Raw genomic sequence first — 51583 nt, 5'->3', positions numbered from 1 at the left:
AGTTCCATCCGCCGACGATCCCGATCGTGTCCAACCTGACCGGGACCGTAGCCACCGTCGAACAGCTCACCTCACCCGGCTACTGGACACGCCTCATCCGCGAACCCGTCAACTTCCACGCGGGCGCTACCACTCTGACCGAACACGACGTCACCACCTACCTAGAACTCGGCCCGGACGCGGTCCTGTCCGCGCTCACCGACCAACCCGGCATCCCGCTCCTACGCCGCAACCAACCAGAAACCCACACCATCGTCACCGCCCTGGCCACCGCACACACCCAAGGCGTCACTGTCGACTGGAACACCGTCCTCCCCAAAACCCCGACCATCGCCCTCCCCACTTACCCCTTCCAACGCCGCCGCTACTGGCTGGACAGGGCAGACGGTAGTGCCGATGTCGGTGCCGCCGGTTTGGGCGCGGCAAGCCATCCTCTACTGGGCGCCACCGTGGAACTCGCCGAGACGGCCACCGTGGTACTCACGGGCAAGCTGTCGCGTCACTCCCATCCTTGGCTGGCAGACCACTCCGTCATGGGGACGGTGCTCCTGCCCGGAACCGCATTCGTGGAACTCGCTCTCTGGGCTGGGGAACAGACGGGATGCACTCTCCTTGAGGACCTGACGCTCGAAGCGCCGTTGGTAATCCCCGACACCGGTGCAGTGGCTCTTCAGGTCTTCGCCGACACACCCGATGGGGACGGCCGCCGTGCGCTGACCATCCACTCTCGGCCTGCCGATGGGGATGACCACCCCTGGACCCGGCACGCCAGCGGCACCCTTGCCTCCAGCAGCGAACCGGCTCAGACATCCACCCTCGGCACCGCCTGGCCTCCGCCCGGAGCCACGCCGATCGATGTCAGTGGCTTCTACGAGGATCTAGCCGCGGCGGGCTACCACTACGGCCCGGTGTTCCAGGGACTCCGAGCGGTCTGGCAGGACGGAGACGATCTTTACGCCGACGTCCACCTGCCCGACGAGGAATCCGCCAACGGCTACACAGCGCATCCCGCTCTCCTGGACGCGGTCATGCATGCACTCGCTCAGGCTGCGGTCAGCACAGGCGAGATGGGGCTTCCGTTCGCATGGACCGGCGTACGGCTGCACGCCGTGGGGGCCACGCAGGTCCGGGTGCGGATCACCCCGACCGGTCAGCACACTTTCGCCCTCACCATCGTCGATCCGGCGGACGACCTTGTCGCCACCATCGAGGAGGTCGCGACTCGCGCGATCGACCCGGCGCAGCTCGGCACCCCAGATAGCAGCCGTGATCCGCTTTATCAGTTGGAGTGGGTGGAGATCCCCACCCCCACCACCACCGCCACCGACGACGCGTCCGAGCCGGAGATTGTCACCCTGCGCGCCGAGGGCGAAGGCCCCCACGACCCCGAGCACGTCCACGCCCTCACCGAACAAGCCCTCACCCTCATCCAAAACAACCCCGACACCCATCTGGTCATCCTCACCCACCACGCCATCGCCACCACCCCCGACGACCCCATCCACGACCTACCCGCCGCAACCACCTGGGGCCTACTGCGCACCGCACAAAACGAACACCCCGACCACATCACCCTCATCGACACCGACCAACCCCACAACAAAGACCTCATCCCCGCAGCCCTGGCCACCGGCGAACCCCAACTCGCCATCCGCAACAACACCCTCCACGTGCCCCGCCTGGTCCCCACCACCAGTGAGCGGCAGGCACCCGTCCTCGACCCCGACGGCACCGTCCTTATCACCGGCGGCACCGGAACCCTCGGCGCTCTGGTCGCCCGGCACCTGATCACCAGGCACGGCGCCCGTAACCTCCTGCTCACCAGCCGCCGCGGCCCCGACGCACCTGGTGCTCACGACCTCGCCGCCGAACTCACCCAACTCGGCGCCAACGTCACCATCACCGCCTGCGACACCACCGACCCCGACGCCCTAGCGGACCTACTCGACGGCGTCCGGTTGACCGCCGTCATCCACGCCGCAGGAATCCTGGACGACGCCACCATCACCGCACTCACACCCCAGCAACTCCACACCGTCCTACGACCCAAGGTCGACGCCGCCTGGAACCTGCACCGACTAACCCAAGACCACGACCTGGCCGCGTTCATCCTGTTCTCCTCCGCCGCAGGCACCCTCGGCAACCCCGGACAAGCCAACTACGCCGCCGCCAACACCTACCTCGACGCACTCGCCCACCACCGCCACACCAACAACCTCCCCGCCACCTCCATCGCCTGGGGACTGTGGGACAGCGCCAGTGGAATGGGTGAGAACCTCGGCGACGCTGATCTCGCCCGGCTCCGCCGTACCGGGATCAGTCCGCTCTCGGTCGACGAGGGCCTCGCGCTCTTCGACGCCGCGATCGGTCTCGGGCGTCCGCATGTCGTTCCGTTGCGGATCGACACGGCCGCGTTGAGCGGGCAGGCGGGCCTGGGGATGGTTCCGGCGCCGCTGCGCGGGCTGGTCCGTGCGCCGCGGCGGCGCGCGGCCTCCGCGGCGGAGGCGGCGAGTTCGGCCGCCGCGTGGCGGGAGCGGTTGGCCGGGCGGGCGGAGCCGGAGCAGCGTCGACTGCTGCTGGATCTGGTTCGCACGAACATCGCCCAGGTGCTCGGGCACGCGTCCGGCGGCACGATCGACGCCGATCGGGGGCTGCTCGACCTCGGGTTCGACTCGCTCACCGCCGTCCAGCTCCGCAACCAGTTGGGCGCGGCGACCGGGCTGCGGCTGCCGACGACGCTGGTGTTCGACCATCCGACGGCGGCGGCGCTCGCGGAGTACCTGCGGGCCGAACTCGCGCCCGCCGAGGCGGACGGGCACGCCGCCCTGATGGCGGAGCTGAGCAGGCTGGAGGCCAGCGTTTCGGGCGTGCTCCCGGCGCCGGAGGCGCGCGGCGAGGTCGTCCTGCGATTGCAGGCGATCATGAGGCGGCTCGGCGGTGGAAACGGGTCGGCGGAGCCGGGGGCCGTGGACGCGGCGGTCCTGGAGTCGGCCAGCGACGAGGAGATCTTCGAGTTCATCGACAGCGAGCTGTGACGCGGTTCCGGGTCGGTGGCTTTGGCGCGACCTAAGGACGCCTTTTGCGGGCCGCGCGACCATTACCGAAAGGAATTCGGTTCCGTGAGATCGAAGAACGGCAGGGCATCGGATGCGCACGACTGACGCGTGGGTCCTCCACGCCGGATCGGGTGGCGACGGCGGCGCCCGCCCGGCGGGGGAGGTGCTCAGCCGCGAGACGTTCGCGCTCGGCGACCCGCGTGACGGCGAGGTGCTGGTCGAGCCGCTCTACGGCTCGTGGGAGGCCAACCTGGACCACGCGCTGGCGCGGAGCCCGATCGACGTGTGCCGGGCGCGGGGCGAGGACTCGGTCGTCATCGGGAACCTCGGTGTCGTGCGGGTGCTGCGTCCCGGGTCGTCGCCGGGGGCGCGGAGGCTGCGGGAGGGCGACGTCTGCATGGTGATGCCCTTCGGGAAGTGCGACAGGCACGGCTACGCCGAACTCGTCTACGCCTACGACATGCCCGGGACGGTCGGTCTGCTGGCCAAGCGCACCAGGATCGACGCGGAGATCCTGCTGCCGGTGCCGGAGGGCAGCGCCCATTCCCTTCCGCAGTGGGCGGCGTACGCGCGGTACTTCACGGCCTGGGACAACTGGCGGACGGCGCTGCGCTGCTGGCAGGCGCAGTTGCCGGACGCGGATCCGGCGGAGCATCTAGTATTCGGCTGGGGCGGCGGGGTGACGTTCGCCGAGCTGCTGCTGGCCCGGCGGGCCGGGTTCAGGGTGGCGATGACGGCCAGTACCGACGAGCGGCTGGCGATGCTGCGCGAGCACGGGATCACCCCGGTCGACCGGCGGCTGTTCCCGCATCTGGCCCGCCCGGCGGAACCGGCCGGGGACATGTCGCGGCACCGCGTGTCCGAGAAGGAGTTCCTGCGGATCATCGGGGAGCTGAGCGGCGGGGCCGGCGCGGCGGTCTTCATCGACAACATTGGCGCGCCGCTGTACCGGGCCACGTTGAAGGCGCTCGCGCGGCAGGGGGTGCTGACGACCTGTGGTTGGAAGCAGGGAATGAGCACGACGACGTTGCGGGCGGCCGAGTGCATCAGGCGGCATCTGCACGTCCACACCCATGTCTGGCGGCTTCAGGACTCGGCGGAGATCCGTGACCTCCAGGAGGAGACCGGCTGGATCGCCGACATCGATCCGGCGGCGGTCTACCCGTTCGACGAGGTTCCCCGGCTCGCCGACGACTACGCGGCGGGACGGCTCAGCACCTACTTCCCGCTCTTCCAGATCAATCCCGTCTAGCCGCCCAGAGAGCAGGAGTGGACCAGTGGTAGGTGCTTCGTCCGAACGCCGGTACGGGGTCGGCATCCGCGCCATCGGCCGGTGCCTTCCGGAACGGGTGGTCCCCAACAGCGAGCTGGTGGAGCGGCTGCCGACGAGCGACGCGTGGATCCGGGAACGCATCGGGATCGAGTCGCGGCGGTTCGCGGCCTCCGGCGAGTGGTCGTCGGATCTGGGGGTGCGGGCGCTGGTCGACGCCTGCGACCGGGCCGGGCTCGACCCGAACGAGCTGAGCATGGTCATCTGCGGGACGTACACGCCCGACCATCTGCTTCCCTTCACCGCCGCCGCGATCACCCGTAAGGCGGGGCTGCCGCGGACGCCGGCGTTCGACGTCAACAGCGGCGGCTGTCCCGGCGCGGTGTACGCGCTGGACGTCGGCCGCCGGTACGTGGAGTCCGGGGAGTATCCGCGGGTCGCCGTGGTGTTGACCGACGTCAGCACCCGGCTGTTCGACCCGGAGGACCGGACCGTCGGGGTGATCTTCGGGGACGGCGCGGCCTGCTACCTGCTGGAGCCGACGCGGCCCGGGTCGGGCATCGGGCCCGTCGCGCTCGGCACGGACTCGTCGCGGTACTTCTCGGTGTACGCGGCCCGCGAGGCGCGCACGGGCGCGGACGGCCGTCCCAAGGTCTCCGGGTTCGGTGACAACTTCACCACCATGGCGGGACGGGAGATCCGCGAGTTCGTGCTGGGGTCGGTTCCCGGTTTCGTCCGCGAGTTCGCCGCGAAGGCGGACCTCGACCTCGACGACGTGGACTTCTTCGCCCTGCACCAGGCGAACCTGCGTCTCGTGCACGGCATCCTCGACGCCCTGGAGCAGCCGTACGCCAAGACGCTCACGAACGTGGAGCGTTTCGGGAACACGTCCGGCGCGTCCGTTCCCCTCGTGCTGCGCGAGGCCGAGGACTCCGGTCGCCTCCGGCCGGGGCAGCGGGCGCTGCTCGTCGCGTTCGGCGGCGGGCTCAGTTTCGGTGCCGCGCTGGTCCGCTGGTCGGGGTCCGACGACTTTCTCATGGCGCGGTGACCGCGCGGACAGGGGGACGGCCCGATGGCCACGACGACGCATGACTTCACCGGCCGCACCGTGATCGTGACGGGCGCCGGCCGCGGGATCGGGCTGGCCCTGGCCCGCTACTTCCACGCCGCGGGCGCGGTGGTGTGGCTGGTCGGACGGGACGCCGAGGCGATCAAGCAGGCGGCGCACGACCTGGACGGCGCCCGGATCGCGCGGGCCGACGTGACCCGTTCCCCCGACGTGGAGCGGGTCGTGCTGGACGTCGTCGCCGACACCGGCCGCGTCGACGTCCTGATCAACAACGCGGGCGTGCTCCGCGACCGGGTGCTGTGGAAGCTGACCGACGAGGACTGGGAGACGGTCCAGGCGGTGCATCTCGGCGGCACGTTCCGGTTCATGCGCGCCTGCGTCCCGCATTTCCGGGCGCAGGGCCGGGGCCGGGTGGTGAACGTGACGTCGTACGCGGGCCTGCACGGCAATGTGGGTCAGGCCGCGTACGCGGCGGCGAAGGCGGGGGTCATCGGGCTCACCAAGACCGCCGCGAAGGAGCTGGTGCGGTTCGGCACCACCGTCAACGCGATCTCCCCGGTGGCCGAGACCCGCATGATCACTTCATTGTCGGAGCGGGCGGGCGACCAGCTCAGGTCGCTGATCCCGGCGGGCCGGTTCGCCCCGCCCGAGGACATCTGCGCCGCCGCCGGTTTCCTCGCCTCCGACGAGGCCCACTACGTCACGGGCGTCGTGCTGCCCGTCGACGGCGGCATGTCCATCTGACGCCCCCGCCGACCCGAGCCGTCTCAGTCGGAGGTGGCGTGTTCGCGGACGAAGGCGTGGATGCGGTCCTTCGCGGCGGCGGCCATCTTGGTGGGCATGTCGGTGAACACGTGCGGCGCGAACGGGTAGACGTCCACGCGCGCCTCGTTCCCGGCCGCCTCCCACCGCGCCGCCATGAACAGCGAGTCGTCCAGGAACGGGTCCTCCGTGCCGACGCTGAACAGCGCCGGGGGAAGACCGGCCAGGTCGGGCCGCGCGGCGTACAGCGGGGAGATCTCCGGGGACCGCCGCGCCTCCTCGTCCAGCCCCGGGAAGATCAACGGGCGGGTGGTCCTCAGATAGTTCAGGTCGATGAGGGGGGTGCCGACGGCGTGCCGCTGGCTCGGCACGGTGATGGACATGTCGTAGCAGCCGAACGCGAGGTTCGCGGCGGAGAACCGCGCCTCCGGGCCCAGCCGCAGCAGGGTGAGGGCGGCGAGGGTGGCACCGGACGACTCCCCGCCGACGAGCAGGCGGTCCGTGCCGAATTCCGTCTCCGCGTTCTCCGCCAGCCACCGCGCGGCGGCCACGCAGTCGTCCAGGGCCGCCGGGTACGGGTGTTCGGGCGCGAGCCGGTACTCGACGCTCGCGACCGCGACGCCGCACTCCGCGGCGAGGCGCGCGTTGGCCGCGTCGGAGGCGCGTGCCGAGCCGACGATCCAGCCGCCCGCGTGCATGTGCAGGTACACGGCGTCGAAACGGTCCGGGCAGATGATCCTGATGGGGACGCCGCCGGGCGTCCGCACCTCACGGACCGGCAGGTGCGGCTCCTCCCGGGCGTCCTCCAGCTGCGTCCGCACCTTCTCGATGGCCGCCGTCGAGCCGAAGTCGGTCGCGGGGAACGCGCGGAGCAGTTCGAGGAGTTCCCGTGCCTCGTCGATGTACGGGGCCAGCGCTGGGTCGACGCGCATGCGTCACCTCCGGGTCTCGGTTGGGGTGGTCGGCGCGCCGTCGGGCCCGGCCAGGCGGTCGGGGTCCTCCAGCGCGTCCTTCAGGTCCTGTAGGAACAGCGTCGCTTCGCGGCCGTTGACGAAACGGTGGTCGTAGGCGAGACCGATGTTGACGACGGTGTGGGCCGTCGCCGTCCCGTCCGCGTCGAGCCGGACCTCCCGCCGGGTGCCGGCCAGCGACAGTGCGCACAACCGGCCGGGGAAGACGATGGGGACGGCGGAGACGATGTCGCGGTCCTGGTGCAGCGCCACCACCAGGTTCGCGCCGGCCAGGTCCCGCTCCCGGAACGCGCCCGAGATGGCGGTGCGGCGGAACCCGGTGAACGCCTCCACGATCTCCGCGATGCCCAGGGAGGACGCGTCCGCGATCACCGGGACGAACAGGCCGCGGCCCACGTCGATCGTCACGCCGACATGCGCGGCGGTCGCGGGCCGCAGGCGCAGGCCGTCCACCGGCGTCGCGAAGATCTCGGGGAATCGTCCGTGCAGCCGCGCCGCCGCGCACACCACGAACTCCGGGAGTCCCACGAGCCGCCGCAGGCTCTCGGTCAGCGCGGCGGCCCGCCGGAGGACCGCGTCGACGTCCACCTGGATCACGCTGTAGGCGGCGGGGATCGTCCGGTGCGACGTCTCGACCGTCCGCGCCACCGCCCGCTGCGCCGGGGACAGCTCGACCGCGCCGTCGGACGCGTCGGCCCGCGACGGGGCGTGCGCGGCGGCGAGCCGTTCGACGTCGGCGCGCCTCACCACCTTCACGTCGAGGCCGTTGACGACGTCGTGGTCGAGGCTCAGCTCGTCGAGCAGCGCCCGCGCGGGCGCGGTGATCACCGGCCCGGACGTGCCGGGCCGCGGAGCCCGCGCGTCGGGTCGCGGCGTACCGGTCGGCGGCGTGCCGGGCTCGGTCTCGCCCGGCGCGGCGACGCGGCCGATCAGGTCCCCGGGCGCGCACTCGCCCCCGGCGGGGACGAGGTGGCGGACGACCCCGGCGTCCGGGCTGCACAGCTCCTCGACGGCCTTGGAGGTCTCCAGCTCCACCACGGGCGTGTCCGCGTCGACCGTGTCGCCGTCGTCGACGAGCCAGCCGACCAGCGTGTACGCGCTGTCGTTGTTGTTGAGCTTGGGCACCCGGATCTCAGTCACGCACGGCCTCCACAACGGCCTCGAAGATCGTGGACTCCTGGACGAGGACGCGTTCCTCAAGATGACCGGCCGTCGGTACGACGCTGTCGGCCGAGTGGATCAACCGGACCGGCCGCCGCAGCCCCGCCCACAGGCGTTCGTGGATCCGGTGGGCGACCTCCGCCCCCCAGGTGCCGCCCGCGGTGCCCTCCTCGGCCACGCACACGACCCCGGCCCGCTCCAGCGTCGGCAGCGGCGCCTCGACGTCGAAGGGGTGGAGGCGGGCCGGCACCAGCAGCGCGCAGACGATCTCCTGCTCCAGCAGCAGCCGCCGCATGGCGCCGAGCGCCCGTTCCGCCATCCCGCCGGGGGCGATCAGCACGCAGTCGAAGACCTCCGGGTCGTCGACGTACACGCGCGCCACACCCGGGCCGTCCCCCACCAGGTCGAAGGCGAACAGGTCGTCGACGGCCCCGTCCTCGAACATCCGTTGCGCGTACAGCACCTTGTCCTCGAACAGCACGGCGGGCACCGCGCGGGCGAGCACGTCGGGCAGCAGCGCGCCCGCGTCGTGGAAGGGCGACGTCTCGTACAAATCGAGGCCGGGAACGCCGACGAAGTGCTTCTGGAGACTCTGGCTGTGCGTGGGGCCGTAGCCGCGGCGGCCGCCCATCGGGCAGCGCACGATCATCGGCAGCGGCACCGGCCGCCCGTACATCGACACCGACTTGGCCGCGAAGTTGACCAGCTGGTCGAACGCGAGCGCGGCGAAGTCCCCGAACATGATCTCCGCGATGGCGGCCTCGCCGCCGAGGGCGAGCCCGGCCGCCGCGCCCACGATCGCGCCCTCGCTGAGCGGCGTGGGCAGCACCCGGTCGGGAAACCGGGTCGACAACCCCTTCGTGATCTTGAATGCGCCGCCGTAGGGGTCGGCGATGTCCTCGCCGAGCACGTGGACGCGCGGGTCCGACTCGAGCAGGCCGTGCAGCGCGCGGTTGAGGTTCTCCGCTACGCGCATGGCGCGTCCCAATCGGACGGCGGCCGCGCCGCGACGTCGGCGGCGACGCGTTCCACCAGGTCCCGGGCCACCGCGTCCCACCGGGAGTGGTGCTCGGGATGGGCGGCGGCGTAACGCCGGTACCAGTCGGCCTCCTCCGCCTCCCGGATCACCCCGGGTGGACGGGTGTCGTCGCCCTTGCTGTGCGGGCCGACCCGGTGGGTGGCGAACTCGGCCACCAGCGGCCCGTCGCCCGCGCGGACCCGCGCCACGCGCGGCGCGAGTTCCCGGCGTATCGCGGCCACGTCGGCCGTGCCGACCCGGTGGTGCTCGACGCCGAAGGCCGCCGCCCGCCCGGCGATCGTCCCGGCCATCTGCGCCGTGGTCGGCGTGGACTGCGCGACGCCGTTGTGCTCCACGACGACGAGCAGGGGCAGCCGCCACAACGCGGCCATGTTCAACGCCTCGTACACCGCTCCCTCACCCCAGGTGCCGTCGCCGATGTACGCGCAGGCCAGCGCGCCCGGTTCGCGGCGCCGCAGGTGGATCGCCATGCCCACGGCGACGGGCAGGCTCTGCCCCTGGACGCCCGTGGACAGGTACCGGTCCCGCAGGATGTGCTGGCTGCCGCCGACGCCCCGGCAGACGGCGCCCTCCCGTCCCATGATCTCCGCGAGCAGGCCGGCCGGGTCCTCGTAGCGGGCGAGGTAGTGGCCGTGCCCGCGATGGTTGCTGAAGACGAAGTCGCGCGGTTCCAACAGGGTGCGCAGCGCCACGGGCACGTACTCCTGCCCGAGGCACGTGTGGGTCGTGCCGTTCAGCGCGCCCTGTCCGAACAGGTCGAGCAGTTTCCGTTCGAAATGCCGGATCGTCAGCAGGAGCTTCAGGTCGTCGTCGCCGAGGCGCGGCAACGGGTCGGCGCCCGCCGCGCCGGCCGTGGGCGCCGGCTCCAGGTCCGCCGTCATCGCGGTGCCGCCTCCGACCGCGCCTCGACGACCGCCTCCGCGAGACCGCGGACGGTCCGTCCTTCGAGGAGCGTCTCCAGCGGAACGTCCGCGCCGAGCCGGTCCTGGAGACGGACCGCGATCTCGATGATGAGGATCGAGCGGGTCCCCAGGTCGGGCAGCCGGTCGTCCGGTCCGAGGTCGACGCGCAGCACCTCGCGGCAGATCTCGACGAGGGCGCGCTCCGCCTCGCCGAGCGCGTCGTCGCCGGTCCCCGGTTCGGGCTGGGTCATGGTCATCCGCCTCCGTCGGTGTCGTCCTGCCCGGCGAGGCCGGACCTGTCGGTACAGGGGGCCTTTCAGTGCGCGGCCATCTCCAGCGCGTATCCGGCCTTGATCCATTTGCTGGCCTCGACGCTGACGCCCGCCAGCCGGTCCCCGTCCGCCAGCCGGGGCAGCACCTGCTCCAACTGGAAGTAGGGGATCGCGTTGCCGGTGTTGCCGATCTCCAGGACCCGGCTGACCGGCTCCGCGCCGGGCGCGTCCAGTTCTTCGAGGACCCGTTCGGTCATGCGGGCCGACAGCTGCGGCGGCAACAGGTAGTCCAGGTCGGACTTCTTCCAGCCGACCCCGTCGAGGACCTCGTCGAGGGCCTCGGCGGCCATCCGCGGCGCCGACTCCTCGACCGCCTTGAAGTCCTCCGTGACGGGCGGACGGTCCATGGTCCGATCCCCCCAGCTGAACCACTCGACGGTCTGGCCGGGGCTCCGGTCCCGCCCGACCAGCCGGGTGAAGACCCCGCGCAGCACCGGCGACCCGTAGGCGGGGCCCGTGCCGAGCACCGCGGCGCCCGCCCCGTCACCGAACAGCAGCCCGTTGACCTGCGCCTCCATCGGCACGTCCGGGGCCCTCATACCGACGTCGAAGTGCTTGGCGCTGGTGTCTCCGCCCAGCACCAGCGCGCGGCGGTGCGGGCCGCACCGGAGCATCTGCGCCGCCACCTCCAGGGCCTGCACGGCGCCCGCGCACCCGGACTGGAGCTGGAAGGTGGGGACCCCGTCGACGCCGAGACGGTCGGCGACCACGTTGACGGTGGCGGGCATGAGCATGTCCGGCGAGGACGTGCTCATCACGACCACGTCCACCTCGGCGGGGTCGAGCTCCGCCGCGGCCAGCGCGCGCCGCCCGGCCGCCTCCGCCAGGTCGGCGAGCGTGTACCGGCGCTCGCCGGTCTCCAGGTCGATCGCGTAGTGCCGGCTGCGGGTGCCGACGAACGTGTCGATCCACTGCTCCCACGCCCGGGGCAGCCCGAACCGCGCCGCCAGTGTCGCGTTGTCGACGGCCGGGCCGGGCAGGGAGGTGCCCACCGCCAGGAGGTGAATGTCGGGACGGTCCATCCGGTCCTCTCCGTTCGCCTGTGCGCTCCGTTCGGTGTTCACCGAGGGCGTGCCGGACGTTCGCGGGCCGCCTGCCGTCCATGGTGGAACGGGCGCCTAAAGCCCCACTAAGCCGAACATTTCCGCTGGTCAGCGGCCTGGTTGACAACTGGAGTGAGCAGTCCGTATCTTTTCCAGAGTACTGACTCCGATTAGCCCCGGGGTGTTTCTTGGATCCCGCGAAGACACACCGGCGGCGCTGGGTGATCCTGGCCCTGCTGGGCATGAGCCTGCTGGTCGTCGGGCTCGACTCACTGATCATCAGCCTGGCCCTGCCGAGCGTCCAGACCGACCTGGACGCCACGGTCGGCCAGTTGCAGTGGATGATCGACGCCTACACGCTCCTGTTCGGCGGCCTGGTGATGTTCGCCGGCGGCCTGGGCGACCGGTTCGGCCGCAGACGGACCCTGCTGCTCGGCCTCACGCTCTTCCTGGCCGCCTCGCTCGGCGCGGCGCTGTCGTCGACCGCGGAGATGCTCATCGCCTGCCGGGCCGGAATGGGCGTCGGCGGCGCGCTGATCATGCCCTCCACCCTGGCGATCATCAAGCACGTGTTCCCCGCCGAGGAGCAGAAGCGGGCCATCTTCATCTGGTCGACCATCGGCGCCCTCGGCACCCCGCTCGGCCCGATCGTCGGAGGGATCCTGCTCGACCGCTTCTGGTGGGGCTCGATCTTCTGGATCAACGTGCCGGTGATCGCGGTGATCCTCGTCGCGGCCGCCGCGCTGATCCCCGAATCGCGCCACGAGGACCACCCCGGCCTCGACGTCGTCGGCGCCGCGCTCTCCGTCGCGGGCTTCGGCTGCCTCATCTTCGGCGTGATCGAGGCGCCCGAGCACGGCTGGGGCGCGCCGCGCACGATCACCCTGCTCGTCCTCGGCGCCGTGCTGCTCGTCGCGTTCGTGACCTGGGAGAGCCGTGCCCGGGGACCGATGCTGAACATGTCGCTGATGCGGGTCCCCGCGTTCGGCGGGCCCGCCGCGGTCATCCTCGTCCAGACCTTCGTCATGGGCGGGACCGTGTTCATCATCACCCAGTACCTCCAGTTCGTGCAGGGCCACGGACCGATGGAGGCGGGGCTGCGCATGCTCGCGATCCTCGCCATGGTCCTCGCCGCCCCACTGATCAAGCTGACCGAACGGCTGGGACTGTGGGCCGGGCTGGCCCTCGGCCTGGCCGTGGTCGCCGCCGCCCAACTGGTCATCTCCACGGCGGGCGCGGAGGACGAGATCCAGATCCTCGTCGGGCTGGGGCTGCTCGGCCTCGGCCTCGGCCTGAACCTGCCCACCTCGACCAACTCCATCCTGGACGCGACGCCCGAGCACCAGTCCGGAGCCGGTTCGGCGGTCGTCGACTCCGCCGCGCAACTCGGCACCGCGATGGGCATCGCCGTGGTCGGCAGCATCCTCACGACGACCTACGCCGATTCCCTCGCCACCCCGCCCGGACTGCCCGACGCCGCCGCGGAGCAGGCCCGCGACTCCGTCGGCGGCGCGCACGCCGTCGCCGCGCATCTCGGCGACGGCGGCGCCCGGCTCGTCGACGCGGCGAACCAGGCGTTCACGGACGGCATGGGCGCGGCCACGCTGACCGGCGCGGGCGTCGCCCTCGCCGGCGCCGTGCTGGTCCTGGTGGGACTGTCCCGGCGCACCCCCGCGCCGGCCGTCCCCGAACCCCCCGCCACAACCACGGCCCCCGCGCTCGACCCCGCACCAGACCGCTGACAGGGCCGGCCCCGGAAACCCGCCCGGCGCCCGCCCCCCGAAGAACTCCAGAAGGGACACCAGATGGCGGAGCACGGGACACCTCCGACAACGACACCCGACACGGCACCCGACACGACTCCCCCGCCGACACCCGCACCGACACCCGCACCGGCGTCCGCGACGACGCTTCCGACCGAGCGCGACCACCCGTTCGACCCGCCCCCGGAATTCGGTCCGCTCCGCGCCAAAGGGCCGCTGACCCCGCTGTCGTTCCCCGACGGGCACGTCGGCTGGCTGACGACCAGCTACGCGACGGCGCGCAAGGTGCTCTCCGACAACCGCTTCAGCGCACGCCAGGAGCTACGGCACCTGCCGATCGAACTGGCGGTGGCCAAGGAGGCGATGACCGGGCCCCCGCCCCCGGGCTTCTTCATGCACATGGATCCTCCGGAGCACACGCGCTACCGCAGGAAACTCGCCTCCTCGTTCTCCGTGCGCCGGATGCGGGAGTTCGAGCGCAAGATCGAACGGGCCCTGGCGGAACCGCTCGCGGCGATGGAACGCCAGGGCCCTCCCGCGGACCTGGTGACCACCCTCGTGGGCCCCGTCCGGTCCCTCGTGACCACCGAGCTGTTCGGCGTGCCCGCCGCCGACGTCGACTCGTTCCAGGAGCACACCTCGGTGATCCTGGACGCCGACAGCCCCGCCGACAAGGTCGGCGAGAGCACGGGTCACCTCGCCCAGTACGTGATGGGGCTGGTGACGTCCCTGCGGGCCGAACCCGCGGAGCAGGAGCCCGCGTCGGTGCTCGGCGGGCTCGTCAAGGACCCCGAACTGTCGGACGAGGAGCTGCTCGGCATGGCGCTGCTGTTCCTCAGCGCCCCCGACACCACCGCCAACATGCTCGGCCTCGGCGCCTACGCGCTGCTCTACCACCACGAGCAGCTGGCGGCGCTGCTCGCCGACCCCACGCTCGCCGACGGCGCGGTGGAGGAACTCCTCCGCTACCTGTCGATCATGAACGTGGGACCGTTCCGCGCCGCGCTCGAGGACGTGGACGTCGACGGGTGCCCCGTCCGCGCCGGGGAGACCGTCGTGGTCGCCGTCCCGGCGGTCAACCGCGACCCCGACCGGTTCGGCTCCCCCGACACGCTGGACGTCACCCGCCCGCCCACGGGCCACCTGACCTTCGGGCACGGCATGCACCAGTGCCTCGGCCAGCACATGATCCGCGTGACCATGAAGACCTCGTACACGCTGCTGCTCGGGCGCTTTCCCGGGCTGCGTCTCGCCGTCCCGCCGGACGAGGTGCCACTGCGCAGCAACGAGGCCACCCACCATGTCCGGAACCTCCCGGTGACCTGGGACGGGATCGCGCGGTGAGGATCGTCGTCCGGCGCGAGCGCTGCACGTCCGCGGGGATGTGCGCGCTGACCGCGCCCGAGCTGTTCGACCAGAGCGAGGACGACGGCCGGGTACTCCTCGCCGACCCCGACCGCAGCGACGAGCACCGTGCCGAGGCCCGCCGGGCCGTGCGGCTCTGCCCGTCCGGTGCCATCTCCACCGACGAGCCGGAACCATCGACCAGGGAGCACAGATCATGACCGACCTCGCAGAGCAGATCCACGGCACCGCGTCGACCATCGTGGACCTGTACGGGCCGGACGTCGTGGAGAGCGTCTACGGCCCGGAGGGCGCCCCGCTCTTCCAGATCACCACCGGCCGCGACGGCAGCGGCGTCGTCGAGGCGCTGCACGCCGCGGGCGAACAGACGGGCCCGATCCTCGAACTCGGCTGCGGCTACGGGCGGCTGACGATGCCGTTCCTGGACCACGGGTACGAGATGGTGGCGCTCGACATCTCCCAGCACATGCTCCGCCTCCTGAGCGACCGCCTCAGCGACACCGCCCCCACGGACACCGCCTCTCGAGTCACGCTCGTCCAGGGCGACATGGCCGACTTCGACCTCGGCCGTTCGTTCGACCTCGTCCTCGCCGGCAGCTCGGCGATCTGGGAGCTCGACGCCGGGCGGCGGGCGTCCATGCTGCGCTGCGTCCGCGACCACCTCACCGATGACGGCCGCTTCCTGGCGCAGGTCACCCTGTTCGGCGAGTTCGACGGACGGGGCGAGAACGGCGCCCGGGAGAGCATCGCGGTCTTCACCATCGACGACGCGCGCTCACCGCTGCTGTGCACGCTGTTCGACTACAGCGCCCCGGACGTGGGCGTGCGGTCCGGCAACATCCTCGTCCACCGGCTGGAGAACGGCAGGGTCACCGCCACGAGGATCTTCACCAACACCATCCACCCGGTGCCGAGAGCCGCGCTGGAGGCCGAGATCGAACAGGCCGGGCTGAAGATCGTGAAGTGGCACGACATCGAGGCCCACGGCCCCTCGGTCGAGGTGTCGGACATCCGCACGGAATGTTCCCTGGTGGAGATGTGTCGGGCCTAGCCGGACGGCTCTTTAGCCGCCTCTAAGTGGGCTGTTAGCCGGGGCCCACATCCTGGTGAGAACGCACACACGAACCGTGTCCACACCCAAGACCGGGAGCACGCAATGCCGGAAAACGAGCCGCGCATACTGGGCACTGCGGCCAGCATCGCCAAACTGTTCGGCGACGGAGTCCTCCGCAGCCTGTACGGCCCCGAGGCGGCCAAGCTCTACGACATCGTCACCCGGCACGACACGGTCGCCGTCGGCGAACTGCTGCGCGTCGCGGAAGGCCGGACGGGTCCGGTGCTGGAACTCGGGTGCGGGACGGGTCGGCTGACCTTCCCGTTCCTGGAGAAGGGCTACGAGATGGTGGCCCTCGACCTGTCCGGCGACATGCTCGCCGTGCTGGACGAGCGGCTGAAGGAGCCCGGCAACGAGGGCTACGCCGACCGCATCACCCTCGTCCAGGGCGACATGACCGACTTCCACCTCGACCGCAAGTTCGACCTGATCGTGGTCGGCGGCGCCTCGGTCTGGACCGTCGACGAGGCCAGGCGCGCGGACATGTTCGCCCGCATCCGCGAGCACCTCGCCGAGGACGGCCGGCTCCTGGTCACCCTCGTCGAGTTCGACAAGTTCGTCGACCGCACCTCCCCGCCCTTCGAGCAGATCACCGTGTTCTCGCTGGCGGACGAGACCTCGCCGCTCGTGTGCACCTTCTTCGACTACGTCGACCCCGCCGAGGGCGTCCGCTCCGGCAGCGTCCTCGCCCACCGGGTCAAGGACGGCGTCGTCACCGACACGATGCTGGGCGTCAGCATCGCCCACCCGGTGCCGCCCGCCGACCTGGAGAAGGAGGTCGAGCGCGCGGGCCTGCGGGTGCTCGCCCGCCACGAGATCGTCGGCGGCGCGCCCGCGGGCGACGACAACAACCCCCTGCGCGCCAAGGTCCGTCCGCTGATGCTGGAGATCGCGGCCTGACGGCCCGGTCGGCCCGACGATCGCGTCCCCCGCCCCTGGAGATGATGATGTACAGCCCTGTCGTGATCGTCGGTGCCGGCCCCGCGGGCCTGATGCTCGGATGCGAGCTGGCACTGGCCGGAGTCACCGCCACGATCCTGGAACGCCGTCCGGCACCGCGGACGGACTCGCCCGGCGCCGCGGTGAACGCGGGAGCCGTCGAGGCACTGGAGTTGCGCGGCCTGATGGACCGGCTGCGCCACCTCACCTTCCCCCTCCCGATGATCCATTTCTCCCTGCTGTTCCTGGAGATGGAGAAGGTCGACGAGCGCGCCAAGGGCACGCTCCTCCTCCAGCAGACCCAGCTGGAGCGGGTGCTGGAGGAGCGCGCCACCGAACTCGGCGTCAAGATCCTCCGGGATCACGAGGTGACGCGGATCGACCAGGACGACGACGGCGTCACCGCGCTGGTCCGGACGCCCGGCGGGATCGAGCGGATCGAGTGCGGCTACCTCGTGGGCGCCGACGGCGCCGACGGCGCGGTGCGCCGCCTCGCGGGCATCCCGTTGACCGGCGCCGAGATCGCCTTCTACGGCATCACCGGCGACCTTGAGATCTCCATGGAGGAACTGGGGCCGCTTCCGCTCGGCGCGGCGTACTACCCCGCCGGTGGGCAGTGGATGTGCGCTCCGATCGGGCCGGACGTGATGCGCGTGACGACCGCGGAGTTCGACATCGAACCGGCCGACCCGACCGCCGACGTCACCGTCGAGGAGTTCCGGATGGCGGTCCGGCGGCTCACCGGCGCCGAACTCACCGCGGGCAAGCCGCGCTGGCTGTCGCGGACCGACTGCCGGATCGCGCAGGCGGAGGCGTACCGGCGCGGCCGGGTCCTCCTGGCCGGTGACGCGGCCTGCGTCATCTACCCCGTCAACGGGCAGGCGCTGGCGAACGCGCTGCACGACGCGTTGAACCTCGGCTGGAAGCTGGCGGCGCAGGTGCAGGGCTGGGCCCCGCCGGGCCTGCTCGACAGCTACCACGACGAACGTCACGCCGTGGGACGCCGCGCCTGCGACAACGTCCGGGCACAGGTCACGCTCTCGCGCGGCCATGAGGAGGTCGGCGCGGTCCGCGACCTGCTCGGGCAGTTGATGCGCTTCGACGAGGTGAACCGTTACCTCGCCGGGATGCTTAGCGGTGTCGACACGGCCTACGAGCCGTCCGGCGCGGGACCGGCCGAGCGGCATCCGCTGACCGGCACCCGCCCCTCCCCGGACCTGTGGGTCGCCTCCGACGACGGCGACTCCCCCGCCGCCGGTGCCGCCGAGAGTCTGCGGCAAGGCCGCGGCGTGGTGCTGTATCTCGACGGCGATCCGGACCGTCCGGGACCGGCGGCGGCGTGGTCGTCACGGGTCGACCAGGTGCGCGTGTCACGGGTTCCGGGTGTCGACGCCGACGTCGTGCTGCTCCGTCCGGACGGTCATGTCGCCTGGGCGTGCCGCGGCGACGGAGCGGGCCTGAACGAAGCCCTGTCCACCTGGTTCGGCGCGCCGTCGACGGAGAAGTCCGGCGCGTCCTAGGAGGCGCTCGTGTCCCCCCACGACGAGCCCGGGCGGCCGGGCGACGGCGACCTCGTCCGGTTGTTGACGCCGGACGGCGAACGCGTCGAGCATCCCGACTACGACCTCGACCTTTCCAAGAGCCAGTACCGCGCCCTGTACCGGGACATGCGCCTCGTACGGCGCGTCGACACCGAGGCGGTGGCCCTGCAACGCCAGGGCGAACTCGGCATGTGGATTCCCTGCGAGGGGCAGGAGGGCGCCCAGGTCGGCTCGGCGCACGCCCTCCGACCCGACGACCACGTGTTCCCGTCCTACCGGGAGCAGGGCGTGGCCTGGTGCCGGGGCATCGCCCCGCTGACCCTGATGGGCATGCTCAGGGGCGTGTCGAACGGTGGATGGGACCCGGAGCGGAACGGCTTCCATCTCTACACCATCGTCATCGGTACGCAGACCCTGCACGCGGTCGGTTACGCCATGGGGATGCGCAGGGACGGCGCCGACGCCGCGGTCCTGGCCTACTTCGGGGACGGCGCGACCAGCCAGGGCGACGTCAACGAGGCGTTCAACTTCGCGGCGGTGTTCAGGGCGCCCGTGGTCTTCTTCTGCCAGAACAACCAGTGGGCGATCTCCGTGCCGAACGACCGGCAGACCCGCGCGCCCCTGTACCGGCGCGCGGCCGGCTTCGGCTTCCCCGGGATACGGGTGGACGGCAACGACGTCCTGGCCTGCCTGGCGGTGACGCGGGACGCGCTCGCGGGCGCGCGGCGCGGGGAGGGCCCGGTGCTCGTCGAGGCGCTCACCTACCGGATGGGCCCGCACACCACCTCCGACGACCCGTCGCGCTACCGGTCGGAGGAGGACGTCGACTACTGGCGGGCGCGGGACCCGATCAGCCGGATGCGCGCCTACCTCACCCGCGAGGGCATGGCCGACGACGCGTTCTTCCGCGAGGTCGAGGAGGAGGGCGACAGGATCGCCGCCGAACTGCGGGAGGGCGTCCGCGCCATGCCGGACCCGCCGGTCGAGGCCATCTTCGACCACGTCTACGCGGCACCACATCCGTTGCTGGCGGAGGAGAGGGCGCAGCACCTGCGCTACCTGGACGGTTTCGCCGACGAATGAGGTCGGGGCCGTGCCGTCCGGCACGGCCCCGACCCCGTCTCCGTCTCCGTCTCCGTCAGATTCCCGCCTCCGCGGCGGCGCCCCGCAGTTCCGCGACCTTGGTGACGGCCGCCTCGACGTCCGCGGGCCGCTGCACCCGCAACACCGGCACCGGGAAGGTGACCATGTCGTCGGCCATGGAGGGACCGGGGACGATCAGCAGCTTCACCCCGTGCCGGTCGAGTTCGGCGAACCCGTGCGGGATGCTCGCCGTCCGGATCAGGTTCTCCCAGACCGCGGTCCGCACCTCCTCACCGGTGGTGAGCGTCCTCGGCTCCAGGCAGACCGTCAGCGGGACCTGCGGGTCACGGAACCGGACGCCGTCGAGGAGCGAACGGACGAACTCGGCGGCGGGCCGCCGCAGCGGACTGTGCACCGCCGCGATGCCCTGCTTGATGATCACCACGCTGGGCTGGTGCTCCGCCAGGGCCTCCAGCGCGCTCCGGTAGCCCGCGAGCAGAACCCACGAGCCGAGGCCGTCGGGCGCGGGACCGAAGTCGAGCCCGAGGTAGACCCCGTCCACCTTGTCCCCGTAGACGGTCGAGGTGTCGGTGTCGGGGCCGATCCGGCAGATGGCGACGCCCTGCGCGGGCTCGCCCTCGACCGGCATGGGGATGGCCCGACGCTCCCAGAGCATCCGGAACATGTCCGCGCGGTCGAACGCGCCCGCCATACAGCTGGCGCTGGTGATGCCGAGGCTGAGGCCGAGAACGGCGTCGGGTCTGACGCCCTCCTGTGCCAGGACGTCCGCGACGGCCACCTGCGCCGCGATCGAGCGGATCGCGGAGTAGCTGTTGCTGGTCCCGTGGTCCTCGGGCAGATGCTCGCCGAGAATTTCGTCCAGGCTCAGTCCCGTCCATTTCCGGACACCGTCATAGAGTTCACGGACGACGGGAAACGCGTCGTAGAACTCAAGGACGCCCGCGTTGTCCTCCCGCGCCGCGCGGGTCACGAAATAGCCCACCGTCATCGTCGGCCTCCTCACACCGCGGACTTGAGATAGCGTTCGTCGTCGGCCAGGACTTCTCCGTGCACTTCCCGGAGCATCGGCCCCGGTTCCAGACCGAGTTCCCTGTTGATCACCTCGCGGGCCCGCTGATAGATGCGCAGCGCGTCGGAACGGCGTTCCGAAAGGTGCAGCGCCCGCATCAGCTGCCCGTAGAACCGCTCGTTCAGCGGATGCTCGGCGATCAGTCCGTGGAGTTCGCTGACCACGGCGCGGTGACGGCCGATCCGGAGCTGCGCCTCGATGCGCATCTCGATGCATTCGAGCCGTTCCTCCTCGAGCCCGGCGACGTGGCCCCCGACGATGGGGCCCTCGCACAACCGGCTCAGGGCGGGTCCCCGCCAGAGGCCGAGCGCCGCCTCCAGGACCCGGTCGGCCTCGTGGTACTCCCCGTCGAGCATGTGCGCGCGCCCGTCGCGCAGCAGCCGCTGGAAGACGAACATGTCCAGGTCGTCCGGGCCGACGCGGAGCAGGTAACCGGGCGAGACCGTCACGATCGGGCTCGGTGTCCCCGCGTCCGCGTTCGCCGCGCGGTTCAGCAGCTTGCGTAGTTGTGAGATGTAGACGTGGACCGCGGCGGTGGCCCGGCGCGGTGGACGCTCCCCCCAGATCTCCTCGATGATCTGCGCACTGGAGACGACTTGGTTCGAACGCATCAGCAGCGTCGCCAGAATGCGCTCCATTTTCGGAGCGCTGATCGGAAGGCTGATGTTTTGATCGATAATCCGTAGCGGGCCGAGAATCTGATACTTCACTGTGTTTGCCCCGTATCGTCGCCTAACCGGCTGACACGAAGCTAGCCGAAGCCGCCGCCGAACAGATACCCCTAATCACCCCTATAAGGGTCGCTGACCCCTTCTGTCGTGCGGCGCTCCCGCGCACTGTGACCTATCTCTCCGTCTTCCGAAACCGAGCGGAGTGTGTCCATCTCCTTCTGTAGCGTGGCGATCACTTCCGCGGCGCGCGGCTCCAGAAAGAAGTGCCCGCCGGAAAAGACGCGGACCTCGCAGGAAGCGGTGGAATGCCGCTCCCACGCGGTCGCCTCCTCGATCGTGGTGACCGGGTCGCGGTCGCCCACGAGGACGAGGAGCGGCACGTCCACGACGGCGTCCGGGCCCGCCGTGTACGCCCCGACCGCCCCGTAGTCGGCCCGGGTCACCGGCAGGATGGTGTCCAGCAGTTCCCGGTCGGCGAGGAACTGATCGGCGGTGCCGCCCAGCCGGCGCAGTTCCGCCACCACGGCGTCCTCGTCGTCCAAGTCGAGCAGCTCGTCCCGGTGCGTCGACGCGGCGCGCCGTCCCGACAGGACGAGCCGCGCGGGCCCGGCCTCACCGGTCCGCCGCCAGCGGCGCGCCACCTCGAAGGCGACCAGCGCGCCCATGCTGTGCCCGAAGAAGGCGAAGGGCTCCTCGACACGTCCGCGCAGCGCGGCGAACACCTGATCGGCCAGCTCGGGGATGTCCTTGGCGAACGGTTCCCGCCGCCGATCCTGACGTCCCGGATATTGGATCGCCCACACCTCATGAGCGGGTGCGAGCGCGGCGGACAGTGGATGGAAGTAGCTCGCCGAGCCCCCTGCGTGAGGAAAGCACACCAGCCGGGTCGCGGCCTCCGGTGAGCGATGGAATCGGCGGATCCACACCTCCGGGTCCGCAGCCGTCATCGTCCCCTCCTTCTCACATACGATTTCCGGATCCCGGGTCGGGACCCGTCACCTTCGGTCCACGCGGTCGTCCGGTACCGGACGACCGGTCATTCGCGTCCCCCGTACACGGTGGCCAGATCGCTGCGGCTGCTGACGCCGAGCTTCCGGTAGACCCGGGTGAGGTGCTGTTCCACCGTGCTGACCGTGACGCTGAGACGTTGGGCTATCTCCCGGTTCATGAAGCCCTGCACGGCGAGGACGGTCACCCGTCGCTCCGCGTCGCTGAGCTCCGCCATGTGGCGGGGCGGGTTCGTGACGGCCGGGAGGCCCTCCCCCGGCGCGTCGCGGGAGCCGGTCAGCGAGTGCCGCAACGGTTCGATGTGGCAGGCGATCGCGATGCTGCGCGCCCTGCGCACCGCGGTGCGCGCCCGGTCCGCGTCGCCCAGCGCCTGGTAGGCCCTGGCGAGGTCGGCGAAGGCGAAGGCCTCCTCCACCGGGTCACCCGACTCCTGCGTCGACTTCACCGCGTCCCACAGGACGCGGGGTCGCTCCTCGCCCCGCTCGGTGGCCGCCTTCAACCGCAGCGCGGCGCCCCGCGGCCGGTGCTGCTCGGGCCGCAGCAGCTTGAGCTGCTCGTCCAGCAGTCCCCTGGCGGGCTCCGGCCTGCGCAGCGCGAACATGGCCCGCGCCGCCTCGACACGCCAGGCGACCAGCCCCGGAACGTCGAGACGCCACTGACCCATCAGGTTCCCGCAGGTCTCGAAGTCGGCCAGGGCGGCGTACGGCCGATCGATGGCGAGGTTGTACCTGCCACGTGCCAAGAGGTAGTGCAGGCCCGGGATGCCGCCGAACATCGCGTCGGGGACCGGCACCTCCAGGTGGCGGGCCGCGCCCTCGTAGTCGCCCATCAGGGTCCGGGCGAGGGCCGCGGTGGCCAGCGGCGCGCCGACCAGGATTCCCCAGGCCTGCGCCGGCATGGACGACAGCGCCGTCTCCGCCGACCGCGCCGCCTGGCGCAGATCGCCGGTGCGCAGCAGGCACTCGGCCAGCACGGCCGAGAAGATCGCCCCCCAGACGGGCGCCTGCCGCTCCCCGGCACGCTCCAGGAGCAGCTCGGCCCAGGTCGCCGCCTTGCCCGGCTGGCCCGCGTAGATCATGGCGGTCAACGCTCCCGCGAGCGCGCCGAGGGTCGAGTCGTCGAGGCGGCTGCGGCCGAGGACCTGCTCCGCGCTGGCCACCGCCTCGGCGTCGCGGCCCGCGGCCAGGACGATCGTGAGCGGGTCCTGATCCGCGGGCAACGACTCCTGGGCGGCGAGTTCCCCGCCCAGGAGCAGACTTCGCGCCGGTTCGTCCTGGAGGAGGGCGGGATAGGCGCACAGCAGCCCCGAGGTCAGGCCGACGGGGAGACCCATGTTGAACTCCGCGGGAGTTCTTCCAGAGTCGACGAGGATCCGTTCGAGCATCGCGCGGGCCTCGTCGGACCGTCCGTTCCAGAGCAGCAGCTTGAGGGCCTCGAACGCGGGCCGCGGCGGCATCGGGCCCCCGTGCAGGGTGCTGACCACCTGGTCGAGGAACGGCAACGCCATGACCGGGTCGACGCGCCACGCGGCACGGATCAGCATCTCCTTGATCTGGCCGCTCTGCCGCTCGTCGGCCTCCATCAGCTGGGCGGCCTTCAGGTAGGCGACCGTTCGCGCCACCCGGCCCGCGACCAGTTCTTGCTCCGCCGCCTCCACCAGGCAGGACACCGCCCAGGGAGCGGAGATGTCACCGCAGGCGATGAGGTGCTCCACCACCGAGGACGCACCGGCCCCGGCGTCGTGGAGAAGGAACGCCGCGTCATGGTGCAGCCGTGACCGCGTGTCCGGCGCGAGGTTGCCGAGAACCGCCGACCGTGCCGCCGGATGTCGGAAGCGCCCGTCCTCCAGCAGTCCCGCCGAGTTCAGCGCCGCCAGCGCCTCGACGACCTCGGCCGGGGGCACGTCGAGCAGCTGCCCGATCAGGAGCGGTGTGGCATCCTCTCCGAGAACGGCCAGGCCCTGCCCCGCCCGCAGCATCGCCGGATCGCTCCGGTACAGGAGGCTGAGGTAAGCCTGGGAGAAGGCCTCCCCGACGACCAGCCGGGACGGGGAGTTCCGCTCACCGAACGGCGCCCCGCTCGCCCGCAGATCGTCGACGAGGGCCCTGACGAGCGCGGCGTTGCCGCCGCTCACCGCATGGCAGTCGGCCACCAGGCGGGACGGGATGTAGGGGCCGAGCTCGTCCTCCAGGATCTGCGCCACGACGTCCCTCGACAGCGCGCCGAGACGGATCTGTTGACTGGACGAACCGCCGATGAGCTCCTGGTAGAGGAGCGGATGGCGCGGGTGCAGGCCGTCCCGCGCCCCGAGGACCATCAGCACGCGCGTGTTCTGGGCCCGCCGGACGAAGTGGAGCAGGACCTCCAGGCTCGCGGAGTCGGCGTACTGGATGTCGTCGATGCAGATCACCAGCCCGCCACCGGCCGCCAGGTCCAGCAGGGCGGCCCGGACGCTCTCCTTCGCGCGCAGGGTGACCCGCTGGGCCGCCGCCGGTTCGAGACCGGCGAACGAGGCCACGGACCCGAGATCGTCGAGTGCCCTTGCCAGGCTTCGCCGCACCCCCCGGTCATCGGCGTCGCGGTCGCCGTCCCCGCGGCCGTTCCGACCGGCGTCGCCGCGTCCCCTGGCGGCCCCGCCCGCCGCGGCCCCTTCGAGCAGCGCGCGGATGACGCCCAGTGCCTGGTCGGTCTCCAGCACCAACGCGCTCGCGGCGAGAAATGTGACATCCGCGTCGGCCGCACCCCGACGAAACGCGCCCAGCAACTCGCTCTTCCCGCTGCCCACCGGACCACTGACAATCACGACTTGCGGCTCGCCGATCATGGAATTTGCGAAAGAAACCGACAGTTGTTCGAGATTTCTCCTGATCGCGGGAGCAGTCATGAATCCCCTTCGTCTTTCATGCCCGATCAGGTCGGCGACAGGCGAAGGCAGCGCCTCCCCGTAACACGTTCTTCAGGCCAGATGCGAACGATTGACACCGCAGGAACAGCACTGATCACAGAACGCGACACAACGACTGCCAGATGTACACCCCCGTCAAGCATGCCCCGTTGGCCGGTTTCAGGCCACTAGCACAGTGTAAGCATCGATACCGCCCGGTGGATATCCGTAATCTGCCAATGATCTGTCAGCGGTGACGTCCGGGTCGCCCCCTGCCGCAGGGCACGACATCCGCACGGGGGTTCACTCCCGACCGATAACCACGGAAAGTGATCAGTCGCTACCAGGAACCTTCGCGGACGCGACCCCTAGGGGCGCCTCGCGCCGGGGGTCCGGCACCCCTACGTCCCCGGGCGCCGTTAGGGGTCCGCTGGGGTTTCCCGCCGGTCAGGGGCATGCCACGATCTCAGGCATCCACCGCACACACCGGCGATTTCGCCTGCGCAGGTTGGAGCGTAAGTGGTCGATCGCGTCACCGATTCCTCGGGTAGCCCGCCACTGAAGGTAACCGCGCCCGGAGAAGCCGAACCACCTGACGGAAGCCTTCAATACGATCCGGCGGAACTGATCACCGTCGGCCGGACCACCCTCACCAGAGCCCGTTACCTTCGCCGTCTGCTCCTCATCATTTACGCGGCCTATTTCCTTGCGAGCTTCGACGGCGCGGTCGCCGGCGCGGCCGGGCCGACAATGACACGCGTCTTTGATGTTTCCGCGAAGACGCTGCTCTATTCCACCGCGGCGATCGGTCTGGTGGCGACGCTCTTCAGCGTGCTCGCGGGTCTGTTGATCGACCGCTACGGCCGCAAGCGCGTGTTCTCCTACTCGCTCCTCGGCGTCGGCCTGTTCAGCGGATTCACCTCGATCATCACCGCTTTCTGGCAGTACATCCTGCTGCGCGCCCTGGTGAGCGTCACCGAGGCGGGGATCAGGGGCTCCCAGACCGTGCTGATATCGGAGGAGGCGCCCCCCAAGCAGCGGGGCAGTTATCAGGGTTTCGGCTGGCTCGCCCTCTATCTCGGTACGGGGATCGGCAGCGTCGCCGCCGCGGGCATTCTGGACGCCGGGAAATGGCGGCTGCTGTTCGCCCTCACGTTCCTGCCCATGCTGCTCGTCCTGGTCACCACCCGATGGCTGCGCGAATCGCCTCGCTTCACCCGGCTGCGCGAGGACTCGCCGGACGGTCCCGGCCGCCTGCTCCGGACGGGGCTGCGGAACGCGGCCCAGGAGATCGAACGCGACGCCCTGCGCAGGCTGTTCAGCCGTCCGTTCCGCAGGCAGACCGCCGCCATGATGGGCTTCGGTCTCTTCTGCACGTCCGCCGGGGCGTTCACCCTGCTCGTCGCGCCGCTCTACCTCGTGGAGAACCGCGACTACAGCGAAAGCCGGGCGTCGCTGTTCATCGGGGTCATGGCCCTGTTCTCGCTTCTCGGCAACCTGCCCGCCGGATGGCTGAGCGACCGGATCTCCCCGAAGCACGTGATGGTGATCTGGGAGGCGCTCGGCACCCTGCTCGTCATTCCGCTGGTCGTGCCCGGCGTGGGCGACTGGGCCATCTACCTGGCCTTCGCGGCGATGGGCTTCTTCGTCAGCACCGGCGTCGTCTCCTTCTCGGTCTATCTCACCGGCGCGTTCACCACCGCGATCCGCGGCACGGCGCTCAGCATGGTCCTGGTCTCGGCCTCGCTCGGCGGCATCATCATCCCGCTGATCTCGGCGCCGCTGGTCGACCTCGACGTCTCCTACGCCGTCCCCCTGCTGATCCTGAGCTTCCCGCTCGGCGCCCTGGTGTCCGCCATGGCGCTGCGCCCGGTGACCCCGGGCGTCGACATCGACCGCCAGGCGGAAGAGATCAGCCGGGGGTCCTGACGGCTGAGGGCGGCGACTCGACCGGCGGGCCGGCTACTCGGGGAAACGTTCACCGCAGATATTCCAGGTCGAGCGGTTGTGCGCGGATGATCCGGTTAGAGGGAGACCGGGATGCGGCGACCATCGAGGGGCGAGCGATGGCTGAGATCGACATCGCCGACGTCAAGACGGTGCGCGTCCATCCCGCCATCGGAATCGGCCGCGTCGGCGACAGCGACGAGTACTTCACCGGACGGAGATCCCCGGCGCTCCGCCAGAGCCGTCCGGCGACACCCTGGAGACCAAGTACAAGGACGCCCAGGGGGAGGTCGCCCTGGCCAACAGGAAGGCCGCGGCGCCCGAGTTCCCGGACGGTCCGCGCCGCAACCCCGGGCAGGCGGAGAACGACCTGATCATCGCGCCGGGGTCACGCCGCATCATCGGGCGGAAGACGACCAGTCCACCGGCTCCGGTCGCCTTCGACGACGGGCGGGTGCGGTTCGGTGTGGGCGGTGTCGCACACGAGATCAAGAACATCTGTCTGGGGGCGGTCGCCCTGCGGACCGAGACGGCGCCCCTGTCCGACCGTGTCGTCGGGCAGGTCGCCGTCCAGCAGGCCCCGTACCTGCGGGTACAGGGCACGGGCACGGCGCCGATGGGGCACCCGTTCGTCCGGGAACGCCTGATGCGGACGGACGACCTGCCTTGACGGCACCGCCGCGGACGCCCGATGTCGTGGTGGTCGGCGGCGGTCCGGCGGGCGACCGGTGACCGTCATGAGGGTCGGTGACCTGCCCGGAACAGACGACCACCGGGAACCACCGGAGCACACCGCCCGGCGTCTCGGGCGGCGGGCCCTTCCCGCGACGGCCGACTACCGGGGCGCGACGGTCGGGTACGCGAGCCCGCCGTGGTCGGCGCGGCTCGTCGCGGTGGGCGGCGCGGCGGTCGCGGTCGATCCGCTGTCGTCGTCCGGTGTGCGCGACGCGCTCCGGCTGGCCGGGCCCGCGGCCGCCGCCGTGCTCGGCCTGCTGGACGGGGACACCGGGCCGGCGCACCAGTACGCGCGGTGCGTCCGGGCCATCGTCGACGAGCATCTGGATCAGCGCGGTCACTTCGTGATGCTCACCGGTGGCCACGAACCGTTCTGGGAGAAGCGGCGCCGGCCCGCTGTCCGCTCGGGTGTCGACCGTCCTGCGTCAGGACGCGTCGATCACTGAACCTGAAGGTCCACGCAGGCGTAGAAGGCGTTGCCGGTGTCGGCGATGTTCCAGACGGCCAGCACCTTCTGCCGACCGGTCACTCCACCGAGGTTCACCGTGTGGGACGAGGACTGGCCCTTGAACACGCCGAGGCTCTTCCCGTTGAGGAAGTACTCGTAATTGCGGGTGCTGTGCCTGGCGGTGAACGTCCAGTTGAACGTCACCGATTGGCCGACCGAGGTGGCCCGCCACGCCTTGCTGTCGTCGTCGAGATCGGAGAAGCGGCCGTTTCCGCCACTACAGCTTTTCAGGCCTTTCGGCCCTTCGACGCTTTGCGGCTCCCACTGGATCTGTCCGCACTGGACGACGCGCTGCGCGCATTGAGCCTGCCGGCTCGGCGGCGAGGAGACGTAGCCGTGGGCGAAGGCCGAGGTGGCGGGCAGCACGACGGTGACGAGGGGTGCGATGCCCACGCCCGCCGCGACCGCGGCGAGCTTGCGCCTTGAAGATTTCATGCGGGGGGTCCTTGCTTCGGGGTGGTCATTTTCTTCGGAAGGGACCTTAAGGCCGGATGATGGAGGGGAGCGGGGCATGGGAGCTCCATCAATAGGAATGTTCCTATTTTCGTAGTTGAACGTTAACCTTCCGTCTCTTGGCGGGCAAGGCTCCGCCGCACGCGCCGAATTGGCACGGGACATGCCCCCGCAGGCCAGCACCCGAACCACGGCCTCGGCCGCGAAATGTTCGTCAGCATTCTCCGGCGGACCCGGCGTTTCCTAGGCATGATCCACCGAAGGGACCGGTCAACCGCCCGCGACCAGCTCCGCGAACGTGCGGGCGGCGTGCGGGGAGGTGAACAGCCGGTCCAGGCGCGCCCGCGCCAGTTGGCGGCGGAACGGCCCGGCCAGGGCGGGGTCCCCCGCCTCGTGGGTCATCTCGGTCAGCCAGCGGGAGAACTCCTGCTGGTTCCACACCTTCGCCAGGCAGGTGGCGGAGTACGCGGCGAGCGGCTCCTCGTCGCCGTCGTGGACGGCCGCGCGGAGCGCGTGGGCGAGCACGTTCGCGTCGGCGATCGCGAGGTTCATGCCCTTGCCGCCCATGGGGGTGATGATGTGCGCGGCGTCGCCGACCAGGAACAGATCGCCGTACCGCATCGGGTCGACGACGAAGCTGCGCATCTCGACGATGGACTTCTCGGTGATCGGTCCGCCGGGCAGGTCGGGGTCGCCGAGGCGGAGCCGCAGCTGTTCCCAGATCTGCTCGTCGCTCCAGTCGTCCGGCACCGCGTCCGGTGCGCATTCCAGGTAGTAGCGGCTGGCCTTCGGCCCGCGCGGGAACTGCGCGGAGAAGCCGTGCGTGCTGATCCCGAAGAGCGGGTGGCGGGGCGGCGGGGCGTCGGCGAGGACGGTGAGCCAGCCGATGCCGTGATCGTAGGAGTAGGTGGTGACGGCGCCGGCGGGCACGCTGGCCCGGCTGACGCCGTGGTATCCGTCGCAGCCGGCGACGTAGGTGGCCGCGATCTCGTGGACGGTCCCGTCCGGGCCGCGGTAGGTGACCTTCGGATGGGTCCGGTCGAGGTCGCGCAGGGCCACCTCGTCGGCGTCGAACCGCAGGTCGCCGCCGTCCGCGAGGAAGGCGGCGATGAGGCGGGTGACGAGGATCTGCTGCGGGATGATCCGGCCGGGCCTGCCGTCCGACAGCGCGGCCATGTCCAGGTGGTGGGGCTCCCCGTCGACGCGGATCTCCAGGACGCCGTCCTGGGGCGCGCCCGCCAGCAGGGTGTCCGCGAATCCCCACTCCTCGAAGATCCGCGCCGCGGCGTGGTCGAGGACGCCCGCGCGCTGCCGTTCCGCCACGTGGGTCCGGCTCTGCCGCTCCAGCACGACGCAGTCGACCCCGGCCCGCCGGAGCAGGTTGGCGAGGGTCAGTCCCGCGGGACCGGCTCCGATAATGACGACCTGGGTGGTTTCGCGCATGTCCGACATCTACCGCACCGGCCCCCGCCGGTATAGCGCCCATACCGAGGGCGCATGGTGGAAGGGCGTCCACAACAGGACGGTGCCCGTCCACCCCGTGGGTGGACGGGCACCGTGGTGCTGTCGTACGAGGGCTACGGGGCGTCCACCAGGACGCGTCCCTCGAAGGGGCTGCGCGGGGTGTTGACGCCCCGGTAGTTGGCCTCCACCCGCGCGGCCTCGGTCGCGTTCGGGTTGGGGTTCGCGCAGCTCACCCCGCCCGTCGAGCCCGACATCAGCGACGAGCACGGGCCGGGCTTGGCGTCGGGCAGACCGAGGCTGTGCCCCAGCTCGTGCGAGGCGATCCGGGTGGTGTTGTACCCCTGGGTCACCGCCTGGCGGCCGAACCACACCGTGACGCGCCCGCCGGGCCGGACGGGGCCGAGGGTGGCGCGCGGCCAGCCGGGGTCGGCGACGATCTGGATCTCGGCGCGGCGGCCCTGCGGCGCCTCGACCAGCTGGACGTTCTTCACGTGGGTGTTCCACACCTTGACGCCCTCGGCCACGGCGGTCTTGAACTCACCGGCCTGGGTGGCGTCGTAGTACAGGGTGGTCGCGAGGGCCGGGCGCGGCGCCGTGGCGGGGGCCGGCGCGGCCGCGGCGGACGGTGCCGCCATCAACGAGATCGCGGCGGCGCCGGCCACGGCGCCGACGCTGAACTTACGCAGCATGCGGGGAGCTCCTCCGAGTGAGTTTCGGACACTACTGCGGGTGACCCGCGACGGGTCGGCCTGAGCCTACGAGGGGCGTCCCGGCGCAACAACGGCGCGAACTGTCATAGATATGGCCCCCACCCTGGCAGATCTGTGCGCCAAGCGGACGCCAAGCCGCCGACCAGTCACGCCCAAGCCGCCTGACCAATGCTGGGTGCCGCAAAGTGACGGCACGCAATCCAACGAATGCCGGGAAGAAGCTGGTCCGGATGGAGGGCCTGATGAGCCAGAATCCGACTCACAAGCGCGGCCTTTACCTGGGAGTCGTGCCGGAGCGGGCCGCCGTGCGGAACGGCTCGACCCCGCTCGTTCTCGATCACGACCTCGACGCTCTGCCGGAGGCGGGACGGCGCCTGACGATCGCCGAACTCGCCCGGCATGTGGACGATCTGGCGGGCAGGCTCGCCGCCGCCGGAGTCCGGCGCGGCGAGCACGTCGTGATCCACAAGGCCGCCAACTTCGACGTCTGGGTGCTCGGCACCGCCGTGGCCCGCGCCGGGGCGATCCCGGTGCTGCTGTCGCACGCGCTCGACGCCGCGACCATCGCGGCCCTGCTGGAGCGGCTGAACCGGCCGCATCTGCTCACCGACGACGGCAAGCTCGACGCGCTCGCCGACGTGCCGCTGGCGGAGCTGGCGGATCGGGTGATCACCGTGAACGGCCCCCGGCCCGGTGCGGTGTCGCTCGGCGAGCTGGACGGGGCGTCACCGGTCCGGCCGGTGTTCCAGGGCCTGGACGAACCCGCGATGATAACGCACACGTCCGGGACCACCGGGCTGCCCAAGCTCGTCGTGCACACGCCGCGGACCATGCGCGCCCGGCTCCGTCCGCAGCTTTTCCTCCTGGCTCTGATGAGGAAACGCGAGAAGGTCGCCATTCACATCTCCTTCGTCCATTCGCGGATGTTCGCGGCGATGGCGCTGTGCCTGGCGAAGGGCCTGCCGGTGCTGCTGGTGAACGATTCCGATCCGGACGAGGTCGCGGAGTTCTTCGCGGCGCACCGGCCGGGGCTCATCGAGGCGCTGCCCAGTTCGTTCATGGCGTGGGAGGGGCTCTCCGACGATCCGCGGAGGCCGTTCGCGTCGGTGAAGTACTTCAGCAGCACGTTCGACGCGATACATCCCCGGACGATCCGCCGGCTGCTCGCGTCGTCGCGGCGGCGGGTGCCGCAGTACTTCCAGATCTACGGGCAGAGCGAGGTCGGCCCCGCGGTCGGCCGCCCCTATTTCCGCGGATCCGTTCGCCGGATGGACGGACGTTGCGTCGGTTTCCCCCTGCCGGGAAGCGCGAAGGTCCGCGTGGTGAGCCAGAACGGGAAACGGCCGTCCAAGACGAATCCCGGGCACATCGAGGCCAGGTGGGACGGCATCGCGAAAAGCTATTTCGGCGAGCAGGAACGGTACGACGCCAACGTCCACGACGGCTGGTGGCGCACCGGGGACGTCGGCTACCGGACCAGATTCGGCTGCCTGCACATGCTCGACCGTGAGATCGACACGATCGACGGGGTCGGCAGCAACCTGGAGATCGAGGACCTCGTGCTGAACAGGCTTGAGGAGCTGACCGAACTCGTCGTGGTGCCGGGACCGGAGTCGGAGCCGACCCCGGTCGTGTGCACCTTCAAGGACCAGCCGCTCGATCTGGACCGCTGGCGCGCGGCCGTCACCGAGTACCCCCAGCTCGCCGACCCGGTGCAGATCCCGATGGCGGAACTGCCGCGGACCGCCACGCTGAAGACGCGCCGCGTCGAACTGTCCCGCATGCTCCGCGACCAGCTCCAAGAGCGGACGTGAGCCGTGGCGGACCGGTCCCCCACCTCGACGACGGCGCCGCGGCGGACGTTCGGCTCCGGCCGTCCGGCCCCCGGTGAGGACGACCACGCCCCGGCGGCGGCACCGGGAAGGCACGCCTCATGACCACGAAGCGGGACCCGCGTGACGTGACCGCCGAGCCGCCCGGCGCCCCCGATCCGCGGCGCTGGCTCGCCCTGGTCGTGCTGGCGGGGATGCAGTTCCTGCTCGTCCTGGACATGACCGTCGTGGTCGTCGCGCTCCCCGAGATCCAGGCCGACCTGCGCTTCTCCCAGGCGGCCCTGCCCTGGGTGATCAACGGCTATGTGCTGACGGCGGGCGGGTTCCTGCTGCTCGGCGGGCGGCTCGCCGACATGTTCGGCCGCCGCAGGCTGTTCCTCGCGGGCGTGCTGATCTTCGGGGTGGCCTCGGTGGTCTGCGGGGCCTCGACCTCGTCGTCGATGCTGGTGGCCAGCCGGTTCGCGCAGGGCACCGGGGAGGCGCTGGCCGCCCCGGCGGCGCTCGGCATGATCCCGCTGCTGTTCACCGACGGCCGGGAGCGGATGAAGGCGCTCGGCGTCTGGGGCGGCATCGCCGGGCTCGCCGGCACGCTCGGCTCGGTGATCTCCGGCGCGCTGACCGGCGTGGACTGGCGGTGGATCTTCTACATCAACATTCCCGTCGTCGTCCTCGCGCTGTTCCTGATCCCGCGCGTGCTGCCGGAGAGCCGGATGGCCCGCGAGAGCCCCCGCCTGGACGTGCCCGGCGCGGTGACGGCGACCGGCGGGCTGATCGCGGTCGTGTACGGGCTGTTGCAGGCCGCCTCGCACCCGTGGGGCTCCTGGCAGGTGCTGGCGCCGCTGCTCGGCGGGGTCGCGCTGCTGGTGGCCATGGTCGTGGTGGAGTCCCGCTCCCCCGACCCGCTCATCCCGTTGCGGTTCCTCGCCAACCGCACCCGGGTGACGTCCAACGTCCTGAGCCTGGTCATCTGGGCCGTGTTCATCGGCTACGTCGTCCTGCTGAACTGGTACATGCAGCAGGTCCTCGACTATTCACCGCTGCGGACCGGGCTGATGAACCTGCCGCGCGGCGCCGCGATCGCCGCCGGGATCGTGCTGTGCACCTTCCTGATGCCCCGGATCGGCGTGAAGCCGTTGCTCACCATCGGGTTCCTCGGCAGCGCGGCGGGGCTGCTGCTGGCGAGCTTCATCGAGGTCGACTCGTCCTACGAGGGCGCGATCCTGCCCGGACTCATCGTGTTCGGGCTCTTCAGCGGGCTGTGCTACCCGGGCCTGATCAACGGCGCGTTGCACCAGGTCACCGGGCAGGACTCGGGGCTGGGGTCCGGGGTCCAGAACGCCATGCAGCAGGTCGGCGCGGCGCTCGGGCTGGCCGTCCTGGTCACGGTCGCGCTGCGCCACACCGAGGACAGGGTCCATGGCGGAACGGTCCCGGCGGTCGCGCAGACCGACGGGTACGCGCTGGCGTTCCGCGTCGGCGCCGCCGCCCTCGTGGTCGCGGGCGTCGTCGCCGTGCTCGTCCTCGAACGGGTGAGCACGCAACGGCGCAACGCCCTCGCCGAGATGCCGGGCGACCCGGCGTCCACGACGACCTCAGCCGAATCCTCCCCGTCATGACCGGAGCCCCGACCGGCGGTTCCTCACCTGGCACAACACTTTCTGGAAGGACGGACATGGGCACAATCGAGGTTCCGGTTCTGATCGTGGGCGGCGGTGGATGCGGCCTGTCCGCCTCCGTATTCCTGTCCGACCACGGCATCGGTCACCTGCTCGTGGAACGGCACGCGGACACGTCGAACCTGCCGAAGGCGCACTATCTGAACCAGCGCACGATGGAGATCTTCCGCCAGCACGGGCTGGAGGGGGCGGTGAACGAGCAGGCCGCGCCGCCGGAGAAATTCGGGAAGGTGCGCTGGCAGACCACGCTCGTCGGCACGGAGGCGCTGGACGCGAAGGTGATCCACGAGATGGACGCCTTCGGCGGCGGCGCGCTGCGCGACCGGTACGCGGCGGCCGGACCCGCCCTGCCCGCCAAGCTGCCGCAGGTCCGGTTGGAGCCGATCCTGCGGCGGCACGCCGAACAGCGCAATCCCGACCGGATCCTGTTCGGCACCGAGCTGACGTCCCTGACCGACGACGGCGACCGTGTCGTCGCCGAGATCCGCGACATCGCGACCGGGGAGACCACGACGGTCGAGGCGCGGTACGTCATCGCGGCGGACGGCGGCCGGACGGTCGGCCCCGCGCTCGGCGTCCAGATGCAGGGCCTGCCCGCGCTGTTCGACGCCACGACCGTGTACTTCTCCGCCGACCTGTCGGAATGGTGGGACGAGGGCTCGCTCATCACCTGGTTCCTCAACCCGTACAGCCCCGACCTTTCCAGCGCCCTCCTCGAAATGGGTCCGACCTGGGGGAAGAACTGCGAGGAGTGGGGCCTGCACGTCCAGCTCGGCGACATCGACCCGGCGGACGAGGACGCCGTCTCCGCCAGGATCCGCCAGGTCCTCGGCCTGCCCGACCTGGACCTGACCCTGCGCGAGGTGACGACCTGGACCGTGGAGGCGGTGCTCGCCGAGCACTACCGGTACGGGCGGGTCCTGCTCGCCGGTGACGCCGCGCACCGCCAGCCGCCCGCCGTCGGACTCGGCCTGAACACCGGGATCCAGGACGCGCACAACCTCGCGTGGAAGCTCGCCGCCGTGCTGACCGACCGCGCGCCCGACGCCCTGCTCGACACCTACGAGGCGGAGCGCCGTCCCGTCGGCCAGTTCAACATCGGCTGGGCGATGTCGGCCGCGTCCAACCACCAGGTCGTCATCGACGCCGCCGTCGGCCTCGGCCGGCACGTCCCGCCGGAGCGCCGGACGCTGATGTTCCTCGGATACTTCGCCCCCGCCCCGACCGGCGCGGCGCAGCGGGCGCGGGCCGCGGAGATCTTCGCCACCCACCGCGGCGAGTGCCAGGCGCTCGACGTGGAGATCGGCTTCGCCTACGAGCAGGGCGCCGTCGTCCCCGACGGCGGACCGCCGCCCGCCCGCGCGCCGCTGGGCGACGTGTACGAGCCGACGACCCGCCCCGGGCACCGGCTGCCGCACGCGTGGCTCGAACGCGACGGCGAACGGCTGTCGACCCTAGACCTCGCCGGAACCACGACCGGGTTCACGCTGATCACCGGCCCGGACGGGTCGGCGTGGCGCGAGGCGGCCGCGCGGGTGGCGGAGAAGTTCTCCGTGCCGATCAACGCGGTCCGGATCGGGACCGGCGGCGGGAACGGCGCGGAGTACGCCGACGTCGACGGCGGTTGGGCGGCCGTCCGGCAGATCACCGACGGCGGCGCCCTGCTGGTGCGCCCCGACAACCACGTGGCCTGGCGCAGCGCGGACGGTGCCGAGAGCCCGGCGGACGCTCTCGGCGAGGCGATCTCCCGCGTCCTGGACCACGGCGCCCCCTAGCTCCCGGCCAGCCCCTTCATTCAGGAACCCTGCGGGCGGGCCGGGCGCCGCGCCTTCGCGGCCCCGTCCCGCCCCCTCATGAGAGGTCACTTGATGATCAGTCGAAGGTCGTTCGTCGCCGGTGTCGGCGGGGCCGCCGCGCTGGCCGCGACGGCGGTGCCCACCCCCGCGCACGCCCGGACCGCGTCCCGGATCCGCTGGGACCGGCTGCGCCGCCACCTGCGAGGAAGGCTCGTGCTGCCGTCGGACGCGGACTACCCGAAGGCCAAGCAGCTCTACCAGGTGGAGTTCGACGAGATCCATCCGCAGGCGATCGCCTACTGCACCTGTACCTCCGACGTGTCGCTGAGCCTGCGGTTCGCCCAGGACCACGACCTGCACCTCGCCGTGCGCAGCGGCGGCCACAGCCACGGCGGCTACTCCACGACTCCGGGCCTCGTCATCGACGTGTCCCGGATGAACTCCGTCGTCCCCGGCGTGAACAGCACGTCCATCGGCACCGGTGCGCAGACCGTCGACATCACCAACGCGCTCGCCCCCGCCGGGCTGGCGGTCTCCACCGGCTACTGCCCGACCGTCGCGGCGGGCGGGTTCCTCCAGGGCGGCGGCGTCGGACTGCTGACCCGGGCCACGGGCATCGCCTCCGACAAGGTGAAGTCGGCGCGGGTGGTGCTCGCCGACGGCCGGACCGTGACCGCGTCGCCGTCGCAGCACGAGGACCTCTACTGGGCCCTGCGCGGCGGCGGGGGCGGCAACTTCGGCATCGTGACCTCCTACGAGGTCACCCCGACCCCGCTCACCCACCTCGCCACGACCATCCTGATCTGGCGCTACGACCAGGCACTGGACATGTTGGACGGTTGGACGCGGTGGCTGGAGGACGCGCCGTGGACGATCGGCTCCGGCCTGAACGTCCAACTGGAGGACTCGGCGCCCGGCAAGGTCCCGGTCGCGTCCGTCCTGGTGGGGTCGACGGACACCGGACCCGGGTTCACGGCCGAGGTGGAGCGGCTCATCTCCCTGGTCGGCCATGCCCCGACGTTCCGGCGCAACGAGGTCGAGCCCTACCAGAAGATCATGATGGGCCTCTTCGACTGCGACGATCTGACGGTGGACGAGTGCCACCGGTCGGACACGTTCCCCACGGGGCGGCTGCCCCGGGCGGCGTTCGGGTTCGAACGCGGTCGCATGTTCGGCGACGCGATGCCACGGGACGGCTGGGCGAAGACCCTCGCGCTGTTCGACACCGAGCGGAGGGCCGGGCAGACGCACCAGTTGCAGGTCACCGCGCTCGGCGGACACGCCAACGCGCTGTCGCGCACCGAGACCGCCTACGTGCACCGCGACACCCGCTTCATGGTCACCCTCTACGGCTGGCACCGCGAGGGACCGGTCTCCGACGAGGACAAGGCCGTCGCCGGACGGTGGATCGACGCCGCCTTCAACGTGATCGACCCCTATTCCAACGGCGAGACGTACCAGAACTTCATCGACCCTCGCCTGACGGACTGGAAGCGCTCGTATTACGCCGAGAACTACCGGCGGTTGCAGCGGGTGAAGCGCCACTACGACCCGCACAACGTGTTCCGGTCGCCGCAGAGCATCCGCTGATTTCGCGTTCCGCGATTTCAGCGGAAGCCGCTGCCCGCGTTCGCAGGCGATGCACCGACCATCGCGCGAGCGCGGGCCGTTCAGTGTGCAGGCTGTTCAGGGTGCAGGGCCGTTCATAGTGCGCGGCGGGAGAAAGGCGTCCGGCGGGGCTTCGTCCCAAGTTGGCGCCAAGCCGGCACCAACTTGTGAACCAGTCCGGACCAAGCCGCGTGGTCGAACCTGGAAAGCATGGATCACAAGAGCGAGAACACCGCCGTGACCGAGATTGCCGGGATGAATCCGTCGGAATCGGTGTCGGGCCTCTATTCCGCGATTGAGGAATCGGCCCGGCTGCTGGAGGTGCCCTGTTCGCCGGGCAAGGTCCTGCCCATCCTGACCGTGTACGGTGAGGCGCTCCCGGACGCCGTGGTCGCCTTCAGGGTCGCGACCGGCGAGCGTCACGCGGGCGAGCTCGACTGCCGCTTCTCGATCCCGCTCGACGTCGATCCGTACGGCCTCGCCGTGTCCAACGGCTTCATCGCCGACACCGACCATCCCGCCGGGACGCTCCTGTCGGACATCCGGGACCGCTGCCCCCTCGACTGCTACGGCATCGACTTCGGGGTCGTCGGCGGCCTCAAGAAGATCTGGGCGGTGCTGCGCCGCGGCCACCTTCAGGAGGTGTCGCGGCTCGCCGCCCTTCCCTCGATGCCGCGCGGACTCGGTGAGAGCGTCGATTTCTTCGCCCGCCACCGCCTCGGCGACAAGGCGGGCCTGCTCGGCATCGACTACCGGAGCAGAACGGTCAACGTGTATTTCGGTGAGCAGCCCGCCGAATGCTTCGAGCCGGAGACCGTACGGTCGATGCTCGACGAACTCGGCCAGGGCGAGCCGAGCGAGCAGATGCTCACGCTCGCCCGGCGGGCGTTCGGCATTTACGTGACCCTGAACTGGGACTCCCCGAAGCTCGAACGGATCTGCTTCGCCGTCGCCACCGCCGACCCGACGGAACTGCCCGTCCCGCTCGACCCGCGCATCGAACGGTTCGTGAGCCACATCCGGAACTCGAACACGGACCCGAAATTCGTTTACGCCGTCGCGTCGTCACCGCAGGGCGAATATTACAAGCTCCAGTCCTATCACCGCTGGCAGCCCAGGGTGCTGGACATGATGCAACTTGCCGACGGGGCCGTCAAAGACCCGGTTTAGATATTTCCGGGCGGCTCTTCACGTCCGCCTCCAGGCGCTTTCCACCCCCTTTCTCCCCCGCTTCGAGATTGGAGCACGCAATGAGACCACCGGACGTGACGCGCCTACCACCGGTACCGTGGCCCGCCGAGGTGAATCGGGAGCATGTGCGGCAGGCCACGTCCCGGCTGCTCGCCCACGTCGGCGGCAGGGTCGACCCCGACGGCGCGTTACGCGAGGAGTGTCAGAGCCGGGTGCTGGAGTCGGCGCTCGCGTTGACGCTGATGGTGCGGGCCGGGACGACCTCCCCCGCCAGGGACCGCCTGCTCGGCTTCCTCCGCGCTCACCGCGACGCCGCGGACGAACTCGACCGCGTCCTCGCCGAACTCGCCATCGGGCGCGCCACGGGCCGGGAGCCCGCCGACGACACCGCCCTCATCGCGAAGCTGACGGACGGCGTCCTCGGTGCCGCGCCGGGGTTCATCTCGGGCCGGCGGCGCGCGATGGTGTACGCGGTGCTGTCGGTTCTCGGGTTCCCGCTGCCGCCCGAGGCCGCGCCCGCGCCCGACGCGAAGGCGCCCACGGATCCCATGCATTCCTGGGCCGTCGTCCAGCAGGCGGCCGTGACGCTGATCCTCGCCAACGCCGCCGGGGTCCGCAACGAGGCCACCGAAGCCGCGTTGCGGACGCTGGTCGCCGTCGACCCGGCGAACACGGTGTGGGAAGGCTACGTGCTGATGCACGTGCTGACGCTGCACGGGCTCGCCGGCGTCCCCGGGCACGAGGCGACCGTGCGCGGGGGCGTGGACACGTTGCTCCGGTACCAGCGCGACGACGGCGGCTTCCCGTTCGTGGCGGCGATGCACAACTGGTGCACGTCGACCGCCGGGATGGGCCTCGCCGCGGCCGGTGCCCCACGGAGCCTGCTGCGGACGATGGCGGGGATGCTCGTCGCGCACCAGGGCGGCGCCGTCCGCCCGTCGCTCTCGCGCGGCGCGGCGCTCAGCGGCGGCTGGTCCATGTCCACCGACGTGGCGCTGAACGATGTCGACGACACCGCGTGCGCCCTGGAGTTCCTCCAGGGCACCGACCCGGTCGCGTTCGGCGACGCCGTACGGCGCGGGGTGGACGCGCTGCTGGCCGTCCAGGGCGACGACGGCGGTTTCCCCACCTACGTCGCCGGCGCGTCGTCGGAGCCGTGCATGACGGCCGCGGCCGTGAACGCTCTCACGCCGCATCCGCACACGGCGCCCGCCCGGGACCGCGCGCTGGGGTACCTCGCCGAGAGCCAGTTGCCGGACGGCGGTTTCGAGCCGGGCTGGAGCCGCAGCCGCCTGCACACCATCTTCCGCGTCCGGCTCGCGGCGTGCGGCGCGGAACCCGACGACCGCCGCACCGCCGGTGTCGTCGAGCGGATCGAGCGCTCGGTCCGGGAGACGCAGAACGCCGACGGCGGCTGGGGGATGCAGCCCGGCGATCCCAGCGACGACATCAGCACCGCCTGCGGCCTGATCACGCTGTGCTACGGCACCGACCCCGAACCCGTCGGACGCGCCCTGGCGTGGCTGCTCGAACGTCAGAACGCGGACGGCGGGTACGACGGGCCGCCCGACATGGTCGGCCCCCGCCCGTTCCCGTACCACTTTCCGATCCTGACCGACGCGCCCGTGCTTCTGGGGTTCGGGCACGTCCGGGCCCGGGTGCACGGTGCGGCGTCGCTGCTTCAGGGAGTGGCCTGACCGCCGTCACCCGCCCAAGTCGACGCCAAGCCGATAGCAAGAGCGTCACGCGATGCTATTGCCTGCCTGCCCGGTGGTGACGGCGATGTTATGGCTGACATCGCCGAACTCCGGGCGGGCGGGCGCTGGAAGACCACGGGGAAATCTCAGCTACCGAAGGTGGATACCAGGCATGCCGACTCTTTGTAAGCCAGCGGTGAGCGTGCCGGAATACGTCATCACCATGGAAGACACCCTGGAATTCGCCAAGAAGGTGCACGCGGGAAAGCCGCAGCTTCCGTTGGCGCTTCGATTGATCGAAAGAACCGGGGTGCGCAAGAGACATATCGTCCAGCCGATCGAGAAGGCGCTGGAGCATCCGGGTTTCGAGGAGCGCAACCGCATCTACGAGCTGGAGTCCAAGAAGCGGTGCCCCCCGGTCATCGAGGAGGCGCTGGCGAACGCGGACCTGACGACGCGGGACATCGACGTCATCATCTACGTGTCCTGCACCGGGTTCCTGATGCCGTCGCTCACCGCGTGGCTGATCAACAACATGGGGTTCCGGTCCGACACCCGGCAGGTCCCCATCGCCCAGCTGGGCTGCGCGGCGGGCGGCGCCGCGATCAACCGCGCCCACGACTTCTGCATGGCCTACCCCGAGTACAACGTCCTGATCGTCGCCTGTGAGCTGTGCTCGCTGTGCTACCAGCCGACGGACGACGGCGTCGGGTCGCTGCTGTCCGACGGGCTGTTCGGCGACGCCGTCGCGGCGGCCGTGGTGCGGGGCACCGGCGGCACCGGCGTCGCACTCGAACGCAACGCCTCGTACCTCATCCCGAACACCGAGGACTGGATCTCGTACGCGGTGCGCGCCACCGGCTTCCACTTCCTCCTGGACCGCCGGGTCCCAGGGACGATGGAGCCCCTCGCTCCCGTGTTGCGCGAACTCGCCAGCGACCACGGCTGGGACGCCTCCAACCTGGACTTCTACATCATCCACGCGGGCGGCCCGCGAATCCTGCACGACCTGGCGAAATTCCTCGACGTCGACAGCGGCATGTTCCGGCATAGCTGGGCGACCTTGACCGACTACGGGAACATCGCCAGCGCCGTCGTGCTGGAGGCGTTACGCCGGCTCTTCGACGAGGGCACGATGCCGGCCGGCGCCACCGGGATCATCGCCGGCTTCGGGCCCGGCATCACCGCCGAGATGGCGGTGGGCCGCTGGACCTTGGACACGCCGCACCCCATGGACTCCGGTTCGATCCCCGCGTCGGCGGGCTACCTGGCGCGCGACCTCGCGCACACCACGAAGGGGGGAATCGCATGAACGGCCTGGTCGTCCCGCCCGGACAGGGGCGCAAGCTCGTCACCAAGGCGCAGGAGGTGACCTTCAAGGTCACCGGCGCGGACGGCGGCTTCGCGTCGTGCTTCGAGGTGATCGTGCCGCCCGGCTTCGATGTCGGGGCGCACACCCACGAGGACGGGAGGGAACTCTTCTACGTCCTCGAAGGGGAGGTCGACCTCTTCGCGTTCGAACCGGTCAAGCGCACGGAGGACGGCTGGCAGGACTGGGAGTCCCCCGAAGGGGACCGGGTCGTCCGCGCCGGCGCGGGCAGTTGCATGTTCGTTCCGAACGGATGCCCCCACGCGTTCAGGAACCCCACCGACGAACCGGCGCGCATGCTCTTCCAGAGCTTTCCGCCGCCCGCGCACGAACGGTATTTCGAGGAGATCTGCGAGATCTTCGCGCACGGCCCGGACGTCGACTCCACCGCGGTCCAGCGGCTCCGCGACCGTTACGACGTCCACCAGATCACGCCGCTTCGCTACGGGCCGCCGGCCTCCTGACACCGCCGCCGGAGGTGGCCACTTTGAATCCGATCCCCCTGGTTCACGCGAGTCTCGGCGAGCAGGAGCTGGCGGCCGTCGAGGAGGTGTTCTCCTCGGAGTGGACCGCCGGTCAGGGCCCCCGGGGCAAGGCCCTGGAGCGGGAGCTGGCCGAACGCCACGGCGTCGGTGACGCGGTCGCGTTGAGCAGCTGCGCCGCCGCGCTGCACCTGAGCCTGCTCGCGCTCGGCGTCGCGCCGGGCGACGAGGTGATCGTCGCCGACTACACGTTCCCGGCGCCCGCCCACGCCGTCCGCCATGTCGACGCGACACCCGTCTTCGCCGACGTGCGACCCGACACCGGCACGATCGATCCCCAGGCCGTCGCTGACCTGATCACACCGCGGACCGTGGGCGTCATCGCGGTGGACACCGTCGGCCTGCCCGCCGACTACGCTGAGCTGACCTCGATCACCGAACGCCACGGCCTGTTCCTCATCGAGGACGCCGCGTGCGCGGTCGGGGCGACGTACCGGGGACGTCCGGCGGGCGCGCTCGCCCCGATCGCCTGCCTGTCCTTCCACGGACGCAAGGGCATCACCAGCGGCGAGGGCGGGGCGCTGCTCACCACCGACCCGAAGCTCGCCGCGGACGTGCGGCTGCGGTCGTCCTTCGGCATCGGAAGCATCTTCGACAAGGCGCGGGTCATCGGCCTGCCGATCCCGGAGTTCACCGAGATCGGCTACAACTACAAGCTGTCCGACATCGCCGCCGCGATCCTCCGCGTCCAGTTGGGCCGCGCCGACGCCATGCTGGCGCGGCGGCGCGCGGTGGCGGCACGCTACGGCGACCTGCTCAAGGACGAAGACCTCCTCACGCTTCCGCACGTGCCGGACGACCGCACCCACGCCTGGCAGTCGTATCTGGTGACGCTCGACCCGAGCGTGGACCGCGCGGGCGTCGCCACCGACCTGCGCGCCCAGCGCATCGGCTGCGGGCACGGCACCTGGGCGAGCCACCTGCAACCCGTGTACCAGACCGATCAGTCGTGTCCCGTCTCGGCGGATCTCTTCCGGCGGCAGCTCGCCATCCCCATGCACGCCGAGCTGACCGACGACCAGGTCGAGCGGGTCGGGGTGGCGCTGCGCGCCGCGCTCAAGGAACACCGACGTCCCACCACCGAGAATCAGGGAGGCGCGGCGTGAACGAGCCGAACTCGGATCGGATCATGCGGCTCATCACCGGCTACTGGGCCACCGGGATCGTGGGCACCGCGGCGAGCCTGTCGATCTTCACCCATCTTGAGGACGGGCCTGCCACCACCGACCAGCTGGCCGCCCGCGCCGGGATCGCGCACCGCGGCGCGCAGGCCCTCCTCGACGGGCTGGTGAGCGTCGGCCTGGTCGAGGTGGACGACGGCGGTTACCGCAACACCGCCGAGGCGTCCGCCTTCCTGGTCGAGGGCAGGCCCACCAGCCTGAGCGGGTTCGCCAAGGTCAAGATGCGCCACATGGCGGCCCTGGCGGACCTGCCCGACGTGGTCCGCGCCGGGGGCCCGGTGACGGACGCGGTGGTGGAGGTCGCCGACAACCCGCACTGGGAGGACCTGATCCAGGCCATCGCCGCCCAGTCGGTCCCCGTCGCGGCGATCGCCGCCGAGACGCTGCGGCTGGCGGACGCCGGGGAGATCTCGATCCTCGACATCGGCGGCGGATCCGGCGTCTACTCGGCCATCTGGCTCGACCTCAACCCCGCCGCCCGCGCGACCCAGCTCGACTGGGCCCCGATCAACGCCATCGCCCGCCGCCTGCTCGCCGAACGGGGCGTGGCCGACCGCGTCAGCCACATCGACGGCGACTTCCACACCACCGACCTCGGCGACTCGGCGTACGACATCGCCGTGTACTCCAACATCGCGCACCAGGAGGGCCCGGACGACAACATCGCGATGTTCGCCCGGATCCGGAGCGCCCTCAGGCCCGGCGGAACGCTGGTGATCTCCGACTACGTGGTGGACGACGACCGCGCCGGCCCGTCCTACCCGCTGACCTTCGCCGCGGAGATGCTGCTCAAGAGCAGGTTCGGCGGCACCTGGCGCCGGGCCGACTACCGGTCCTGGCTCGACAAGGCCGGTTTCGAGGACGTCACGTTCCAGCCCACGCCGTCCCCGAGCACCCTGATCTTCGCCCGCTAGGAGACGGAGTCCGTCATGACCACCGCCCAGCACCGTCCGGCCGCCCGGCTCGCGACGAACAGAGCGCCATGACCGGCGCGGCCGCGGCGGCGGCGAGGGACGTCGCCGACCTGCTCTTCGACCGGACGATCCGACCCACCGCGATCGGCCGCGCCGGGTACGACGCCGCCGCGCCCGCGCCGCTCGTCGGCCGCGACGGCGACCTGGAGCGGCTCGGTTCCGCGCTGGCCGCCCCGGACGCCGGGCTGGTCATGGTGACCGGCCCCGCCGGGGTGGGCAAGAGCCGCCTGGTGACGGAGTTCTTCCGCCGCCACTGGACCGGCGGCACCGTCGAGGTCTTCGACCTCGGGCAGGTCGCGGACGTCGCCGAGTTCGGTCGCACGCTGCGGCGGCTCAGGGAGCGGTGCCACGAGAGTCCCGGCGGCCTCGAACACCTCGGAGAAGACGGGCACACCGTCGTGTTCGACCATGTCGAGGACGTCGCCGACGACCTCGCGCCGCTGCTCGCGACGTTCCGGAGGCGCTGCCCACGATTACGGATGGTCATCGTCGGGACGACCCGGCTCGGCCTGTACGGGGAACGGGTCGTCCGGCTGCGGCCGCTGCCGACGGCGGCCGGCGCGAACGCCGACTCGCCGGCCGTGGAACTGTTCGTCCACTGCGCCCGAGCGGTACGACCGGACTTCGCGCTGACCACCGAGAACGAGGGCTCCGTCAGCACGCTCTGCCGCCTGGCCGGAGGGCTGCCGTTCACGATCGAACTGGCCGCCTCGGGGGTGGCGCTCGCGGACCCCGACCTGATCCTGGAGCGCTTCGACCACGGCTCCGGCGACCTCCGCCGAACCGGGCGGCACCCCTACTCGCGGCATTCGAGTGTCGGCGACCTGACGTCGTGGGTCCTCACCCGCCTCCGCGCGGACGAACGGACGCTGCTGGACCATCTGGCGATCTTCGAGGGGCCGTTCACCACGCGTGCGGCCTCCGAGGTCGTGGGCGGGTTCGACGCCGCCACCTACCGGACCATGGAACGGCTCCTCGACAAGAGCGTCCTCGTCCCGGAGGCACGACGCCACGGCGAGGTGATCCTGAGCATTCCGACCAACGTCCGGCTCGCCGCGGCCAGGTCGCTCGCGCGCCTCCCGATCCACCCGGTGCTCCGCCGGGCCCACGCCGAGTACTTCCGCACGGTCACCGGCACCGGCGGCCTCGACCTGTCGGCGGACCTGCTGGCCGCGTACGGCTACTGGCGGGAGGCGGGCGCCGGGGAGGCCATGGCGTCGATCGCGAACGCGCTACCCGGGCGGTCCACCGGAGCGGCACACGCCCGGCGATGCCTGGAGTTGATCGAGGAGGCCTTGGACGCCGGGATCGACGACCCGCACCTGCGCGCCCGCAGCCTCGAAACGGCGGGTGAGACGGCGATGCGCCTGGACGCGCCGAAGGCGCGCGATCGCCTGGCCCGGGCCCGGGACGCCTACCGGGTGGTGGACGACGCGCACGGCGCGGTGCGCTGCCTGACCCTCCTCGGCCATGCCGCGTACACGGCCGGAGACCTCGAAGAGGCCCGCCGCCACTACGAACAGGCCCTGGCCACGGACACCGCCCCACCGCACCCGGACGATCGGACCTCGCTCACGCGGCGGCTCGCGGTGGTGTTGCGCGACGCGGGCAGCCTGGAGCGGGCCGAGGAGGTGGCGCGGGCCACGCTGGCGGCGGAACTCGAACGCGAGGACTTCGGTGCCGCCGTGCTCACCAGGTACGTGCTCGCGAGCGTCCGCTGGCTGGGGCACGACTCGGCGGAGACGAGGGCGTTGTTCGCCGACGCCGCGGGGCAGCTCGGGCGGCTGCCGGAGACGGCGGAGCAACCGGAATGCCTGGAGATGCTGGCGATCATCCTGGGGAGATGGGGCCGGATCACCGACTGGCGCCGGCTGACCGCCGTCCTCGGGACGGCCGACCGGTTGCGACAGGCAACGGGCACGGCACGGCCGGAACCGCTGAGCGCGATGCTCATGCCGATTCTCGCCGGGGCCGGGGAGGCGCTCACCTCCGACGAGTACGTCCGCGCCTGGCAGGCCGGGGACGAGCCGTCCTGGGAAGAGGCGCTGCGGCTGATACCGGACGACGAACCGGCCGCGGACACCCGCCCCGACGTCGCGGACCTCCTGACGAAACGGGAACTGGAGGTCGCGCTGCTGGTGGCCGAGGGGCTGACCAACCGGGTCATCGCGCGCCGGCTCGGCATCGCCGAATGGACGGTCGTGAACCATCTCCGGAAAGTGATGCGCAAGCTCGGCTGCCAGTCACGGGTCCAGGTGGCCCGGCGGCTCTCCACCCACTGAACCCCGCACATGATCTTCACGCCGGCCGCCGACCCGAGAATTCCCCGTCGCCGGGAGACATCCCATCGCCGAACACGATGTGACCACTGTCTCATGTGATTTCAGAAAAACCGAAGAATCAAATAATCTTGTTCGGCGGTCTCGCTGATCTTGAAGGGAATCAACGGGCCGCCTACATGACAATTTATTGCCATGCGTCCGTCCCGGATGCGACGACCGAACAGACCCGACCGACAGGGCACTGACCTGGGGATACTCGGCGGCATCGAGGTTCGGGCGACCGAAAAGGCCCGACCGCCCGCCCGTATTGACAACGACGATGTAAAGTGTTCACGTCCGAGCGGAAACAATAGTCAATACGCAACGCAATGGTTCATACACGTAGCGTACATTGACGGGGTTACGGTTCGCGGCTACATTGGCCTCGGCCGGCATCGGGGGCTGGAAAAATCATCACGGGGGCTGCGAAATGCAGTTATTTTGCGCGGCGCCGGACCTCGCATGCGGTCGTAAAGGCCACATTGCGAAGTTATGGCCGCCGGGTTCGATGCATGTCGGAACCAGTGGAATCTCATCTAGTGCTGCCGCTTCTCGGCACCACACCGTACCAACTCCTTCGCCATTCGAGGTGAATGGCGGGCGGCAGTTCACTCGAATGCCGCATGACCTCCGGGTCACTCACCTTTCGCGTCATCAATGCGCTCGCTCGGAAATCTCATATCGCCGCTCGCGCACGCTCGTCGGCTCCCCGCGCCGACACTGCCGTGCCGGGCCGCCGTCCGGCTTATCGCCGGGCGCGTTCGGACAAGGCGGTGAGATATTGGGAGTTCACAGATGACGAACGAAAAGACCAACGTCGACACAATGGTCATCGGCGCCGAAAGAGGTGGCGGCCACCGGTCACGGATCGACGGTGGACGGCGGTCCGGCCACGGCAACGGAGACGCGCGGCGCATCGCGGAGCTGGAACGCGAAGTGCGGGAACTGCGACGCGCCAACGAGATGCTCAAGGTGTACTTCGCCCAGGAACTCGATCTCGACCTGTCGCCCGCGTCCGCCGCGGTCGGCACCGGACCGGGCGACCGGGACGGCCCCGAGATCGCGCCCGTCACTCCCCCCATGGCGGCGGACGCCGTCCGGTGGGACCCGGCCCCGCCGTACGCCCCGCGCACGCCGCGTCCCATGGCGGAGTTCCGGGCGCTGGGCCCGATCGAGGCCGTCGTCGGCGGACGGCTGGTCGACCTCGGCGCGCCGAAACAGCGCGCGCTGCTCGCGGTGCTGATCAGCAAGGTGGGTCAGCCCGTGGCCGTCGACGTGATCGTCGAGGAGTTGTGGACCGGCAATCCCCCTCCATCGGCGATCACCTCGTTGCAGGCCTATGTGGCCAACCTGCGGCGGGTCCTGGAACCCGGCCGGGCGCCACGGACCCCGGCGACGGTGCTGCGCACCTTCGGCCGCGGCTACCTGCTGGACAACCGTGTCGTCGAGGTCGACGTCCACCGTTTCGGCGAACGCGCCACCGCCGGATGGCGGGCCCTCGACCGCGGCGAGCCACGGCAGGCGCTGCGGGAGTTCGAGGCGGGGCTGACGCTGTGGCGGGGCCAGGCGTACGCGGAGGTGGCCGACACCGCCTACGTGCGACCGGAGGCGGCCCGGCTGGAGGAACTGCGGTTGTCGGTCATCGAGGGACGTTGCGCGGCCTTGCTGGCCGTCGGCGCCCACGAGATGGCGGTGGCCGAGTTGGAGGCCTTCACCCAGGCCCACCCGCTCCGCGAGTACGGCTGTGAGCTGCTGAGCCTGGCGCTGTACCGCTCCGGGCGGCAGGCCGAGGCGCTGGCCGTGCTCCGCACCAACCAGAAGCGGTTGGCGGAGGAGCTCGGCATCGATCCCCGGCCGGCGCTCCAGCACCTGGAGAACGAGATCCTGAACCACGCACCGGCGCTGGACTGGCGGCCGGTTCCTGGAGGTGGGATCTGAGCGGCCCGACGGCCGCGTGACCTCGCGCTCGGCGACCCGCCACCGACGAACCCCCCGATGCCGCCCGTGGCGGGTCACCGAGCCGAGCACACGTTCCTCACCGCCGTTCGCCGGAACGGCCGAGCACACCTTTCATTGACTTCCCCGGACAATTTCGGCCCCTCCCCTGACGCCGCGTCACATTCTCACCGTCGACAGTTGTATCACCGGTATCGGCGGTATAGTCGGATGCGCCGGCCGAAAGTTCGGTGACAATATGTTGCCCCACGCCGATCCTTGACGCTCCACTCCGGAGTTCCGCACCCTTTAATTTATGGCTACCGCATTGGAGAACAGCCCGCGAACGGGCGGCAAGAGGGTCATTCTGGCGGAGCCGCGCGGCTTCTGCGCCGGTGTGGACAGGGCTATCGAGATCGTGGAACGCGCGCTGGAGATTCATGGGGCGCCGGTGTACGTCCGCAAGCAGATCGTGCACAACGAGCACGTCGTCCGGGAGCTGGAGGCGCTGGGCGCGAGGTTCGTCGACTCGGAGACCGAGGTTCCGGACGGGGCGGTGTGCATCTTCTCCGCGCACGGGGTGTCCCCGCGGGTGCGCGACAACGCCGCCCGGCGCCACCTCACGGTCATCGACGCGACGTGCCCGCTCGTCGCCAAGGTGCACCAGGAGGCCCGCCGGTTCGCCCGCGACGAGCGGACGCTGATCCTCGTCGGGCACGCCGACCACGAGGAGATCGAGGGCACCTTCGGTGAGGCGCCGGACCGCACGGTCATTGTGCAGGACGCGGACGAGGCGAGGCGGCTCGAACTCCCGCCGGGCACGTCCGCCGCCTTTCTCACCCAGACCACGCTGTCGGTGGACGACACGTCCGAGATCGTGTCGATTCTCCGCGAGCGTTTCCCGGGGTTGGTCGGCCCCGGCAGCGAGGACATCTGCTACGCCAGCCAGAACCGGCAGAACGCGGTGAAGGCGATCGCCAAACGCAGCGACCTCGTGCTGGTCGTCGGCTCGGCCAATTCGAGCAACACCATCCGGATGGTGGAGGTGGCGCGTGCCGCCGGAACGCGGGCGCGGCTGCTCCCGGACGCCGACCGGCTCGACCCGGCATGGCTGGCCGAGGTCGAGACCGTGGGGTTGAGCGCGGGCGCGAGCGCGCCGGAGGTGCTGGTCGAGCAGGTCATCGAGCGGCTCGACGCCCTCGGCTACACCGAGATCGAAACGGAGACCACGGCCAGCGAAACCGTGGTGTTCAAACTGCCGTCCGGGCTCCAGCGGCCAGGTCAAGACGACGCCGCGGACGCCGAGGACGCCGCGTGCGCCGCGCTGCTCGCCCGCGCCACCGCCCGCATCGAGGAGCTGCTGAGCGCGGAGTGCTCACGCTGGGGTGCCGTCGACGCCCGCGCCGCGCTGCCCGTCGAGGCGGTCGCTGAACTGGTCGCCGCGGGCGGCAAGCGGCTGCGGCCGACCTTCTGCATCAGCGGCTACCTGGCGGCGGGCGGCGACCCGGACGACCCGGCGGGCCAGGACGCGGTCGTCGCCGCGGCCGCCGGGCTCGAACTGTTGCACGCGTTCGCCCTCATCCACGACGACGTCCTGGACAACTCCCCCACCCGGCGCGGGGTGCCGACCGTCCACGTCAAGCACACCGCGATCCACGCGGAGCGCGGCTGGGTCGGGGAGGCCCGCAGGTACGGGGAGGGCATGGCGATCCTGGCCGGGGACCTGGCCTTCGGCTACGCGAACCGGCTCACCGCCGGGCTGCCCGGACCGGCCATGGAGATCTGGACGGACCTGACCACCGAAATGATCATCGGCCAGCAGCTGGACGTCGCCCTGGCCGCCGAGCCCGCCCCGGACCCGGACCTCGCCCGCTGGATCGCCGTCTGCAAGTCCGGCCGCTACACCATCCACCGGCCCCTGGCCCTCGGGGCGTCCATCGCCGGGCGGTCCGACCTTCAGGAGACGTTCGAGGCGTACGGCGTCGCGGCCGGTGAGGCGTTCCAGCTCCGCGACGACCTGCTCGACGCCTTCGGCGACTCCGCGACGACCGGCAAACCGGCGGGCCTGGACGTCAACGAGCACCGGATGAACCTGCTGCTGGCCCTCGCCGCGACCCGGGACGCCCAGGTCGGACGGCTGGTCGCCGACGGTCTGGAGGGCGGCGGCTGGGATCCGACCCGGCTCCGCGCGGCACTGCTCGCGTCCGGCGCCGACCAGGAGATCGAGGAGCGGATCGACCGGCTCGTCGCGTCCGCCCGGACGGCGCTCGCCACGGCGCCGCTCACGGACGGCTGGCGGCGGCGCCTGGGCGAGATGGCGGCGCGGGTGGCCTACCGGGACCACTGACGACGAACGGAAGGAAGATCGCAGATGGTTGATCTCGGGTTACCGAGGATGCCGGGGGCGTCCGCGCCGGACCCGGCGGGCGGCGCGCGCCGCCGGACGACCCGGCAGTTGCGGCTGGGGCACGACGACCGGGCCGTGCTGGTCGGCGGTGGGGCGCCGGTGAGCGTGCAGTCGATGACGACGACGGTCACGGCGGACGTCAACGCGACGTTGCAGCAGATCGCGGAGCTGACG

The 51583-nt window shown here is 71.0% G+C and carries 42 protein-coding genes (1 of these 42 running past the window's edge); 28 read left to right on the top strand and 14 right to left on the bottom strand.

Going from position 1 to position 51583, the window contains the following annotated elements; translation table 11 throughout:
* The 4 genes from D0T12_RS08705 to D0T12_RS08690 form a co-directional block, all read left to right on the top strand.
* Positions 1–3035: type I polyketide synthase (locus tag D0T12_RS08705; RefSeq protein ID WP_117398910.1), on the top strand; the 3035-nt coding region annotated here is incomplete at its 5' end.
* Between the two features lie 112 nt (positions 3036–3147).
* Positions 3148–4308, top strand: coding sequence for a zinc-binding dehydrogenase (locus D0T12_RS08700; protein WP_117398909.1), 1161 nt, complete (start codon positions 3148–3150; stop codon positions 4306–4308).
* Between the two features lie 25 nt (positions 4309–4333).
* Positions 4334–5374: a 3-oxoacyl-ACP synthase III family protein gene (locus tag D0T12_RS08695; RefSeq protein WP_117398908.1), complete on the top strand. Its 1041-nt coding sequence runs from the start codon at positions 4334–4336 to the stop codon at positions 5372–5374.
* A gap of 24 nt (positions 5375–5398) precedes the next feature.
* A complete protein-coding gene (locus tag D0T12_RS08690; protein WP_117398907.1) occupies positions 5399–6139 on the top strand; it encodes an SDR family NAD(P)-dependent oxidoreductase in 741 nt (246 codons plus the stop codon).
* Between the two features lie 23 nt (positions 6140–6162).
* On the opposite strand, the gene D0T12_RS08685 is transcribed toward D0T12_RS08690, so the two are convergent.
* The 6 genes from D0T12_RS08685 to D0T12_RS08660 are packed head-to-tail and all read right to left on the bottom strand — an operon-like array spanning position 6163 to position 11584.
* Positions 6163–7089 carry an alpha/beta hydrolase gene (locus tag D0T12_RS08685; protein WP_117398906.1) on the bottom strand — a complete coding sequence of 309 codons (927 nt, stop codon included), beginning with the start codon at positions 7087–7089 and terminating at the stop codon, positions 6163–6165.
* 3 nt (positions 7090–7092) lie between these two features.
* Positions 7093–8268, bottom strand: a complete 1176-nt coding sequence (locus D0T12_RS08680; RefSeq protein WP_117398905.1) for a 2-oxo acid dehydrogenase subunit E2 — start codon at positions 8266–8268, stop codon at positions 7093–7095.
* Positions 8261–9265 (bottom strand): alpha-ketoacid dehydrogenase subunit beta, encoded by a 1005-nt coding sequence (locus D0T12_RS08675; RefSeq protein ID WP_117398904.1) that lies wholly within the window; start codon positions 9263–9265, stop codon positions 8261–8263. The genes D0T12_RS08680 and D0T12_RS08675 overlap by 8 nt, the downstream gene beginning before the upstream one ends.
* On the bottom strand, positions 9256–10209 hold the full coding sequence (locus tag D0T12_RS08670; RefSeq protein ID WP_117398903.1) for a thiamine pyrophosphate-dependent dehydrogenase E1 component subunit alpha: 954 nt from the start codon (positions 10207–10209) through the stop codon (positions 9256–9258). Before D0T12_RS08670 ends, D0T12_RS08675 begins: the two co-directional genes overlap by 10 nt.
* Positions 10206–10487 (bottom strand): acyl carrier protein, encoded by a 282-nt coding sequence (locus D0T12_RS08665; protein WP_158581453.1) that lies wholly within the window; start codon positions 10485–10487, stop codon positions 10206–10208. Before D0T12_RS08665 ends, D0T12_RS08670 begins: the two co-directional genes overlap by 4 nt.
* A 59-nt stretch (positions 10488–10546) precedes the next feature.
* Entirely contained in the window at positions 10547–11584 is a 1038-nt protein-coding gene (locus D0T12_RS08660) for a 3-oxoacyl-ACP synthase III family protein (RefSeq protein WP_117399010.1), read from the bottom strand.
* 209 nt (positions 11585–11793) lie between these two features.
* Between D0T12_RS08660 and D0T12_RS08655 the strand changes: the two genes are divergently transcribed.
* The 7 genes from D0T12_RS08655 (at position 11794) to pdhA (ending at position 19410) form a co-directional block, all read left to right on the top strand.
* Positions 11794–13347, top strand: coding sequence for an MFS transporter (locus D0T12_RS08655; RefSeq protein WP_147339448.1), 1554 nt, complete (start codon positions 11794–11796; stop codon positions 13345–13347).
* Between the two features lie 63 nt (positions 13348–13410).
* Positions 13411–14712: a cytochrome P450 gene (locus D0T12_RS08650; RefSeq protein ID WP_117398900.1), complete on the top strand. Its 1302-nt coding sequence runs from the start codon at positions 13411–13413 to the stop codon at positions 14710–14712.
* The gene (locus D0T12_RS08645; protein WP_117398899.1) at positions 14709–14933 is read left to right on the top strand and encodes a ferredoxin; all 225 of its coding nucleotides are present in this window, start codon (positions 14709–14711) and stop codon (positions 14931–14933) included. The genes D0T12_RS08650 and D0T12_RS08645 overlap by 4 nt, the downstream gene beginning before the upstream one ends.
* Positions 14930–15784 (top strand): daptide-type RiPP biosynthesis methyltransferase, encoded by an 855-nt coding sequence (gene mpaM, locus D0T12_RS08640; protein ID WP_117398898.1) that lies wholly within the window; start codon positions 14930–14932, stop codon positions 15782–15784. The genes D0T12_RS08645 and mpaM (D0T12_RS08640) overlap by 4 nt, the downstream gene beginning before the upstream one ends.
* Positions 15785–15889: 105 nt before the next feature.
* Positions 15890–16747, top strand: coding sequence for a daptide-type RiPP biosynthesis methyltransferase (gene mpaM, locus D0T12_RS08635; RefSeq protein ID WP_117398897.1), 858 nt, complete (start codon positions 15890–15892; stop codon positions 16745–16747).
* 62 nt (positions 16748–16809) lie between these two features.
* Positions 16810–18306, top strand: a complete 1497-nt coding sequence (locus D0T12_RS08630) for an FAD-dependent monooxygenase (protein ID WP_158581452.1) — start codon at positions 16810–16812, stop codon at positions 18304–18306.
* A 9-nt stretch (positions 18307–18315) separates the two neighbouring features.
* Positions 18316–19410 (top strand): pyruvate dehydrogenase (acetyl-transferring) E1 component subunit alpha, encoded by a 1095-nt coding sequence (pdhA, locus tag D0T12_RS08625; protein ID WP_117398895.1) that lies wholly within the window; start codon positions 18316–18318, stop codon positions 19408–19410.
* Positions 19411–19465: 55 nt separating this feature from the next.
* On the opposite strand, the gene D0T12_RS08620 is transcribed toward pdhA, so the two are convergent.
* The 4 genes from D0T12_RS08620 to D0T12_RS08605 form a co-directional block, all read right to left on the bottom strand.
* Entirely contained in the window at positions 19466–20419 is a 954-nt protein-coding gene (locus tag D0T12_RS08620) for an ACP S-malonyltransferase (RefSeq protein ID WP_117398894.1), read from the bottom strand.
* An 11-nt stretch (positions 20420–20430) separates the two neighbouring features.
* Positions 20431–21138 (bottom strand): AfsR/SARP family transcriptional regulator, encoded by a 708-nt coding sequence (locus tag D0T12_RS08615; protein WP_199487355.1) that lies wholly within the window; start codon positions 21136–21138, stop codon positions 20431–20433.
* Positions 21139–21281: 143 nt separating this feature from the next.
* The gene (locus D0T12_RS08610; RefSeq protein ID WP_117398892.1) at positions 21282–22118 is read right to left on the bottom strand and encodes a thioesterase II family protein; all 837 of its coding nucleotides are present in this window, start codon (positions 22116–22118) and stop codon (positions 21282–21284) included.
* A gap of 89 nt (positions 22119–22207) precedes the next feature.
* Positions 22208–25063, bottom strand: a complete 2856-nt coding sequence (locus D0T12_RS08605; RefSeq protein ID WP_117398891.1) for an ATP-binding protein — start codon at positions 25061–25063, stop codon at positions 22208–22210.
* Positions 25064–25582: 519 nt separating this feature from the next.
* On the opposite strand from D0T12_RS08605, the gene D0T12_RS08600 reads away from it, so the two are divergent.
* A complete protein-coding gene (locus D0T12_RS08600) occupies positions 25583–26992 on the top strand; it encodes an MFS transporter (protein WP_117398890.1) in 1410 nt (469 codons plus the stop codon).
* Between the two features lie 49 nt (positions 26993–27041).
* On the opposite strand, the gene D0T12_RS34820 is transcribed toward D0T12_RS08600, so the two are convergent.
* Positions 27042–27221: a hypothetical protein gene (locus tag D0T12_RS34820; RefSeq protein WP_147339446.1), complete on the bottom strand. Its 180-nt coding sequence runs from the start codon at positions 27219–27221 to the stop codon at positions 27042–27044.
* Positions 27222–27476: 255 nt separating this feature from the next.
* Between D0T12_RS34820 and D0T12_RS08590 the strand changes: the two genes are divergently transcribed.
* Both D0T12_RS08590 and D0T12_RS08585 read left to right on the top strand, forming a co-directional pair.
* Positions 27477–27680, top strand: a complete 204-nt coding sequence (locus D0T12_RS08590; RefSeq protein ID WP_147339444.1) for a hypothetical protein — start codon at positions 27477–27479, stop codon at positions 27678–27680.
* A 67-nt stretch (positions 27681–27747) separates the two neighbouring features.
* The gene (locus tag D0T12_RS08585; protein WP_147339442.1) at positions 27748–28191 is read left to right on the top strand and encodes a hypothetical protein; all 444 of its coding nucleotides are present in this window, start codon (positions 27748–27750) and stop codon (positions 28189–28191) included.
* On the opposite strand, the gene D0T12_RS08580 is transcribed toward D0T12_RS08585, so the two are convergent.
* The 3 genes from D0T12_RS08580 to D0T12_RS08570 all read right to left on the bottom strand — a co-directional run bounded on the left by D0T12_RS08580 (position 28185) and on the right by D0T12_RS08570 (position 30859).
* The gene (locus D0T12_RS08580) at positions 28185–28688 is read right to left on the bottom strand and encodes a lytic polysaccharide monooxygenase auxiliary activity family 9 protein (protein ID WP_117398886.1); all 504 of its coding nucleotides are present in this window, start codon (positions 28686–28688) and stop codon (positions 28185–28187) included. The two genes, D0T12_RS08585 and D0T12_RS08580, sit on opposite strands and share 7 nt — an antisense overlap.
* Positions 28689–28976: 288 nt before the next feature.
* The gene (locus D0T12_RS08575) at positions 28977–30149 is read right to left on the bottom strand and encodes a 4-hydroxybenzoate 3-monooxygenase (RefSeq protein ID WP_199487354.1); all 1173 of its coding nucleotides are present in this window, start codon (positions 30147–30149) and stop codon (positions 28977–28979) included.
* 134 nt (positions 30150–30283) lie between these two features.
* Positions 30284–30859, bottom strand: coding sequence for a snapalysin family zinc-dependent metalloprotease (locus D0T12_RS08570; protein ID WP_117398884.1), 576 nt, complete (start codon positions 30857–30859; stop codon positions 30284–30286).
* 263 nt (positions 30860–31122) lie between these two features.
* Between D0T12_RS08570 and D0T12_RS08565 the strand changes: the two genes are divergently transcribed.
* From D0T12_RS08565 to ispG, 14 genes are all read left to right on the top strand, one after another.
* Complete coding sequence (locus tag D0T12_RS08565) at positions 31123–32694, top strand: class I adenylate-forming enzyme family protein (protein ID WP_199487353.1); 1572 nt, start codon at positions 31123–31125, stop codon at positions 32692–32694.
* A 119-nt stretch (positions 32695–32813) separates the two neighbouring features.
* Positions 32814–34328 (top strand): MFS transporter, encoded by a 1515-nt coding sequence (locus tag D0T12_RS08560; RefSeq protein ID WP_117398882.1) that lies wholly within the window; start codon positions 32814–32816, stop codon positions 34326–34328.
* A 56-nt stretch (positions 34329–34384) separates the two neighbouring features.
* Complete coding sequence (locus D0T12_RS08555) at positions 34385–36163, top strand: FAD-dependent monooxygenase (protein ID WP_117398881.1); 1779 nt, start codon at positions 34385–34387, stop codon at positions 36161–36163.
* Between the two features lie 93 nt (positions 36164–36256).
* Positions 36257–37774, top strand: coding sequence for an FAD-binding oxidoreductase (locus D0T12_RS08550; RefSeq protein WP_117398880.1), 1518 nt, complete (start codon positions 36257–36259; stop codon positions 37772–37774).
* Between the two features lie 228 nt (positions 37775–38002).
* Positions 38003–38962, top strand: coding sequence for an aromatic prenyltransferase (locus tag D0T12_RS08545; protein ID WP_199487352.1), 960 nt, complete (start codon positions 38003–38005; stop codon positions 38960–38962).
* A gap of 80 nt (positions 38963–39042) precedes the next feature.
* On the top strand, positions 39043–40680 hold the full coding sequence (locus D0T12_RS08540) for a prenyltransferase/squalene oxidase repeat-containing protein (RefSeq protein WP_117398879.1): 1638 nt from the start codon (positions 39043–39045) through the stop codon (positions 40678–40680).
* A gap of 196 nt (positions 40681–40876) precedes the next feature.
* Positions 40877–41992, top strand: coding sequence for a type III polyketide synthase (locus tag D0T12_RS08535; RefSeq protein ID WP_325050751.1), 1116 nt, complete (start codon positions 40877–40879; stop codon positions 41990–41992).
* Positions 41989–42513 (top strand): cupin domain-containing protein, encoded by a 525-nt coding sequence (locus tag D0T12_RS08530; RefSeq protein WP_117398877.1) that lies wholly within the window; start codon positions 41989–41991, stop codon positions 42511–42513. The genes D0T12_RS08535 and D0T12_RS08530 overlap by 4 nt, the downstream gene beginning before the upstream one ends.
* Before the next feature lie 23 nt (positions 42514–42536).
* Complete coding sequence (locus D0T12_RS08525; RefSeq protein ID WP_117398876.1) at positions 42537–43697, top strand: DegT/DnrJ/EryC1/StrS family aminotransferase; 1161 nt, start codon at positions 42537–42539, stop codon at positions 43695–43697.
* The gene (locus D0T12_RS08520; RefSeq protein ID WP_199487351.1) at positions 43694–44686 is read left to right on the top strand and encodes a methyltransferase; all 993 of its coding nucleotides are present in this window, start codon (positions 43694–43696) and stop codon (positions 44684–44686) included. Before D0T12_RS08525 ends, D0T12_RS08520 begins: the two co-directional genes overlap by 4 nt.
* Before the next feature lie 68 nt (positions 44687–44754).
* On the top strand, positions 44755–47028 hold the full coding sequence (locus D0T12_RS08515) for an ATP-binding protein (protein WP_117398875.1): 2274 nt from the start codon (positions 44755–44757) through the stop codon (positions 47026–47028).
* An 834-nt stretch (positions 47029–47862) separates the two neighbouring features.
* Positions 47863–49005 carry an AfsR/SARP family transcriptional regulator gene (locus tag D0T12_RS08510; protein ID WP_199487350.1) on the top strand — a complete coding sequence of 381 codons (1143 nt, stop codon included), beginning with the start codon at positions 47863–47865 and terminating at the stop codon, positions 49003–49005.
* Positions 49006–49318: 313 nt separating this feature from the next.
* Positions 49319–51349, top strand: coding sequence for a 4-hydroxy-3-methylbut-2-enyl diphosphate reductase (locus D0T12_RS36420; RefSeq protein WP_233525909.1), 2031 nt, complete (start codon positions 49319–49321; stop codon positions 51347–51349).
* A 24-nt stretch (positions 51350–51373) separates the two neighbouring features.
* Positions 51374–51583 carry the start of a flavodoxin-dependent (E)-4-hydroxy-3-methylbut-2-enyl-diphosphate synthase gene (gene ispG / locus D0T12_RS08500; protein ID WP_407642051.1) on the top strand. The gene runs 975 nt beyond the window's last position, so the window shows 210 of its 1185 coding nt (coding positions 1–210); the start codon lies at positions 51374–51376; the stop codon falls past the right edge of the window.

The sequence above is a fragment of the Actinomadura spongiicola genome, from assembly GCF_003432485.1.
In the GTDB taxonomy this organism is placed as follows: Bacteria; Actinomycetota; Actinomycetes; order Streptosporangiales; family Streptosporangiaceae; genus Spirillospora; species Spirillospora spongiicola.
The sequence above is the reverse complement of the archived record's forward strand: the minus strand, read 5'-3'. Positions and strand labels throughout refer to the sequence as shown.

Coding starts and splice junctions, on each gene's coding strand:
- D0T12_RS08605 (WP_117398891.1), bottom strand. CDS start 25,063: ATGACTGCTCCCGCGATCAGGAGAAATCTCGAACAACTGTCGGTTTCT.
- D0T12_RS08620 (WP_117398894.1), bottom strand. CDS start 20,419: ATGACGGTGGGCTATTTCGTGACCCGCGCGGCGCGGGAGGACAACGCG.
- D0T12_RS08555 (WP_117398881.1), top strand. CDS start 34,385: ATGGGCACAATCGAGGTTCCGGTTCTGATCGTGGGCGGCGGTGGATGC.
- D0T12_RS08690 (WP_117398907.1), top strand. CDS start 5,399: ATGGCCACGACGACGCATGACTTCACCGGCCGCACCGTGATCGTGACG.
- D0T12_RS08685 (WP_117398906.1), bottom strand. CDS start 7,089: ATGCGCGTCGACCCAGCGCTGGCCCCGTACATCGACGAGGCACGGGAA.
- D0T12_RS08565 (WP_199487353.1), top strand. CDS start 31,123: ATGAGCCAGAATCCGACTCACAAGCGCGGCCTTTACCTGGGAGTCGTG.
- D0T12_RS08540 (WP_117398879.1), top strand. CDS start 39,043: ATGAGACCACCGGACGTGACGCGCCTACCACCGGTACCGTGGCCCGCC.
- D0T12_RS08575 (WP_199487354.1), bottom strand. CDS start 30,149: ATGCGCGAAACCACCCAGGTCGTCATTATCGGAGCCGGTCCCGCGGGA.
- D0T12_RS08580 (WP_117398886.1), bottom strand. CDS start 28,688: ATGAAATCTTCAAGGCGCAAGCTCGCCGCGGTCGCGGCGGGCGTGGGC.
- D0T12_RS08510 (WP_199487350.1), top strand. CDS start 47,863: ATGACGAACGAAAAGACCAACGTCGACACAATGGTCATCGGCGCCGAA.
- D0T12_RS08530 (WP_117398877.1), top strand. CDS start 41,989: ATGAACGGCCTGGTCGTCCCGCCCGGACAGGGGCGCAAGCTCGTCACC.
- mpaM (WP_117398897.1), top strand. CDS start 15,890: ATGCCGGAAAACGAGCCGCGCATACTGGGCACTGCGGCCAGCATCGCC.
- D0T12_RS08670 (WP_117398903.1), bottom strand. CDS start 10,209: ATGACGGCGGACCTGGAGCCGGCGCCCACGGCCGGCGCGGCGGGCGCC.
- D0T12_RS36420 (WP_233525909.1), top strand. CDS start 49,319: ATGGCTACCGCATTGGAGAACAGCCCGCGAACGGGCGGCAAGAGGGTC.
- D0T12_RS08660 (WP_117399010.1), bottom strand. CDS start 11,584: ATGGACCGTCCCGACATTCACCTCCTGGCGGTGGGCACCTCCCTGCCC.
- D0T12_RS08665 (WP_158581453.1), bottom strand. CDS start 10,487: ATGACCATGACCCAGCCCGAACCGGGGACCGGCGACGACGCGCTCGGC.
- D0T12_RS08550 (WP_117398880.1), top strand. CDS start 36,257: ATGATCAGTCGAAGGTCGTTCGTCGCCGGTGTCGGCGGGGCCGCCGCG.
- D0T12_RS08560 (WP_117398882.1), top strand. CDS start 32,814: ATGACCACGAAGCGGGACCCGCGTGACGTGACCGCCGAGCCGCCCGGC.
- D0T12_RS08650 (WP_117398900.1), top strand. CDS start 13,411: ATGGCGGAGCACGGGACACCTCCGACAACGACACCCGACACGGCACCC.
- D0T12_RS08570 (WP_117398884.1), bottom strand. CDS start 30,859: ATGCTGCGTAAGTTCAGCGTCGGCGCCGTGGCCGGCGCCGCCGCGATC.
- D0T12_RS08585 (WP_147339442.1), top strand. CDS start 27,748: ATGAGGGTCGGTGACCTGCCCGGAACAGACGACCACCGGGAACCACCG.
- D0T12_RS08675 (WP_117398904.1), bottom strand. CDS start 9,265: ATGCGCGTAGCGGAGAACCTCAACCGCGCGCTGCACGGCCTGCTCGAG.
- D0T12_RS08700 (WP_117398909.1), top strand. CDS start 3,148: ATGCGCACGACTGACGCGTGGGTCCTCCACGCCGGATCGGGTGGCGAC.
- D0T12_RS08610 (WP_117398892.1), bottom strand. CDS start 22,118: ATGACGGCTGCGGACCCGGAGGTGTGGATCCGCCGATTCCATCGCTCA.
- D0T12_RS08545 (WP_199487352.1), top strand. CDS start 38,003: ATGGATCACAAGAGCGAGAACACCGCCGTGACCGAGATTGCCGGGATG.
- D0T12_RS08615 (WP_199487355.1), bottom strand. CDS start 21,138: ATGGAGCGCATTCTGGCGACGCTGCTGATGCGTTCGAACCAAGTCGTC.
- D0T12_RS08515 (WP_117398875.1), top strand. CDS start 44,755: ATGACCGGCGCGGCCGCGGCGGCGGCGAGGGACGTCGCCGACCTGCTC.
- mpaM (WP_117398898.1), top strand. CDS start 14,930: ATGACCGACCTCGCAGAGCAGATCCACGGCACCGCGTCGACCATCGTG.